Source organism: Gluconobacter kanchanaburiensis NBRC 103587 (assembly GCF_007988905.1).
GTDB lineage: Bacteria > Pseudomonadota > Alphaproteobacteria > Acetobacterales > Acetobacteraceae > Gluconobacter > Gluconobacter kanchanaburiensis.
Window position 1 is genome coordinate 56,949 of record NZ_BJVA01000008.1, and the last position, 57,671, is coordinate 114,619.

The following is a 57,671-nucleotide window of genomic DNA, read 5'->3' on the forward strand; positions in this document are numbered from 1 at the left end:
GGCGTTCGATAATGCCGCAACGGCGCTCGAGGCGGGGGCAGGGGAGGTGCATCTCTTCTGTCGCCGGGCGGAACCACAGCTTGTCCAGCCCTATCTCTGGCTGACATTTACGGGATTCCTGAAGCATTTTTCCGAGCTCGACGATGTGTGGAAATGGCGTTTCATGAACTATATCCTCGGTCTGCGTGAAGGGTTTCCGCAGCCCACATGGGACCGTTGCGCAAAGCACATGAATTTCCGCCTCCATACCGCAGCCGGCTGGTCCGGTGCGCGGATGGAGGGAGACAGGGTCGTTCTGGAGACGGCGAAGGGACCTTTGGAGGCCGATTATGTGATCTGTGCCACCGGGATCGAACACAACCCCGCCCAGAGACCCGAACTCGCCCGCGCCGCGGGAAACATCGCGCGCTGGGAAGACCGCTTCACCCCGGCGCCGGACGAGCAGAATAACCGCCTTTCGGCCTTTCCCTATCTGGGCAATGATTACACGCTTCAGGAACGTGTTCCTGGTCAGACGCCCTGGTTGCGGAACATTCACCTGTTCTCTATCGCTGCAACAATGAGTTTCGGGCCATCGGGCTCCTCCATCAACGCCATGAAGTTTTCGGTGCCCAAACTGGTCTCCGGCATTACGGGAGGACTGTTCCGCGATGATGTGGAAGCTTACTGGCAGGATCTGAGGAGCTATGACATCCGGCAGGCCGAACTGCGCTGGCCCGAGGGTCATCCGATGACGCTTTCCCTAATGAAGCAAGACGCCTGAGCCGGTGGCCGGATATGCTGTCAGCCGCCGGACGTTCCTGAGCACGACCCTCGGGGGAGGCATCTCTCTGGGGTTTGCGTCGCCAGGCGCTGCTCTGGCCCAGTCCCGCCGGGAAACGCTCCGTCACGTTACCGGTGGCGCCGTCAACACGCTCGATCCCACGATGCTCGGTTCAACACGGGAGTCCTTTGGCCTGAGCATGAGCGTCTATGACCGCCTCATGACGTTCGGCAGCCGTTCTATCGGGGATTTCTCAACCTTCGATCCGCAGGCTCTGAAAGGCGAACTCGCGGAATCATGCGATGTCAGTCCTGACCAGAGGACGCTGACCCTGCATCTACGTGACAATGCGGTATGGCACGACGGGACGCCCGTGACGGCCGAGGACATCAAATGGTCGCTCGATCGCTGCGTGTCGGCCAATTCGCTTGCCCGCCCCCAGTTCAGCAGCGGCTCCATGAGCAGTGCTGAACAGTTCCGGGTCGCGGGGGAGCGGACCCTCGAGATTTCCCTTCCTAAACCTGACCGGCTGGCGATGGCCAATCTCGCCATGCCCTATGCCATCATGGTTAACAGCCGTCTGGCCCGTCAGCACGCGACGTCCGACGACCCTTGGGCACAGCAATGGCTTCAGCACAATACGGCTGCTGGAGGGGCATATCGCGTGGGGGCATTCCGGCCGGGCGTCAATGTCACGCTCGACCGTCATGAAGACTGGCATGGCGGAAACAGACCGTTTTTCGAGAGGATCATCAGCCAGACCGTTCCTGAAGCCACAACCCGGGCCGGACTGATCGAACGCGGTGATGCAGACATCGTTATCGACCTCGAAGCCTATGACATTATGGCGCTGTCCCGGCGGGGAAAGGTTCGTATCGATTCCATCGTGCAGAGCAACTGCTTCACGCATCTTGCTTTCAACACGCAGAGCGCCCCCTTCGACAATGTTCTGGTGCGGCGCGCCATTGCCCTCGCCATACCCTATCAGGACCTGTTCGCTGCCAGCATTTTCGGTCGTGGCAGACCGCTTTATGGCGCGGACTGGTCCGGGCACGCTCCGGCGCCGGATTTCCCGCAGCCGTTGCCTTTCGCACAGAATATTCGCAAGGCCAGAGAGCTGCTGGCGCAGGCCGGCCATCCCGATGGCTTTCAGACGACGTTTTCCTACGCCACCAGCCAGACCACGACAGCCGAGCCCATGGCGGCGCTTATTCAGGAAGCGCTCGGCCATATCGGCATCACGGTGCGGATCGACAAGCTTCCCGACGCGCAGTTCAACACCATGCAGGCCCGCAGACAGCTCGATTTCTACACCGACACCGCTGCGGGCTGGATCGAGCATGCCTATTATTTCTTCTACCTTTACTTCACGCGGGACCAGCGCTGGAATTTTTCCAACTGGAACAGTCCGCGCATGGTGCAACTCGTGGAAAAAGCCCGTTTCGAAACGGATGAAGCGGCCTATGTCGCGGAATGTCAGGCCATGCTGGAGCTTCTGGTCGATCAGGTGCCGCTGATTCTGCTGTGGCAGCCCAACATGGATGCCGTCACCGTTCCTGACCTGACGGGCTTTATCTACCAGTATTACCGTCAGGTTGATTTCCGTACCCTGGCCAGGAGCTGACCATGTCCACGGAAAAACCTCTTTTCCCGCCTCTGTTGCGCCGGATCGGGCTTCGTCTGGGAGCGGCGCTTCCCGCGCTTTTCTGCGTTATTCTCTTTACCTTCATCATGATGCGGGTCCTCCCCGGTGATCCGGCGGTCTATTTCGCATCGGGTCCGAATGCGGGTCAGGCCGAAATCCAGGAACTGCGTCATAGGATGGGTCTGGATGCGCCGATGCTCGTGCAGTTTCTGCACTATCTGGAAAATCTCGCGACGGGCGATCTGGGGCGCTCCCTTACGACCGGCCAGTCCGTGGCGCAGGACATGCATGATCGATTGCCTGCCTCGCTGGAACTGACGCTGACGGCGCTGGCGTTCAGTCTGCTGATTTCCCTGCCGTTGGGTCTGACATCTGCCTGGTGGTCTGGTTCGATATACGACCAGTGCGTGCGGGCATTCTGCTCGGCGTGCTTCTGTATTCCACCATTCGTCTCGGGCATTCTGCTGGTTTACGTCTTCTATTACTGGCTCGGCGTCGCCCCCGATCCGACGGGGCGGATCAATATTTTCCTGCCCCAGCCGCCGCGCGTGAGCGGTCTTCTGCTGATCGACAGTGCGCTCGCAGGGGACTGGACGGCCTGGCACGAGGCTGCCGGACAGCTTGTCCTGCCAGCGCTGACAATGGCCCTGTTCGTTATCGCACCGCTGACCCGCATGACGCGGGCGGCCGTCATTTCGGTTCTGGGAGCGGACTACATCCGGACCGCGCGGGCCATGGGACTGCCGACCTGGCGGATCATGATCGTCTATACGCTGCGCAATGCGCTGATGCCCGTCCTGACGACGGTCGGGATCGTGTTCTCGACCATGATGGGGGCGAATGTTCTGGTGGAGAAAATCTTCTCCTGGCCCGGCGTGGCGTCCTATGCGCTCGATGCGCTGGTGTCCTCTGATTATGCCCCGGTGCAGGGATTTATCCTGCTGATGGCCTGCCTTTTCATTCTGGTCAATCTGGTGATCGACCTGTTGCTGGGCGTTCTGGACCCGCGGGTGAGCGTGGAATGACCATGACAGATTTCATGACGCGTTTCCGTCGTCCCGATATCGGACGTTTCGTCCGTCGTCAGCCTGTGGCCGCACTGGCTTTTGCGGGCCTTTCCGCCATCGTTCTGCTCGCTCTTCTGGCTCCCCTGATTTCTCCCTATGATCCCCTTGCGTCGGACGTGCCGCATGCTCTGCTGCCACCCGACAGGCTCCACTGGTTCGGAACGGACGAACTGGGGCGTGACGTTTTCAGCAGGATCCTTGCCGCGGCCCGGCTTGACCTGTCGATCGCCGTATCTGCCGTGGCGATTTCGCTTGTGGCCGGTGTGACGGTCGGGTGTTTCTGCGGCTATCAGGGAGGCTGGCTGGACCGTGTCACCGGGCGCATCGTGGATGTGCTGACGGCGTTTCCGCTGTTCGTTATGGCCATGGCACTTGTGGCCGTTCTCGGGAACTCGATTGCGAACCTGATTTACGCCACGGCAATCATCAACTTCCCGTTCTACATCCGCATTGCGCGCAGCGAGGTTGCGGCGCGGCGCAATCTGGGCTGGGTCGAGGCCGCGCATGTCAGCGGAACATCCCCCACACGTGTTGTCCTGATGTTCCTGCTGCCGAACATCTTGCCGACCATTGTGGTGCAGGCGTCCCTCAATCTGGGCTGGGCCATTCTCAATGCGGCCGGCCTATCCTTTCTGGGGCTCGGTATCCCGGTCCCGACCCCGGAATGGGGTGTCATGGTGGCCAACGGGGCGCATTTCATGTCTTCGGGGCGTTGGTGGCTGGTCGTGTTTCCCGGCGGAATGCTGATGGTGACCATCCTGTGTTTCAATCTTCTGGGCGATGGCTTGCGGGACCTGCTCGATCCGAGGACGCGCTCATGACCAAACCTCTCCTGAGTATCCGTGATCTGCGGGTCAGTTTCGTGTCCGACCGGACGCACAAGGATGTGCTTCACGGCGTATCCCTGTCCGTGGAACGCGGGAAAGTTCTGGCGCTCGTAGGTGAAAGCGGGTCCGGCAAGTCGGTGACCGGCCTGACCACAATGGGTCTGCTGCCCCGACAGGCCACTGTGACGGGCGGGAGTATCCGCTTTCGCGGAGAGGAGATCACCGGGCATGTTCCCCGCAGTTTGCGGGGAGCGGGCATCGCCATGGTGTTCCAAAACCCGCGTGCGGCGCTCAATCCGACGCGCCGTATACGGGACCAGCTCTCGGACGTTATCCGTGCGCATGGAAAAGTGGATCGCGCAGGGTTGCAGGCTCGGCTGACCGAACTGATGCATCAGGTGAGCATTACGGACGCTACACGCTGCCTGAACGCCTACCCGCACCAGCTTTCGGGCGGGCTGTGTCAGCGCATCGTGATTGCCATGGCTGTGGCGTGTTCGCCGGATCTGATCATTGCGGACGAGCCGACAACCGGGCTGGACGTGCTAACGCAAAAGGCGGCGATGGACCTTCTGCTGCGCCTGACGCGGGAGCGGGACATGGGCATGATTCTCGTGACGCATGATCTGGGAATGGCGGCGCAGTACAGCGATGACGTGGCGGTTATGCGCCATGGGAAAATCGTGGAACGCGGGACGCCGGAAGCGCTTTTCCGCTCTCCGCGCAACGACTACACGCGTCAGCTTGTGGCGGCCTGTCCAACCGCGACATCGCTTCTGGAAGCCCCGGAAGCTACCGTGGCACGGCAGGCCGCAGAACCTGTGCCTCTGCTGGAAGTCCGCAGTATGGTGAAGGAATACCAGAACGGATTCCGGGCCGTGGATGACGTCTCTTTCGTCATCCGGCCTGGTGAATGTCTGGGGCTAATTGGAGAATCCGGTTCCGGCAAGAGCACGATTTCACGTCTGGTCAGTCGTCTGGTGGATCCGGAGGGGGGAGAAATCCTGTTCAATGGCACGCCGATCAGTACCATTCCTGCGGAAGCCTTCTATCGGGCGTCACAGCGACGGCAGATCCAGTTCGTGTTTCAGGATGCCGCGGGCAGTCTCAATCCGCGTTATACCGCCTATCGTTCCATCGTCGATCCGCTCCTGCGGATGGGGCCGGTGCCAGATGGGGAGGCGCTGCGTGCGCTTGTCGTGCGAACCGCGTGTTCGGTCGGACTGTCGGAGGAAATGCTGGAGCGTTATCCGCATCAGATGTCCGGCGGGCAGTGCGCCCGCGTGGGCATTGCGCGGGCGATCATCGTCTCGCCTGACCTGCTGATCCTTGATGAGCCGACGGCGGCTCTTGATGTGCTGGTGCAGGCCGAGGTTCTCGCATTGCTGGAACGTCTGAGACGGGAGCGGGGCATGTCCTATCTGTTCGTCAGCCATGACCTGCATGTCGTGCGCATGCTGTGCGACCGTGCGATCATCCTGCGCAGGGGGCGAATTGTGGAAGCCGGTCGGTGCGATGATATCTTCCGTGCGCCGCAGAGCGACTATACAGCCAGCCTGCTTGAAGCGATCCCCCATTTCAGTCCTGGCGCGTCCGTATAAGTAATTCAAATAGAGGCCATTCAATCGTTATAGGCCTTTAATTGATCCGCTTCCGGAATTTCCATAACCTCAAGACAGGTCAGAAAGAGACACAATACTGTTCTCCACCAATACAGATTCGAGAAAACAATGAGCCGCATTATCAGAATTGCTGCCGCCCAGATGGGGCCAACACAGCGTACGGATTCGAGGGCTGACACACTTGCCCGGCTCATAACGCTTCTGGAACAGTCGGCGCAGCAGGGTGCCGAACTGGTGGTGTTCCCGGAACTGGCGCTGACGACATTTTTCCCGCGCTGGCTTCTGGAAGGTCAGGAACTCGAGGATTATTTCGAACAGTCAATGCCTAATCCCAATGTCCAGCCCCTGTTCGACCGGGCGCGGGAACTGGGCGTTTCGTTTTATCTCGGATATGCGGAACTGACGCCGGAAGGGCAGCGCTTCAACACCTCCGTTCTCGTTGGCCCGCAAGGCCAGATCATGGGGAAATACCGCAAGATCCATCTTCCGGGCTCGGTCGAACCGCGTCCCGGCGCAGTTTATCAGCAGCTTGAGAAGCGTTATTTCGAATATGGAGACATGGGCTTTCCAGTCATCCATTCAGGTCCGGCACTGAAAGACGCCATCATCGGAATGCTGATCTGCAATGACCGCCGCTGGCCGGAAGCCTGGCGCTGTCTGGCGTTGCAGGGGATGGAACTGCTCTGCGTCGGCTATAATTCGGCAGCTTACGACCCGAATGGCGGCGATACGGAAAGCGCGGCCCTGCGGACATTTCATGCTCAGCTCGTTGCGCAGTCCAATTCCTACATGAATGCGTGCTGGAGCGTCGCCGTTGCCAAAGCGGGCGATGAGGACGGTTCGGGTCTGATCGGTGGATCATGCATCGTCGATCCGGACGGGCAGATCGTCGCTGAGGCCGCCACACTCGGAGACGAGGTCGTAGCGGCTGACTGTGACATGGACCAGTGTTTCCAGGGCAAGTCCAAGATGTTCAACTTCGAAGCGCATCGCCGTCCTCAATGGTACGGGCCAATTACCGAACAGGTCGGCGCGATTATCCGAAAATAAAATCTGTCCGGATTTCTTCTGTCTGTGGGGGGCTTATGACGGACACTACCAGAATACTGGTCATCAATCCGAATTCATCGGATTTGGTGACTGCCGCAATCGACCGTGAACTTGAGCATTTTCGCGGACTGTCATCCGTCCGGATTGACGTGTGCGGAACACCTGGTGCGCCTCCGGGGGTGTCCTATCAGCGCGATGCTGACGATATTGCCCCCATGGTTCGGCGCATTGTCGAAGAAAACGAGGCGGACGCTTATGTCATTGCCTGTTTCAGCGATCCAGGTCTGGCCGGTGTCCGGGAAACTTTCCCCGAAAAGATCATTCTCGGCTGCGGTGAAAATGCGATCCTTCAGGCGCTGACGGAAGCCGACCAGTTCGGGATCATTTCGCTTTCGATCCTGTCTACGTACCGGCAGAGACGCAAGATCCGCATGATGGGCGTTGCGGAGCGCTATGTAGGAAGTCAGGGCATCGCCTCGAACGCCGTCGAAGCAACATCGCCGGAGCTTCTCGACCGGATGGTGGAAGCCGGACAGGGCCTTCTGGCGCGCGGGGCGGATATCATCCTGACGGGCTGTGCCAGCATGTCGCATTTCCGGGAACCCCTGGAAGAGCGTCTTGGAGTGCGCGTCATCGATCCGGTGGGGTCGGCCGTTTGCGCCGCCATCGGGCGCATCATCCTCAGGCAGGGACAGTGTCGTGGTTCCGGCCGGTAAGCTGATCGGCGTTCTGGGTGGAATGGGGCCGGCGGCAACGGCGGATTTCATGGGGCAGGTCATTGCCAATACGTCGGCACGGGTTGATCAGGAGCATATCCCGCTCCTGATTTTCTCCGATCCTGTCATCCCCGATCGCAGTACATCCATTCTGGATGCCGGTGCACCGTCGCCGCTGCCAAAGTTGCAGGATCATGCGCTGAAGCTCCAGAAGGCCGGGGCGACGGCGCTCGTCATTCCCTGCAATACGGCCCATCATTTCCATTCTGATATTGCCTCTGTTCTGGCGATCCCGGTGCTGCATATCGCAGACGCCGTATGCGAGGATCTCTGCCGGTTGCGGCGGGAGGGGCAGGATGTGAAAACCGTGGCCCTCATGGCAACTGCGGGCACCATCACGTCCGGATTTTACCTCCAGCGTCTGCAACAGGCGGGGTTTGAATGCCTGATTCCGAACATGGAAGAGCAGGCGCTCATCAATGACGTGATCCGTTTTGTAAAGGGCGGCGACCCGTCTCCGGCGGTCGGTCCGGTCCGGGAGGTCGTCCAACGGCTCAGGGCGCGCGGGGCGGATGCGGTTATCCTTGGCTGTACGGAACTGCCCCTGCTACGTGACGCCATCAGCGATATTCTGTCCTATGTGGACTCTACGAGAGCGCTCGCGCAGGCCTGTATCCGGTACGCCCGCGAGGCCTGATCCCCTTGCCGGTGCAGACGGGAGAGCCTGTTGAGCTCTCCCGTGTCGCGTTTCAGCCCTCTGCTGGCATGATAAAGGGTGCCAGTGCGTCCAGATCCGGGCGGATGCCCCAGCCCGGGGTTTGTGGAAGGCCAACCTGTCCGTCCTCCGGCGCAAGGGCGCCGAGGAAATAGGGTGACCAGAGCGCGGCCTTGGACATCGGCCATTCCAGAAACAGTGCATTGGGCATGGCCGCGAGCCAGTGAGCGTGCATGGCGATGTTCAGCGGTGTGGTAAAGGAGTGGCTACAGACTTCCGGCACCTGCGGGGCAATATCACAGGCTGCGATCAGGCCGCATCGCGTGATGTCCGGCTGGAGAATATCCACAAGTGGCGCGATACGGCGCAGGCCGATAAGGCTGCACTCTCCTTCCCCGGAAGCGATTGGGACGACACTGCGCGCCCGCAGGGTCTTCTGGCCCTCCAGATCGTCCCTGTCCAGTGGCTCTTCGATCCAGGCGAGACGGAACGGTTTGAACGCCTTTGCACGGGAGATCGCTTCGTCGAGCGTATAAGCCTGCGCGGCGTCGACCATCAATGTGGCGTCCGGAGCCACAGTGCGGGCCGCTTCAAGAAAGGCGACGTCACTTTCCTCGCTGGCTCCGAACGGAGGCCACCCCAGCTTGTGAGCACGAAAACCTGCTTCCCGCTCGGCGCGGATGCGCAGGGCGGTGCGCTCCGGTGTGGCGGCGACCTTGTCACTGGCGTAACAGGCAATAGACGAACGGGCCTCGGGGGACAGAAGGCGGCTTACCGGCAGTCCTGCGCGCTGTCCTGCCAGATCCCACAATGCCAGTTCTGCTGCGGCGATGGCCTGCATGACGACGCCGTCACGGCCGATCCACTGGGTTTCCTTTTCCATGCGCCGCCGCAGGGCGCGGATGTCCTTAGCATCCGCGCCGGACAGGATGCCCCGCAGACCCTGAGCGGTAACATGGGTTTTGGGCGCATTCACCACGGCGCGGGACAGATAGGGACTGCCATGGGCCTCTCCCCAGCCCGTCAGGCCGTCTTCGGTCACGATGCGCAGGAGAAAACACTCTTCGTCGCGCGCCTGACCGGTCAGAGCTGCGGGAAGACGGAAGGCCAGCCCTTCAACGGATTCGATGCGGCTCATGCGGGGAGGGCCCGTGAGAGGAACGCGCGTCCGCGCTCTGTCGCGGGAGAGGCGAAGAAACTTGCAGGTTCTTCGTCTTCCACGATCTGTCCGTCCACCATGAAAAGCACGCGATGGCCGATGCGTCGGGCGAAGGCCATTTCATGTGTCACGATCAGCATGGTCATGCCGCTGCCTGCCAGTTTCTCCATCACACCCAGCACTTCCTGCACCATTTCGGGGTCGAGGGCGCTTGTCGCCTCATCGAACAGCATGACTTCCGGCTCCATGGCTAGGGCGCGTGCGATGGCGACGCGCTGCTGCTGTCCGCCAGAGAGCTGCCCAGGATATTTGTCCAGATGGGCGGAAAGCCCGACCTGTTCCAGAAGCGCCTCGGCCTGTTCGCGTGCCTGCCCCCGTGGTCTGCGCAGAACCGTCATGGGGCCTTCCATCACATTGCCGATTGCGGAGAGATGCGGCCACAGGTTGAACGACTGGAAAACCATACCGACATGGCGTCGCAACCGCATGAGGTCGCGCTGCCGGCAGGACGGGGAAATCTGCTGCCCAGCCACCGAAATGTTGCCGGACGTATGGCGGTCGAGCTGGTTGACGCAACGCAGAAGGGTGGATTTTCCTGCGCCCGACGGCCCGATCAGGGAGACGACCTGGCCCTGTGGGACATCGAAGGTGATGTCGGTCAGGACCTGACGGGCTCCAAAGGATTTGGAGACGTTTTTAAAGGAGACGACGGTCATGTCAGCGCACCGTGTAATAGCTGAGGCGGCGTTCGATCCACGCCTGAGCGATCTGAAGAACCGTTGTGATCGCCAGATAGAGAATTCCGGTCGCAACCATCACTTCCGTCACCCGGAAGGTTACGGAATAGATGCTCTGTGCAGTCAGCATCAGATCCGGGACGGCAATGACCGAGACCAGTGAGGAATTCTTGATGAGCGTGATCGCCTGTCCGACGAATGGGGGCAGGGCGGGCCGGAGGGCCTGTGGCAGGATGATGCGGCGTAGGATCTGCAGGGGTGCGAGGCCCACTGCGGCTGCGGCTTCGGCCTGCCCCGCGGGGATGGACTGGATCGCGGCACGGAAAATTTCCGAGAAATAGGCTGCTGAATTCAGTCCAAGGGTCAGGATGCCCGCGCTCCACGGATCGAGCCGGAATCCGGTCCGGGGGACGGCGTAATAGACCGCGAAAAGCTGGAGCAGGAGCGGGGTGCCGCGAAGAATCCAGACATAGCCCCATGCCGCAAGCGAGACGGCCCGGATCGAGGAAAGGCGGCCGAGCGCGATCCCAAGTCCGAGGCAGGTCGCCATGAGCAGTGCCGCCATGCTGATTTCAAGCGTGACACCGCACGCCCGGAGCAGACGCGGCATGATGTGGACGACAAAGTGCCAGTTCACCATGAATTTCAGGCTCCGAACCAATGGTCGAACAGCGATTTGGCCTGACCGTCCGCCTGCCTGGCGCGGATCTGGTCCGAAATGGTGGCCGCGAGCGTTTCCGAACCCGGAGGCAGGATCATCGCAAGAGGATGAGGGTCGATCGAGCGTCCGACGAGTTTGAGCGGAACCTGCTGCGCCTTAATGGCATATTGTGCGCCTCCACGCCCGACAATGCCTGCGTCCAGTCGGCCGGACATGACATCCATGATGATGTCCGGCAGCCCGGGATAGGAGCGTAGCGTGCCTGGTTTGCCCTGTGCGTGAGCGACATCCTCCAGAATGCTGCCCGAGGCGACACCGACCGTCAGGCCATGAAGATCCTCGACTTCATGAATGGTCGTATTGTCGGTCCGGACGATTACGGCAGCGGAATCGGTCGCGTAGGGGGCTGAAAAGACGAAATTTTCCTTGCGTTCGGGTGTGACGCGAACTGCGCTCATGACGGAGTCATACTGTCCGGCCATCAGTCCGGGGAGAATGCCGGGCCAGGACAGATAGGAAAAACGGGCCTCCACGCCCAGTCCCTTGCAGATCAGACGCGACCAGTCGATGTCGAAGCCGCTCAGCTCTCCGTCGGCGTCAAGAAAACTGTAGGGCGCATTGGCTCCGGTGGTCGCAATGCGCATGAAGCCCTGCTGGCGCACTCCGTCCATGGTGGAGGCCTGCGCTTTACCAAGCAGGGACAGCCCTGCCGTTGTGAGCATTCCGGTCAGCAGGGAGCGGCGGTGCATCATGATTTTCCTCAGCATTGAAGGGACGACCGGTCGTGCGGCGGTCAGCAGCGTCCGTTGACGAGATAGAACGGTTGGGAAATATCGAGATGGTCCAGCATTTTGCGATGCCAGTCGTGAAAATATGGACGCAGTCTGGCGAGGGCTGCAACACGCTCCGGTGTGGCGGCTTTCGTCTCGTTATGCTTCACGTAGCTGCGGATTTCCCGGTACAGACCTTCCACATCGATGGTCTGGAACTGACGGTCCCGGATGACGATGCGTCCGTTGACGACCACGTCGCGGACATCCTGTCCCTTGCCGCGCCAGAGCAGCAGATCCGGGATGGAAAGGTTGTCTGAAGTCCAGGGATCATGAAGCATGGACGCGGTATCCATGATGGCCAGATCAGCCGGAGCCCCGACCTGAAGCGTGCCGTGGTCGGGCGCGAAGCCCAGTGTCCGGGCAGCATTTGTCGTACCCATCGACAGGATCTGCGCCGAAGTCAGCGGCGGCATGTCGGCAAGGTCGAAGCCCGGAACGCGCGACAGCATGGCCGACATTCGCAGCTCCATCAGCACGTCATCGTCATCGTTCAGGGATTTGTCATCGATGCCCAGAGCGACATTGATGCCCTTGCGCATCATGTACCAGACCGGTGAAATCCCGTTGCGGACATGCAGGTTGCACGAAGCGTGATGGGTTGTGCTCGCGCCGCGTTCGGCAATGAGATCAATGTCTTTTTCCGATAGCCAGACAGCATGTCCCAGTGTCGTGTTGGGTCCAAGGAGCCCGATACGATCCAGATGTTCAACGAGGGAACAGCCGAATGTCTTGATGCTCCAGGCGCGCTGATGCGGTGTCTGGAGCGTATGGATATGGATGGGCGTGCCCCCATGGGCGTTGGCACTGTCGCGGATGCGGGTGAAGAACGCGTCTGTCGAACCATGAGCCCAGGACGGACCGTGCAGGACCCGGCTCATGGGCGAGTCTTCCTCGCGATGCAGGGTTTCGAACAGGTCCAGATAGCCGTTTGCGATGGCCCGGGCGTCATATCGCGTCATGGGGAGGACGAAATCGTGCAGGTCCGGCGGCAGCGTGTCGAGAAAGTCCCCTTCGTCGATGCAGAACCGGTTTCTGTCCCGCACGGCAGGGGAATAGGCGAGGCGGATGCCCGTTTCGCGATAGCTGTTGATGGCGGCCCGGGCCTGTTCCAGCGCTTTGGGCCCCTCATCGTTCCAGCCGGTGTGGTGGATCGTGGTGCAACCGCCCCGCAGATGGCGGACGGCGGACAGCGCAGAGCAGAGGTCGTTTGGCAGGTAGACCATCGCCGACCAGTCCAGAAAAGCGTTCTCAAGGTAATCGTAGAGGACGCCCTTCTGGATGGGAGACAGTCCACGTCCATGCGAATGGGCGTCAATGAGGCCGGGCATGACGAGAGAGATGCCATCCCCCAACACCTCGGCAGCAGGATATTTCGCCTGCATTTCTGGCCACGGCCCAAATTCCTTTACCGTGCCGTCTTCGATACGGATTGCCGCGTCCTTCAGGATCGTTGCGGTATCGATGATGACGTGACCACCCCTGACAAGCAACATATCACGCTCCATAAAATCTGTGCTCCGCATAACGGGCGTCGGGAAGATGCAGAGAACCCGCTGGTTCCTGTCGGAAAACTTCTGAAACTGGCATTTATAGATTCGAATCCGAACTGAATTCGAAAACGGTCCTTCCGCTTGCCGAAAATTACCCTAATCAAACCTGAATCGGACTGAAACCGCTAAATTCAGACAAGGCATATATTAGAGAATATAAATATAACTCTCTGTTAAATAAGGAATTTATCGTTCTTTCTGAGGGTTTTTATGCTTTCTCTATCACCGAAGGATATAGCGGCGCTGATCTGCTGATAACCAATTTGTTGCCGCCTCAAATATTCGGATGCTTATATCATCACGAAACGGAAACATTTTCGCGTGATCCAATATTGCTGCACGACATCCGGGCCGGGAGGCGGGACTGTCACAGTAAAACGCGATTATCGGATAAGGGAGCAGAGCGATGAGACACTGGTCAGCTGCACGAATACTGCTTCTGTCTACGACTGGGCTTATCTGTGGAACGGGAAGCGTCGCATACGCGGCGGAAAGCAGAAAAACACACCTTGCGTCGGTGCCCAGTCCAGCCACGCACCCCCAGACCAAAGCTGCAAAGCCCCGTCGGGGAGGAAGTGCTCACAAGGCGCCTGGCAGTGTGGATGCGAAAGGTGAGATTGAGGCCATTGCAGTCCGGACGCACCGTCAAAGCGGCGGCGGTCTTTTGTCCATGACGAAAGATATTCGCTCCTCCGTCGCGACAACGCGCGCGTTCATCGAGACACAGCCCGCAACGGCCAATCCGGAACAGTTGATGGCGATGCAGCCTGGTGCGGTCGTGGCCACGCAGGATCCCTACGGTATTGAGCCGGGCAACATCACGGTCCGTGGTTTGAATAACAATGAAATCATCTGGCTGTATGAGAATTCGCCGATCACCAATGACGGTACGTTCTATCCCCAAGAAGCAGTCGATGCGCTGAACCTTGAGGAAGTGCGGCTGAGTCCGGGATCGACAAGTTTTGATCTTCCCGGCTCCAATGGTGCCGCGGGTACGATCCGCATGGCGCTCCACAATCCCGAGCACAAGCTTGGGGCTACGACGAACGTTACTTATGGCGCGCATGATACGCGGCAGGTCTATGGTCGTATTGATACGGGCGATATCGGCAATACCGGTCTACGCGGATTCGTATCCTATTCCAATTTTGTGGGCGATGACTGGCGTGGTCCAGGCCATAACTGGCGCGAGCATGTGGACGCGAAATTCATCAAGGACTGGCAGGGCGGTCACCAGACGACTCTTGCTGTGGAATGGACCAAGCTGAACTTCCAGCTCGAGCGTCCACCCAGTATGTCGGCGTGGAATACGTATGGAAAGAACTATAACTATACCAGTACGTTCACTCCGGGCGACACGAATTACTACAAGCTGCACCAGAACGTCTATCAGGGGATGTTTGCGACACTGAACCAGCATTTTGTTCTGTCGCGCAATCTCGTGTTGGACGTTGATCCTTATCTGTACTGGGCGGAAGCCGCCATCCCGGGCGCCATGAACCTGTCGGCCTCTTCAGCTTATCAGGGAACGGAAAAGATTTCCGGACTCCAGCTTGAAACTGGCAACGGCTCGACCGCAAATTCGGCGCTGCTGTATTCCAATGCCCCTGCACTGTTCGAGCGCTCGGGCATCAATGCGAAGCTCGAATGGAAGATCGGCACGCATCATCGCCTGATCTTCGGGGACTGGTACGGATTTACCGAACAGTCCCAGGCCGGGCAGTTCAACTATCTGGATTCATCGGGAAGTCCGAAGAGCTTGTGGGGCAGCAGGTCGTCGGCCGTCTATCTTCCGAACGGCAAGCTCTATAACTTTTCCGATGTACTCAACCGTATCCAGACAAACCAGATCTTTCTTGGGGATCGCGCGTCCTACATGAACCACCGACTTTCGATCGAGGCCGGCTTCAAATATCTGTTCTATCGCGCGCAGAACTTCAACCGAATTCCGGGCGTCACCTACAACATCAATAACAATCAGACGGCGCCAATGCCTAGCGTGGGTGCGCGTTACGATTTCAACAGCGAGCACGAGATCTTTATGGATGCGGGTGTGAATTCCCGCGTTCCGGATCCAAGTCAGATCGCAGACTCCGTCAGTGCCAGCACGGGCAAGATCACCGGGCGCGCGTCACGTGACCAGAAGATCGAGACGTCTATCATCGAAGAACTGGGATATCGTTACAACGGAAAACTGATTAACGCACAGCTCACATTGTTCAACTACAATTTTACCAATCGTCAGGTGCAGACGGTTGTTGTCCAGAACGCGGGACTGGTCACGCAGTATGTCAATGCGGGTGGACAGACGAGCCGTGGTGCTGATGTTTCCGTCGGGACAACGCCTTTTCATCATTTCTCTATCTTCGCATCTGGTGAGTATTTGCATGCGACGATCGACAACAATATTCCGACCAATGGAACCTATTTGCGGACTGCGGGTAATACGGCGACTGGTTCCCCGACCTGGACCGCTAATCTGGGAGTGAATTATAATGACAGCCGGATTTTCGGCAATATCCAGATGCATTATGCCTCAAGCCAGTATTCGACGTTTACGAACGACGAAAAGCTTCCAGGTTTTAAGACGGTCGACATGACGCTGGGTTATCGTCTGCCGAAAATCGGTCCGGTCAAGGCGCCCAAGATCCAGCTCAATCTTGTCAACCTGACGAACAACCATTACCTGTCAGGGATCTATAGCACCCAGTTCAATGCAAAATCCGTGCGCGCCATGAATGGAGCCACGATTGCGGGGTCTGCGCCGCTCTATATTATTGGAGCCGGATTTACGGCGATGTTCTCTTTCTCCGCTTCTCTTTGAGGCTACAGGGTTTTTCTCCACATGCGGCCCGATAATAAATGTTGTATATCAGGAACGATATCGGGCCGTTACAGAAAACAGGACCACTACCATGACCCAGAACTCAGCGTCCGAAATATCGACGGGTCTGACCGTCCGACAGGAACTGGCGGCGATTTTCCGTATTCTTGCCCATTTTCGGATGACGGATCTGATCCATACCCATGCTTCCGCCCGGATTAAGAACCGCGACGGGGCGCTGCTGATCAATCGCTACAATCTTCTGTTCGATGAAGTCACAGCCTCTAATCTGATCGAAATCGACGAGGCAGGCGTTCCGTTCCCCGAATACCGGGACGCGGACATCAATGATGCAGGCTGCAACATTCACAGTGCGATCCATGAGGCGATGCCCGATATTGGCTTCGTCATTCACACCCACACGCGTGCCGGTGCCGCCGTGTCCGCGCAGAAGCATGGTCTGCTGCCTATCAGCCAGCAGGCCATGATGTTCGACGGGGCTGTCGGCTACCACGAGTTCGAAGGTTTCGTGCTGTCGCATGAGGAGCGGGGCCGTCTCGTTGCCGATCTCGCGGACAACAAGGTTCTGATCCTTCGGAATCACGGGCTGATCGCTGTTGGTGAAAACGCTGCGGAGGCTTTGAACCGGATCTATAATCTTGAACGGGCCTGCGAAATTCAGGTTGCCGCTCTGGCCGGCAATCCAAAGCTGGTTACGCCGCCGCTGGATATCCAGAACCGGATGGGCCGACAGGCCGTAACGCCCAAGCAGCTGCACATTGAAAAGATGGCCTGGGATGCCTGCCTGCGCATGGTGGACCGGACGGATACCAGCTACCTGCTGTAAGGGAGACCGGCATGCATTACGATTTGTTACTGCGTGGCGGGATCATCGTTACACCCGAAGGCCATCATGCTGCTGATATCGGGTGTCGGGACGGCAGGATCAGTGGTCTGGGGGATTTGCGGACGGCAACGGCGGACCGTGAGGTGGACTGCCGGAACCTGATGGTCCTTCCCGGGCTGATCGACCCGCATGTCCATCTGAGAGACCCGGGCGATCCCACTGTCGAAAATTTCAGCGACGGGACGCGCGGCGCCATTCTGGGCGGCATCACCACGCTGTTCGATATGCCCAATACCGCCGAGCCCGTGATCAACCTGCCGACGTTGACGAAGAAGATCGCTTCGATGCGGGGGCAGATCTGGTGTGATGTCGGGCTCTATATTGGTGCGACGAAACGCAATGCGCTCGAACTTGAAACGCTCGAGACCCATGATGCGGTCTGTGCCATCAAGCTGTTCCTGGGGTCATCCCGTGGCGACATGCTGGTGGATGATGACGAAAGCGTCGAGCGCATCATGCGGCACGGCTCCCGTCGCATCTGTTTTCATTCAGAAGATCATGACCGTCTGCAGAAGCGCCGTGCGATGTACGAGGAGGGCGATCCGCATCATATGCATGCCGAATGGCATGACGTGGAATGTGCGTTCCTCGGTACACGGCGCCTGACTGCGCTTGCCGCCGCCACGGGGCGTCCGATTCATATCCTGCATGTCTCCACGGCGGAGGAACTGGAATATCTCAAAGCCTACCGTCATCTCGTGACGACGGAAATTCTCGTCAATCATCTGACGCATGTCGGGCCGGATATCTATGACCGGCTGGGTGGTCTTGCGGTGATGAACCCGCCGATCCGCGACAGTTTCCACCACGAGGCCATCTGGAAAGCAGTCCGCGAAGGGCGTGTCGATTGCATCGGCTCGGATCATGCTCCCCATCCACTGGAAGCGAAGCTGCGTCCCTGGCCGGCGACCGCTGCGGGATTGACCGGGGTGCAGACCCTTGTCCCGGTCATGCTCGATCATGTTTCTTCCGGCCGATTGTCGCTGGAGCAGATGGTCCAGCTCATGGCGGCAGGGCCAGCACGGGTCTATGGACTGCGAAACAAAGGCCATATTCTGCCGGGTTATGATGCCGACTTCACGATCGTGGACATGGGCGCGCAGCGTACCATTACGACGGACTGGATCGTCTCACCGTGCGGATGGACGCCGTTTGACGGTCATGACTGCAATGGCTGGCCGGTCATGACTGTTGTGCGCGGCAATATCGTCATGCGCGATGACGAAGTTCTTGGATCCGCAGGCGGACAATGCGCGTCGTTTTCGAAAGCAGCTTCCTGAGAGGTGTTTTTTTTCGCTCAGGTGTCGAGGAGAGACTGGGCGAGGTCCGCATCCACGACCAGTTTCTGCGCGAAGCCGCCGCGCAGGGCGGCGCGTGTTGCTGCCAGTTTGTGCTGGCCTGAAACAACCAGCATGCCGTCCATCTGACGCAGGGTGGCGTGATCTGCGCCGATCAGGCGGGTGTCGATTTCGCCAAGGACGGGCTCTCCCTGCGCGTCTATGAAACGCCCGGCAATAATCCCTGCCGCTCCACGCTCCATGTAGTTTTCGATGTCCCGCTGCGAGGCGATCTTGAAATGCGTGACGTGACTGTCAGGCGTGGCGGGACTGACGGTATAGATCGCCTTATTGCACTGTTTGAGCATTTCGAGCTGGTCTTGGACGATGGGCTCGGCCTTCAGAAGATCCGCCAGTAGAACCGAACTGCAGATCGCAGGGGCGTTGAGGTTGATGCAGAGCGCTCCGACGCGGTTTGCGATTTCAATGGAACAGCGTTCCGACGTGGGAAGAAGGGGATTGGCCATCGAGCCGATGAGCTGTCGAACGGTCAGGTTTTCGATTGGCCAGTAAGGTACGTAATCGGAAATGAAACTCAGTGTCTTGCCCCAGCTCACACCAAGCTGGTCGCCGGGACTGACGAATTCCAGCAACACATGCGCGGCCGCCTGACAGACTTCGAGCAGGCTCCCGTCCTCTGAAAGACCTTCGACGGGGATGACATGGGCGCTTTCGAGCCTGAAGCGCTCCGTCAGGGCATCCGCCATGGCGTTCAGGCGGAAATGCTCGCCGGAGAGCCTGACACAGACGATTTCGCGGGCTTTCGCCTGCTTGATGTAACTGATGACGGTGGGGCGGGAGAGGCCCATCTTTGCGGCGATCTCTCCCTGTGTCAGGTTCTTGACGTAATAGAGCCACGCGGTCTCAGCAATAACCCTGTCTGATGGTCCCGTGTCTCTCAGCATTCCACCTTCCCGTATTCCGGCTCTAGATTGCGGCCTTCTTCAGGATACTGTCGGTGATCTGCAGGTCCTTTTCAAGGCTGCGGTCAGGAACGAGGCCCTGCTTCTGAAGGTCGCCGTGATAGCCACGTACGGCTTCCTCTGCGCTTACATCCCGATCGACCACCCGTCTCATCCATCGGATCATGGCGCACTGGTCTTCCGAGCCGTTGATTTTGCGCCCAAAAAGAGCGAGCCGTGCGCCGTACCGCTCGGCCTGGGACAGGAGTTCGAAGGTGTCGCGATGGGTGCCGCTGCCACCACCCAGAACGCCGATCACCATGGACGGGTCGTGCCCTGCGAGTTCTTCCAGAGAGGCCGGGCCGTTATAGGCCACCTTGAGGAATTCGGGGCGCTCGCGGCGGGTGAGGGAGGCCAGGGTCCGGATCACGCAGTCATTGATGAAGAAGCCGATCTGGTCCTCCGCGATGCCCGTCTCGACGTTCGGATTGAACACTTCAAGAAAATGCATCTTGTCGTTCGCCCGGGCCTCCGCACGAAAGCGGGCATAGGTTTCGAGCGATGACGCATCGTGTTCCGCGTCGTTGATATAGGTGATGGAGTAAAGACACAGCGGGGCGCGGGCGAACTCCAGCGCCGCACCCCGGTACGGACGTGGCGGAAAATCGCGGTACCGCCCCCCCCGGATACCGACCCAGGCATCGGTCGCCTCATTGCCGCGGAAGGCGGAGAGAACCTTCGTGCCGTCGAATACACCCTCGTCCGTAAGCTGTTCGATCGTGGCGGTGGACGAGAGCATGATGTCCAGTACGTCCTGCCGGATCAGCTCACGAACCTGATCGAGAAACTCCGGCCTTGTGCGCAGGCGCCCGCTGGCTCCGGTCGCTTCATCGCGACAGCGGCCCATCGAAGGCACACCGCCTGCAACATCCACATCCTTGGCGTCGGCAATCATGAAATCGCCCGTCCGGTACTGCCCGGCCCGGATGCGGGAGAGTTTTTCCCAAAAACGCGTGTTTCGATAATCGGGACTGGTCGTCATGACGTGTTGTCCTGTGTGTCAGGGTTGTGAAAAGGGATTCAGGCCGAGGCGGACAGGAGCGCCTTGATCCCGCGATCGAGACGCGAGAACTCGCGATACCTGTCCTCAAGAATGGCGACATGCTCCGGAATGGGTTCGAGGCGGCAGGAAATGCGGCTCATTTTCGATGCAGCCTCTTCAAGCGTGTCATAAAGTCCGCTTGCCACAGCGGCGCAGATCGCGGCCCCGAGCGCGCCGACTTCAGGCGTATCCACAACTTCGACAGGCTTGTTGCAGGCATCCGCGAAAATTTGCGCCCAGAATGGTGAGCGCGCCGCGCCACCCGTCAGCCGGATGGCTTCGGGCCATTCTCCGGTTCCGTATTGCAGCAGCGCTTCGGCATGACGACGGTGTTCGAAAGCAACGCCCTCGCAGATCGCGCGGATCATGGAGGCGTCATTATCCGTGGCGCTCAGCCGTAGGAAACTGGCCTGCCAGGGTTTGGGACCGTGAATATAGGGGAGGAAGTAGCAGCGCTGGTCGGCGACCGGGCATGTTTCCGCAATCTTGAGCGCTTCAGATACGGGTAGACGGTCTCCCATGGCATGTTTGAGATACCAGCCCAGATTTGCCGCGGAAGACGGGCTGCCTTCCGCCACCAGCCGTGCCTTGTCCCGGTACAGCATGTTGAGCAGCGGATAGCGGTTTGGCGCGGTCTCGCTGACTTCCATGGCGTTGATGGCCCAGGTTCCGGCGATCAGAACCATGTGGGCTGGCGTCGTCACCCCGGCTCCCAGTGCGCAGGAAGCAACGTCCATCATACTGCCAGAAACCGGCAAACCTTCGGGCAGTCCGGTTTCGGCGGCTGCGCGGGCACTGATCCGTCCGGCAATGGCGGAGCTTCCGACGATTTCGGGCAGTTTTTCGACAAGTCCCGCCTGACCAAGCAGGGAAAATGCCTCCGTTGCATAGTCCCTGCGCTGGAGATTCATCAGGCCGCCGCCACTCGCATCCGAAGGATCGGTCAGCGGGGCGTCGGTCAGACGCAGCCGGATGAAGTCCTTGCACGCTAAAGCCCAGCGGGTTTCCGCCATGACGGATGGGACGTTTTCGGACAGGCCCACAAGCTGGATGAGCGTCTGGCCTCCCCAGGGGCGATGACCGTTCATGTCGCCCAGCGTCGCCTGATTGCCGTTTTTGATAACACGATCGGCGACGGGCTGTGCGCGATGATCGACCGAGACGATTCCAGGATGTGTCGGCTTCCCTTCGGCATCGACCACGAACACGCCATTGCCGAAACCGGTGCAGCCGACGCCCCTGACGCGCTTTGCACATTCGCCCTGAAGCACGTCACGGATCGCATGCACGGTCGCCTGCCAGAAGGCATCCGGATCACGCTCGACACGGCCATCGGGATAATGATGGGTCGTGACTTCAGCATTGCGCAGGCGGACAATCCGGCCCTGGGCGTCAAAGAGACTGACCTTGACGGCTGTTCCACCGGCATCGATCGCCAGCACCAGAGGATCTTGATCGTGCGATGTCATGACTTGCCTCCATGCCACAGGATACGGTCATCCGCGGCGCAGTTCTGAACCTGTGTTTCAATCCATTCGGGACCGTGTCCCAGGAGATCTGCCATCGTGCTGGCGATGTCGTGCAGCGCAGTACGGGTCAGACGCCCGGTCATGACGATGTTCATCCGGCGCAACACCATGTCTTCCAGCGTGAGGGGCATCCGGGTGCGGGTCAGCCACTCCACTTCGCGGCGGGAGTAGCCGGGCGCATCCGCTATGGCGGCATCGGGCTGTGCGGCGCAGAACGTCGCCACATCGGACGCGATCGCTCCATAGCGCCGCTGAAGTTCTTCCAGACGCCGGGGCGCCAGATTCGTGATCCGGCCGAGCGATACAGGGTCCTCTTTCGCAGCCCCTGGATAGGGACGATCCGCAGTGCTGGCGCGGCGCGTTCTGTCCAGATGGGACAGGATCGCATCGGCCGCCGTTTCCGCGAAGGAGCGGAACGTCGTCCACTTACCGCCAACCAGAGACCACACCGGCGTCCCGCTGGTTTCGGTCCGAACCAGAGCATGGTCGCGTGCGGCCTGCGTGGCGCTTCCACTGCTGGCCTGAAGCGGTCTGATCCCGCTTGTGACCGAGACGATATTACCCTCGCTGACGGTCAGGTCGTCGAACAGCGTGTTGAGCGCACCCAGCAGATAGGCGATCTCGGCGTCCGAGACACTGTGGTCCTTCGGATCGGATGCTTCGACTTCCGTCGTGCCGACCAGAACCACATCCTGTACCGGAAGACAGATCACCATCCGCCCTTTGCCATCATCGAAATAGAAGGCCCGTCCGTTCATCCGCTCGTGCAGGGCGTCGTGACGCAGAACAAGATGCGCGCCCTTGACGCCACGAATGACCTGGGTGGGAGTGCCAAGAGCGGCATTCACCCTGTCGATTGCGGATCCTGTCGCATTCACGATTGTCTTCGGGCGCAGAACGGCTTTCTCGCCGGACTGGCTGTCCGTCACGATGAAGCTTCCGCTGCTGTCATATATCCAGGTCACATGATTGACGGCCGTCACACCGGGCACCGCAATGGCGGCGTCGATCATTTCCATGATCAGGTTTTCCGGAATAACGATCTGCCCGTCGTAGTAGTTCACTACGGATTTTACCGACGCCGGGAGGCCAGGGGGAAACGCGCGCCTGGCCAAGGCGACACCATGGCGCGGCAGAGCCCGACGCACTGCCCCGAAGCGTTCGTAAAGCATGAGAGCCATCTCGATCGCAACCAGACTCAGGGCGCCCGCTTTTTTTGAAAGTCCAAGAAAACGCAGCGCCGCCTGAGGGAAACCATGAAAGATGTTCGTGATCGGGACCACGACTTCAAGCGGCTTCACCAGATGGGATGCATCATGAAGGAGCATGTTTCTCTCGCGTGCGGATTCGCGCACGAGACTGAATTCGCGCCCCTCCAGATAGCGCAGGCCACCATGCGCCATGCGGCTCGAAGCGCCGCTCGCACCGGCGCAGAAATCCCCGGTATCGATCAGCACCGTGGAAACCCCGTTGAGCGACAGGTCTCTCAGAAGTCCGACGCCGTTGACGCCACCACCCAGGATCAGCACCTCCGGCGATGTATTTTTTGTCAGCCCAGACCAAGCCCGTTCGCGAGCAAACCAGGCCGTTTTTTTTTCTTCGGCATCTTCCACGAAGACTTCTCCCCTAGCTGGTCCGCATTTCTAAACCACACTGAATTTACAATTGTCAAATTCATATGACCTATGTCATATCACATTGCGTGCGAGATTTAGCACATGAAAACGTCGGAAATATCACATGCGAATCCGGCTGCTGCTCCACCGCCTTTTCGGGCGGAAGAGGGCGGTAGGGCAGGGCTCCCGAGGCCCGGACAGCATGCGAAATATCGGGGCGAACAGGGAAAGTAACCGGGTATGTTTGAGGCCATAGAACGAAACAAACTGCTTTTCGTCGGGAGTGTTCTCGCCTTCATCCTGATGGGGGCGGGTCAATCTCTGCTGGGACCGTGCGTCCCGGAATTCCGTCAGATATTCGGACTTTCCATTGCTTCGGCGAGCATGGTGGTCACGGCGCAGTGGGTCGGCGCTCTCGCAGGCGTTCTGGGGCTCTTTTTCTGCGGACAGAGAGACTTCACAAAACTCGCCTTCGGCCTGCTGACGGCGGGTTCGGGCCTGATGGCGGCACAGTTAAACTGGCCGATGACCCTGCTGGGTGCGCTCGGCTTCGGCGCAGGATATGGGGCGAGCCTGGCACTGGTGAATTCCCGGCTGCTGGAGAGTTTTGGCAAGGCGGGCCCCTCGATGGTCAGCCTCGTCAATGCTTTGTTTGGTGGCGGAGCAATCGTCGCGCCGCTCGTTTTCGTGGCGCTGTCACGATCTTCAACGACCAGTTTTGCCATCCTCACCGCAGGTCTGGCCGTCCCGTTCCTGCTGGCGTTCCGTTTCCCGTCCCAGTCCGGAACGCATGAGACGCTGGTGGACGACGCCCCAGCCTTTCGTCCCTCGCTTGCAGCTCTGTTTGTGGGTGCGTCCGGCACGGCTATCGAGGCCTGTCTGATCGGTCTGGGACCTTCAATCCTCGTGAACGGTAACTTCTCTGACGTGGTCGCCGCCAATGCCCTGTCGCTGTTTTTCGTATTTTTCCTGAGCGGTCGGATCGCGCTCAGCTTCGTCGGACATCGCCTTCCGGCGGCTCCGATGATTGTTGCGGGTTTCGCGGGGGGAGCCATCCTGCTGTATCTGGCATCGAGCGAAATTCTGCCGACCGTCACCTATCCATTGTCGGGCTTTTTCATCGGCAGCATTTTTCCGAATTTCTTCGTCTTCGGTTCTGCTCTGATGGGAAAGAGTCGAAAAACCGGTCCAATGATTGTCTGCGCGGCTCTCGCGGGTGGTGTGGCTGGTCCGCTGGTGTTGGGCCAACTGATCGCCCATCTTCAGGGCCTAACGCCGTTTCTTCTGCTCGCTATCTATGCAAGCGTCGTCTGCTTCCTCGGGTTTTTAGTTCTGAGAAAACTGTCCCTCACCGCCCGGGCCTGAAAGGGCCCGACCTTCATGAAGGACGAAAGCGACTACCTATTTCACTGCAAACCTGTCTTTAGGAATATCGTCTGCAGGATCTCGATTTTACAAAGCATACGCAGATCCAGTCCAAGCTTATCAAAGTAGGCAAGGCGAGTGTCTTTCGGGTGTGACGACCAATGCAAAAAATGGCAACTGCAATCGTGGGGCCAAAGCAGAGGGCGTGCATCACCCGTTTCGTTGGCGGTGGTTTTGCCGGTGTGCTTGGCTTAACGATGGGTTTCTGAATGAGGTGTGGCGTGGCATGGCATTTTTTCAGGATTTTCGTCCTGTTCTTCAGTCTTGGGGCCGTTGGGGCCCCGGTTCTGGCGCAGGCACAGGAGAGGATTCTGGCGGAAGTCGTTGTCATGCGACATGGAATCCGCGCTCCGATCCTGCCCGGAGTTTCCAGTCCGTCGCTGACGGAACGCCGCTGGCCTGAATGGGAGGATGGTCCCGGACAACTGACGCGGCATGGACGGGATGTCGTCAGCATTGTGGGACAGGATGACGGGGCGTTCTGGCGTCGGAGTGGGCTTGTTGCTGCCGGATGTCCGTCGGTTTCAGTTTTTACGGTTATTGCCGATACGGATCAGCGGACCCTCGATACGGCAAAAGCTGTCGCAGGCGCGGCATTCCCGTCCTGTGATGTTCCCGTAACGCCCGCTACAACGTTGCCGCAGAACCCGTTCAAACCCGTCGAAACTGCGGAGACGGTCCGGCTTGCGACGAATGCTATGTCTCAGGCGCTTGCGGACTTCCATCCTAATTCTGAAATGGCAGAACTCATGACGTCATTCGGGGGCGTCCTGAAGAATCCATACTGGACCCTGGCGCCCAGCACGATCGAGGTTTCGCGAGGCGGATGGCCGGTGCTGCATGGACCGCTTCTGGCCGCGTTTCAGATCACCGATACTTTCATGATGGAGTATGAACAGGGCATGCAGGCGGGATGGGGGGCGTTGACGGCGGCGGATGTGGGGCGTCTGCTGGCACTTAACACGCTCTATGCCCGTCTGACACGACGTTCCGCCTTTTTGGCGTCGGTTGAAAGTGCGCCAGTCGTGGGACTGATCAAAGAGACCTTTGCCCGCTCACTGACTGGGAAAAAGCACGTCCTGCTCATTGTCGGACATGACGATACGCTTAATGCCCTGGCGGGAAGATTTGGATTGCACTGGCAGGCTGCGGGTCTTCCGGTGGACATGCCACTTCCGGCAGGGGCGCTGATTTTCGATCTCGTCCAGAATGCTCGGGGTCGTCAGGCCGTGCGGTTCCGGTACAGCGCGCCGACTCTGGAGGACGCCCGGTTTCCCGAGCGTCTGCGAAAGCATGGTATTGTTTCGGTCAACCTGAAGCCCGGGATCTGCAAGGAAACGGAAAGTTGTGACTACGGCGTGTTTTCCAGCCAGTAAAATACGCGAAAATTCCTGAGGCACTTTTCTGGAGAACCGCTTCCTGTTTTTGCTCGGAGGGGCGGCTGGTTCAGTGCCCATGCCTCGGGCATGCGGTGCCCTCTATCTGACGGGTGACTGGTGACAGGGCAGAATCCTTTTTCTGCCCGCGCGAAGATGAAGAAAATCCTCTCTCTTCTGTAAGTTGCGATGCTGTAAATCCAGACTGATAATTCCTGTTTATAGGTTGTTATATAAACATAATATTTGATTTGAGAAACGTTCAAAAAGAATGATACCCCTATCAGAAGAGGGGTAAGTATTTGTGACGATATCCGAAAACAGGACACTGAGCTTTTCCGAAATATTTGCGGCGTCATGCAGGATCCGGGAACATGTGGTCCGTACGCCCCTTCTCGAGAGCCCGGTCCTGAATGACAGACTGGGGGGACGGGTTCTGGTCAAACCCGAAATGCTCCAGAAAACCGGATCTTTCAAATTTCGTGGTGCCTGCAACCGTATCCTTCAGTTGACGCCGGAAGAACGGCGCGGAGGTGTGGTGGCGTGGTCATCCGGAAATCATGCCCTGGCCATCGCGGCCGTCTGTGCCCTCCTGGAAATCCCAGCCCATATCATCATGCCGGAGAGCGCCCCCAAGATGAAAATCGAAGGTGCACGCCGGTATGGAGCCCAGGTCAGGCTTTATGACCGCGCAACGGAAAATCGCGAAGAAATCGGTGCCCGCATCGCGGAGGCTGAAGGGGCGGTCATCGTGCCGCCTTATGACGATTATAAAGTCATGGCGGGTCAGGGTACGGTTGGCCTGGAGATCATGGAGCAGTGCCGGGACCTGGGTATTATGCCCGATCATGTCCTCTCCAGCGCGAGTGGCGGAGGGCTTGTGGCAGGCATCGCCACGGCGGTCCGTACGCTGAGGCCTGAAACATCGGTTTATTCGGTGGAGCCTGCCGGTTTTGACGATCTTGCCCGTTCGCTGGCCTGTGGACAGCGCGTTGAAAACGCATCGGGCGTGATGACCCTGTGTGACTCTCTTATGGTACCAACGCCCGGCGCGCTGACCTTCCCCACGAACCATGCCCTTCTTGCGGACGGTCTGGTGGTGAATGATGTCGAGGTTCGTGTTGGCATGGCCAACTGTTTCGAGCATTTCAAGCTGGTTGCGGAACCGGGAGGGGCGGCACCTCTTGCCGCGATCCTGTCTGGAAAGCTGGATGTGCAGGGCAAGGTGACGGTAGCCGTCCTGAGTGGCGGAAATGTCGATCCCGCCGTTTATTCCGAAATACTGTAAAAAGGAAGCGTGTCGTCATGCTGCAGAACGGAACACTTCTTTATGACCGGATTGCCGGAACCATCGATGACTTCATGGTGCTGGATTATACAGGTGTCGGTAGTATCGGTCTGATTTACGAAGCCCTGCAGAAGCGGCAGCCGGGATATATGTGTATGGCCGCTGCTGAAATGATCGTGGAGCAGGTGGCCAGGCGTCCCGGCCCGGTGCTGATCGCGACCGGCTTTCCCGAAGGCGGCGGCGTGCCGGAGACGGATGGACCGGTCGGGGCCGCGTTCATCGCGCGTTCGGTTTTTCTGGGCCTGTCGCGCGAAACGGTTATTGTTGTGGACGAGGACTGGCGGGACATGATGTTCGCGACCTGTCGTGGTGCGGGTCTTGCACCATTCGATCTGCCGGAAGATGGAAAGATCGTCCCTGTTCCGTATTTGCGACCGGTCTATGTTGCGACCGTACCCAAGGACGAAGCGGGCAGCCGGAGGGTCTGTGATGCGCTTCTGGCTCAGGTGCAGCCGAGTCTTCTGATATCGATAGAACGGCCAGGCGCCAATGATCGTGGTTTGTATCATGGTTTGGGTGGCCGACCGCTGGACGGGATGGTGGCCGATCTGGACTATCTGTTCGCACAGGCGCGCAAACTCGGGCTGCTGTCCATTGGCATCGGGGATGGTGGCAACGAACTGGGCATGGGGGTGATTGCTGCTGAACTGAAACAGAAGATCGTCAAGGCCCGGGACTGCGGCATTGAGGGACGGGGAGGCGTTGCGGCCGAAACAGCGACCGACCTTCTGATCGTCGCGAATGTTTCGAACTGGGGGGCGACTGGTCTGGTGGCGGCTCTGGCGTGCCTTTTGGAAAATCAGGCCGTTTTTCATGAACCTGAGCTTGAGGTCCGCTGTATCGAGGCCTGTGTGGCGAGTGGTGGCGTGGACGGGATGTTCATGGGGCCCGAACCCGCAACCGACGGTATTGCCGCAGAGGAATGGCGCGGCCTGATTCAGGTCTTTCGCAAAACGCTGCAACGCCATCTCGGGATGGTCATCAACTGGCAGGGTCAGTCAGGAGACTGGAGACAGATCCGTGCGTGACGAAACTCCCGTGTGTGGGGGTGGCATTCCCCTCCCACCTGTCAGCGTTCCACGGGGCAATTATACGCCTGTTCTGGCTTGTGATGGGTTTCTGTTCGTTGCCGGGCAGGGGCCTCGCTGGGGGGACGATCTTCGTTACAAGGGCGTTGTCGGGAAGGATTTCTCCGTTGAGGAAGGTCAGCAGGCGGCAAGGCTCTGTGCGTTGAATATCATTGCCCAGGTCTGGAATTTTCTCGAGGGAGACCTCTCCAGAATCAGGCAGCTCGTGCGGGTTGCGGGGGTGGTTCGGTGTACCGAAAAGTTCGAACAGCAGGCGACAGTTCTGAATGGCGCGTCCGATCTGTTCGGTGAACTGCTGGGGGATGCAGGACGCCATGTGCGTATTGCGACCGGCACGTCTTCCCTACCGTCGGGAATGGCGGTGGAAGTGGAAGCCATGTTCAGGATCGACTGACAGGTCTGCGGGACGGATCATGCGTGGTCCGTTCCGTGTCCAGGATAAGAAAAATTTATTGGCTTGGATAACAAGATAAACGTTCCAATATCGTACCAACACTTATTATTATGTAAAGAAGTTGAAGCGAAAATGCTGATCGGGCGGAGCGCAGAACGACCCCGGACAAAGTAATCGCAGAGAATTAGAAGAAATCCTGGCGCCTTATGTCAGTTGCTTTCCCAAATTCCAGGAGTGAGTGAAAATGTTTGTTCGGAAAACCCTGTCCCGCTCTCTCTCATTGAGTACGATCTGTCTGCTGACAACGTCTCTTTGTCATGCGGCTCTTGCTAGAAATACGAAATTGACTGCTCCGTCTGTTAAAAAAACCGCTCATGCAGTTCCTGTGGCGCCCCGGTCTGTGAAAAAGATAGAGAGGAAGCGGGTGACGCAGATCAGCGCGAAGGACACGGAAAGTATTGCCGTTCGTGGCAGGACCGTGCCCGGAACCAGCGTCTTTTCCCCGTCGACGCGTGAGCACAGCACGGTGCAGGTTTTCCGGTATTCCTCACAGCAGCTCAAGGAAACCGGCCAGACCAATATTCTTGCGGCCCTGTCCCAGCTCTCCGCGGCGGTGACGTCGTCTCCCTTTGGCGGGATGGGAAGCAATGGCTTTAATAAAACGATGCAGTTACGAAACCTTGGTGCGGATCAGACGCTGATGCTGGTCAATGGCAAGCGTCGGCATGTGGATGCCAATTTCAATTACTACCAGTCAGGCCCGAACTACGGAACGGACCCGGCCGATCTGTCGCTGATTCCGGTCAGCGCCATTGATCATGTCGAAATCATTACTGAGGGTGCGAGCGCGCTTTACGGTCAGGATGCCGAGGCTGGCGCGGTCAATATCGTGCTGAAGACCGACAGCAAGGGCGGGTCGATTAATCTGCAGAACAGTGGTTTTTATGCGGGGGACGGGCAGTCCTTCGATGGTAATGCCGATTACGGTTTCGCACTGGGGCATCGTGGCGGCTATCTGAATGTGGCTGCGCAGATCAACAACCAACTTGCCACCAACCGGTCAGGCAAGTATCCGGGTGACCTCTATTTTGAAGGTGATTCGCGTAACGAGACCGCCAGCAAGGATGTCCAACGTCTGGCCGGCAATATCCGCATGCTGCTTGAAACGGCCAGCGTGAATATGGCCTATCCGGTTACGGATAACTGGGAAGTCTATAACACCTCGACGTTTGCGCATAAGGATATCATCGCGCCTGAGACGTATCGTGCGCCCTCAAACGACAACGTCGTGCGCGCGCTCCATCCGAATGGCATGGAACCGATGTGGCATGCTGAGGAATGGGATTTTCAGGTCAATAATGGCATCCGTGCGCATAGTTTTCTGGGGATGCAGTGGGATTTCTTTGTTAATTACGGCCGTAACCAGCAGATTAACCACATTGTTGATACAGACAACCCCACGATGGGACTGGACAGCCCGACAAGTTTTTACACGGGACAGTTCGTTTCTACAGAGCTGGATGCAGGATTTAACAGTACGAAGATCATCAAGACATCCTTCCTGCCGCGTCCAGTCAATTTGAGTTATGGATTCGATTATCGTTTCGATACCTATCAGGTTGGTAAGGGCGATGCGGCATCTGTGGAGAATGGCGGGGTTCCCATTCTCGACGGCCCGAATGCTGGGGCAATCGCGTCTGCGGGCGCGGTGGACAAGTTCGGAATTCCGGCGGCGGCGGGCAGTATCCTGAACCGTGGAATTTTCGACGGGCACGTCAACCTGGATTTCTATGTTACGCCCAAATGGGAATGGACGCTTGGCGGTCACGCGGTCAGCTATGACGATCTTGGTGTTCATCCCACGGGGTCAGTCGGAACACGCTATAATGTGAGCAAAAACCTTGCTTTCCGAGGGAACGTCAACACGGGATACCGGGCGCCGACGCTTGCGGAGGAAGGGTTCTTTGCCGAAACGACATTCCCGACATACCGGACCGCGCAGCTTCCGGTGAATTCGAACTGGGCCAAGGTTCTGGGTGCAACAAAGCTGCGGGGTGAGCAGTCCCGGAGCTACAGCATCGGTGTGGATGCCACGCTGCTGCCGAACTGGACGCTGACGGCCAATCTCTATCGGATTTCCATTAACGACCGTCTGTATAACAGCACCCAGTTCGGCGGGACCGAAGTGGAAAGCCTGCTCTCTGCGGCGGGGCTGCCCAATGTGCTGTATGCGGCCTATTACGGAAATCCGGTCAATACGGTTACGAATGGTGGGGACGTCACGACGGCCTATCATCTGAAGACGGGACATCTTGGCGATTTCGACTTCCGCTTCTCCCTCAATATCGCGGATAGTGAAATTTCGCATCATAACGCGACCCCTGCGACCCTTCAGCAGCTTGGGCTGTCGTCCTTCAACCGGACGAATGCGGAATATCTGCTGCATTCCTCGCCCAAGAATATTGAGAACCTGACGGTTGTCTGGCATCGTGGACCGTTCTCCGCCCGTGTGCAGGAGCAGCGTTTCGGGTCTTACACATGGGTCGCGGCGCCGTCCCTGACGCAGGCCCAGTGGACCTATGCCAAGCCGTCCTACATCACCAATCTTGAACTGGGATATGACATCACAAAACGCTGGCATATTGCGGGAGGGGCTTTCAATCTCGGAAATCATTACCCCGGCAAAGCGAATGCGGCTTCGCGCGCTGCACTTCAGAATGCGTTTATCTACCCCAATAACTCGCCCTACGGCTTTAGTGGTGGCATGTACTACGTCAAGACAGCCTTGCAATTCTAAGAGGCTGCGCCTGAAACATCTCCCTGCTTGTTCCGAAATATCCTGCCCTTTGTGGCAGGATATTTTTTTGCCCGGGCGGTTGGTGGCAGATGTCCTGTTCCGGTATCGTAAGAAGGCCGATATTCGAGCGTAGGAAAGGACAGAGACGTTCATGATGGATTTTAAGTCTCTTGAGACGGTCCTCTGGATCGAACGATTGGGGAGTTTTCGCGCGGCGGCAGATGCCCTGCGGATGACGCAGCCGGCCGTGTCCGTTCGGATTTCCCATCTTGAGGCGCTCCTTGGGGCCAGTATTTTCCATCGTGCTCCCAAATCCGTCACGCTGACACCGGTCGGGATGACGGTGGTGCAGTATGCCCGTCAGATCCTCGATCTGAGGGACGAGATGATCCAGACGGTCAAAGGACATCAGGACGCAACCGGGATTCTGCGTATCGGAGCGATCGAGACTATTTCCCAGACCTGGATTTCAGACCTTCTGATTGAGATCCGGCGCAAATATCCGAATCTGACGGTGGATCTGGAGATTTCGGTTTCGGACGAAATCTCCCGGAAAATCACCAAGGGAATGCTGGATGTCGGATTTTTTCTCGGGCCGGTCAATTCACCGCGTTTGATCGAAAGCGAACTGTGCAGCTATGAGACCGCCATGGTCGGTAGAGAGCATTTCGCGCTGCCCAGCAACGGCAAGCTGGATCTGGGGCAGGCGCCGTCGATTTCCATCATGACCCTGTCGCGCAACACCATTCCCCATTCGGCGATCCGCAATTTTCTGGCGCGGGAGGGGATCGTCCATCACCGGGTGGACACCATGAGTTCCCTGCCGTCCATTCTGGCGCTTACGCTGGGCGGAGAAGGGCTGGCCCTGCTGCCCTACGCGGTCATGCGGGATTATCTGGCCAACGGAAAGCTCCGGGTGTTTGAGACCGGCATGAAGCTGCCTTTGCTGCGATGTGTGGCAGGGCGGTTGATCAGTCATGGTTCGGCTATTGTCGAGGATGTCATCTCCATAGCCGAACGTGTGTCGGCCAATGTGACCTGAGGGTCAGGCTGTTCGCCTGACGCGTGAGGAGAGTGTGTAGATCGTCGTTATGGCGCCCAGGGTGGCACAGGCTGCCACCAGAAAGACCCCCGAGAGCGGAGAGTGCAGATGCTGGCGCATCCAACCGATGCCGTAGGGGCCGACAAGGCCGCCGATCGCGCCAAGGCTGTTGATCCATGCAAGTCCTGTCGCCAGTGTGCGTTTTTCGAGCACATGAGGCGTTACCGTGAAGATCATGGTTGTGACGCAGAGGGCTGCAGCGAGTGCGATGGTCAGGAAAACCAGTGCGATTGCGCCGTGGGACTGTAACAGGAAGGTCAGGACCAGACAAAGAGCAACTGTCAGGAAGGGGCCGGCCAGATGCCAGCAGCGTTCGTTATGTTTGTCGGAACTGCGAGCGTTGAGCAGCATGGCCACGGCTGCGACAGCGAAAGGAATGGCCGTATAGAAGCCGAGCTCTCCGGGAGCGGGGGCGATAACCTGTTCGATGAAAGTCGGGACCCAGAAGACGATCCCGTAATTGCAGACGGCCTGACAGAAACAGATGACGACGAGGAGCAGGACTTCAGGCTGTTTCAGCGCAGCGAATATGGATGTCGTGTCGTTTGTGGAGATGTTCTGGTCCGGAAGACGGGCTAGGATGGCCTGTTTCGTGGGGGCATCCAGCCATGAGGCTGAGGCCGGTCCGTCGTCGAGGCGTTTCAGAACGGTCAGTCCGAGCAGCAGGGGCGGAATTGCCTCGATCAGGATCATCCATTTCCATGCGGGTACTGACAGGACTTGATCGAAGGCGCCCAGAAGATAGCTGGAAACCGGGCCACCGATGGCGCCGGAAAGCGGTATGGCGATCAGGAAGCCCGTAGTGACGCGGGCGCGGATCGAGTTCGGGAACCAGAGCGCCAGGTAGTACAGAACGGCCGGATAGAAGCCCGCCTCCGCGGCGCCGAGCAGGACGCGCAGGGCGCAGAATTCCCAGGCCGTGCTGATGATGACGAACAGGAAGGAAATCAGGCTCCACGCGATCATAATCGCGGCGATCGTTCGGCGGGGGCCGAATTTTTCGAGCAGAAGCGCGGATGGGACCTGAAAAACAATATAGCCTATGAAGAATAGCCCAGCGCCCAGCCCGAAGGTCGCATCTGAGAAGTGGAGGTCCTGTTCCATCGCCGCGCGGGCGAAGCTGAGATTGATGCGATCCAGATAGGAAAACATGTAGCAGACGACCAGCAGCGGGATAATGCGCCGGACGGCCACCCGGAAGAGCGTGTGATCAGAGGGCAAAGAATCATCCTGAGCATGAGGAGGCATAATTCTGGTTTATATTATTTTTCCAGAATGTTCCGAGACAAGATTTTCATAATCGGGAATGGGGATATCCGTCACAAGCATGGCGCCGGGAGCATGTGTGATGGCAAAGGGAAGGCGGCTTGCAGCCAGAACGGCCTGAGGCGTCACTCCGCAGGCCCAGAAAGCGGGGAGTTCATGGGGGCGGATTTCGGTGCGGGCGCCGTAATCGGGTTTTTCGATGTCGATGATACCGATTTCTTCGGGAAAGCCGATCTGGACTGGTCCGCCATGAGCCAGAGGGATGCGGGAGCTGATTTCCGTGGCCTTGATCAGGTCTGGCGAGCGGAAAGGACGCATCGAGACGACGACTGGACCGGAAAATGGTCCGACGGGGGTGCAGGCAATATTTGTGCGATACATCGACACGCCCTGACCCGTTTCGAAATGCCGCATGGGGACGTTGCAGGCCATGAAGGCGTTTTCGAAGGAAAAGGAACATCCCAGCGCAAAAACGACGAAATCGCCCTGCCAAAACGACAGAATATCCGTCACTTCGTCTGTTAAAACTCCATCCCGCCAGACGCGGTAAAGCGGCAGGTCGGTCCGGATGTCGAGGTTACGTCCTAGCGTCGGGGTATCATATTCTCCGGGTTGGGACATGCCGACGAGGGGGCAGGGCTTGGGGTTCAGGCGACAGAATTCCGCGAAGTCTTCGGCATATGCTTTGGGAAGAATGACCAGGTTGGCCTGGATGAAACCTGCGGCCATGCCTGCGGTGACGGTTCCAGCCGTGTTGGACCGGCACAGCGCGCGGACGTCTTCGGGCGATGTGTGGAAAAGGGGAGGGATCGGCAAAGCGGATTCAGGCATCGTTTGCGTCCTTGTTCGCGGCAGACGGGCCGGGCGATGGCAGTGATGGTTCCGGGAGGCTAACAGTCGTTGCGTTCTGGATTCAAATCATCAAAATAAATGTTGATGTATAAATATCCGTTATGAACCTTTTTTGCGTTTAAATCTTTTGACGGCATTGCATTGGAATGTTCAGAATGAATGATCCGGAATGAAAAATCCGACGCTTTTGGATATTGTATGCATCATGAAACGAACTGCTTCTCAGGCGCCCGGCAGGCTGGATCTTCCGTGAGCGGATGTTCTGGCGCATGACGACGTCGCCTGTGCGTCTTGCTCTGGGGAGCGCGATCGGGACCACGTTCGAGTGGTATGATTTCATGGTTTACAACACGCTTGCGGCGCTCGTGTTCAACCATGTCTTTTTTCCTGAGGCGCTGCCGTGGATGGGCACCCTTCTGGCGTTCTCAACCTATGCCGTGGGATATGTGTCGCGGCCTTTGGGCAGTGTGATCTTCGGGTGGCTCGGGGACCGGACCGGACGCAGGCATGTTCTCATGCTGACGCTGGCGCTTATGGGACTGACGACGGGTCTGATTGCATTGTTGCCCGGTTATGCGCGGCTTGGGGCGATCAGTCCGGTTCTGCTTGTTCTACTGCGGTTTTTGCAGGGGATCGCATTAGGCGGAGAGTGGGCCGGCGCGCTCCTTCTGACGGCAGAACAGAATTCGGAAACGGCGATGGGCATGGGGGCGACATGGTCCCAGCTTGGGCCTGGGCTTGGAACGGTTCTGTCCGCAGGGGTGATCTGGGGCGTGACGCGCTCCATGGATGCCGCGTCTTTTCAGGACTGGGGATGGCGTCTGCCGCTGTTTCTGAGCCTGTTGCTTCTGGCGGCCGGATGGGTGGTCAGGTCTTCCCTTTCAGAGCCGCCCCAGTTTGCTGAACGCAAAGCGCGGGGTGAGGTTCTGGCCAACCCCGTGGGCGCGGTCCTGCGTCATCATGGGCGCTCCCTGCTGATCGCCGCCAGTACCCGGATCGGGCCAGATGTCCTGTATGCGCTGCTGACGGTTTTTAGTCTGAGCTATGTGACCCAGACAGGGGAGCTCACGCGGTCTGCGGCGCTGATGGCCGTGTTCGCGGGATCGGTCTGGGGAGTGATCGTCACATTGCTGGCGGGGCGGTTCAGCAACCGCTGGGGGGCGAAACGGATTTTCCTTGTGGGGACGGTGTGCGCCCTGCCTGCCGCGTTTGTGTTTTTCTGGTGTGCGGCTTCCCATCAGGCGCTCCTGCTGGGCTTCGGGATCTGTCTTGGGCTTTCGGTTCACGCCATCATGTATGCGGTTCAGGGCGCGCTCATCAGCCAGCAGTTTCCGGTTGAGGTCCGCTATTCCGGCTCTTCGATCGCCTATACCTGCGGCAGCCTTGCGGGGGGCGGGGCTTTTGCGCCGCTCATCATGGTGACGCTGTTCAGGGCGACGCATCTCGAACTGTCGATTTCTCTTTATGTGGTTGTGGCACTTCTGGTTTCCGGTGCGGGCGCGATGCTGGCCCGCGGGACGCGCTGAGTGTGTCTGACTGATTCCAACAGGAACGTTGAAATATGGAAATTTTCTATCCCGATCTGACTGCGGTCAGGGAGGTTATTGTGGCGGGCTGGGCCGGGCGGGATGCGGCGGATGTGCAGCATCATATTGACGAGCTGGCTGCCCTTGGGGTGGCACCGCCTTCGGACGTGCCGCTGTTTTACCGGGTCGGGCATGAAACCCTGAGCACTGCGCCTGTGATTGATGTGCTGGGCAGCCAGACTTCGGGCGAGGTCGAGCCGGTTCTGCTGCGGACGCAGAGCGATCTTCTGGTGGGGGTGGGGTCCGACCATACGGATCGTGAGAGCGAAGCCTATAGTGTGGCGTTGTCTAAGCAGGTCTGTCCCAAGGTCAGCGGTCGGGCTTTCTGGCGGTTTGCGGATGTGGCGGATCGGTGGGACGAGATGGTGTTGCGCTCTTTTACGGCTGAAAGAACGCCCTATCAGGAAGGTGTTGCAGCGTCTCTGCTCAATCCGCTGGATCTGGTGGCGCGCTGGGAACAGCGTGAGGGCCGGGTCTTCGGGCCTGGGAGCCTGATGTTTTGTGGAACCGTTCCTACGCTCAATGGGATTGTCCGGACGGAGAGCCTTACCGTCGAGCTGTCTGACCCGCGGACCGGGAGTGTGCTGTCTCACCAGTACGCCATTCGGGAGCTTCCCGTGGTTGCGTGAAGGGGCTTTTGGGCATGGACAAGCGGGAGCGGTATGCCATCATTCCCCCTTGCGCTTCTTTACCTTGGAAAACCAGCACTATGAGTTTGTGTTTCATTACACAACAGATCCATCCTGATGCCGTAACCTGTCTGAACGAGGCCGGCATCACGACCCGTTATGCCACGGAACCCTCGATGGAGGCGGTGATTCGCGAAATCGGCGACGCGGATGCAGTGATTACGCGCGATCTGGGACTGAGCGAAGAGGCGCTGCGCGCCGCGCCGAAGCTGAAAATCATTTCCTGTCACGGCTCCGGTACCAACCGGATCGCCAAGGCTGCCGCCGCGGAACGGGGCGTTCTGGTGACGAATGCACCTAATACCAACAGTCGGTCCGTTGCGGAAATGACGATCGGGCTTCTGCTGGCGGTCATGCGGCGTCTGTGCGAGGCGGATCGTGCCGTGCGGGAGGGGAACTGGGCGTTTCGTTATACAAATAACGGCACGGAACTGCACGGACGGACGATCGGGCTCGTGGGGTTCGGCGCCATTGCCCGGCATGTCGCACAGGTTGCGGGGCACGGGTTGGGAATGCATGTCGTGGCGTGGTCTCCGAGCGTTCCGGCCGAAGTGTTTGAGGCCGCGGGTGTAGAGCGGGCGGAGAGCCTTGAAGATCTTCTGGGCGTCTCGGATGTGCTGTCACTGCATCGTCCGGCGCAGGGGAGCGGTCAGCCCACGATTGACGCTCAGGCGCTGTCCCGCCTGAAGAAAGGCGCGGTTCTGATCAATACCAGCCGTGGCGGGGAAGTGGATGGTCCTGCGTTGGCGAAGGCTCTGGAGACGGGGCATGTTGGCGGAGCGGGGCTGGATGTAATGTCACCCGAGCCCCCGCTGGCGAATGATCCGTTGCTGCGGGCGCCGAATGTGGTTCTGACGCCGCATATCGGCGCGACGACGGAACAGGCCTTGCGCCGTATGGCGATGCTGTGTGCGTCGCAGGTTCAGGACGCACTTGCGGGGCGTGTGCCGCCGCACCGTCTCTGAAGAGTTGAGTTCCGCGCCCTTCCGTTTCGGGAAGGGGGCGGAAGACGCTCAGAGAGCGCCGAGGCCGCCGCCGCCCGGTGTCATGAGGACGAGAACATCGTTCGCTTCCAGAACCTGAAGGCCTTTGCCTGCAAGCTTCCGGCCTGAGGCGGTTTCGACCCTACCTGCCGCGCCGTCCTGTCCGCCGAGTGCGCCACGTGCCGGATGATCGACGCGGTCAAATGCGGCCAGCAGCTCGAAGGGCTGTTTCTGGGTGGTGCCGATCTTCATAATCTGCCCGTCGCCGCCCTTTGTCTGGCCCAGACCGCCGCTATTTTCGCGCAGTTCTTTTTCCCAGAAAATGAGCGGGCACTGGATTTCCGCAATTTCAATCGGGGTGCCATGCACGCCGGATGGAAAGGCCGTGGCGGACAGGCCGTTCAGGCCGGGCCGGGCCCCGGTGCCGCCATTGGTCGTGATGGCGAGCGCGTAGGTCTGGGACGTGGTTGCTCCTTTGGGGAACCACTGTCCGCGCACGGCAATGTTCCACAGGCAGGATGTTCCTTCTGCCGGAACGCGCTCGGGCAGGGGCGTGCGGAGGCATCCGAACACCATGTCCGGCAGCATCTGTCCGATGACATGCCGCGACGAAACGGGGGCCGGGCGCTGGGCGTTCAGGACGGAACCTTCTGGTGCCTCGACGTGATAGGGAGCCAGTGAGCCTGCGTTGTTGGGGACATCCGGCGAGATCGCGCAGGCCAGCCCGAAGACCGTATAGGCGCGCGTATAGGCCATCGGGACGTTGATCCCGCGCCCGACAGCCGGCGGGGATCCGTCATAGCTGACGCTGACGCGTCCCTCTTCGACTGTGAGCTTTGCCTTGAGCGTGAGCGGGGCATTGTAGCCGTCGATGGTCATTTCATGGGACCATGTGCCCTGCGGAAGACCTGCTATTTTGTCGAGGACGGCCTGGCGGGAGCGTTCGATGATGAAATCAGCCAGCGGTTCGAGGCTGTCGAGATGGAACTCGTCCATCATGTCGCACAGGGCGCGGACGCCGACATCATTGCAGGCTGCCAGAGAGTAGGTATCGCCTTCCGTATCCACCGGCAGGCGCGTATTGGCGCGGATCATGGCCATCAACGTCTCGTTGACTTGTCCCTGATCAATCAGCTTGAGCATCGGGATCGAGAGGCCTTCCATGAAGACGTCCGTTGCTTCCGGCCCGTTGCCCAGACCGCCGATATCCATCAGATGGCTGGTGCAGGAGAACAGTCCGACCAGACGGCCCTTGTGGAACGCCGGGGTCGTGATGACGAAGTCGTTGAGATGCCCCGTTCCCATCCACGGATCGTTCGTGATGTAGGCGTCGCCCTCTTTCATGGTCGAGATGGGGAAGTGACGCAGAAAATGGCCGACGGATTCCGCCATGGAATTGACGTGGCCGGGTGTGCCCGTCACGGCCTGCGCGATCATCCGGCCTTGCAGGTCGAAAATGCCGGCCGAGATGTCCTCGCATTCGCGGACGATGGGGCTGAAGGCGGTGCGGATCAGAACCTGCGCCTGTTCGCCGACCACGGCAATCAGGCGGTTCCACATGATCTGGAAGTCGATTTCCTTATGGGAGTGCGCGCTCATCAGACGGCGTCCTTCATGTCCAGAATGATGTTGCCGCTGCCGTCCAGATGGGCGGTGTAGCGGGAGGAAACGTAGGTCGTGGTTTCTTTTTCGGCGATCAGGGCCGGGCCGGGGACACGGCTGCCGGGTCCCATGTCCATCCGTTCGTAGACCGGGAGGGCGACATGCGTGCCGATCGCGCCGTCGAAAAGTTTCCGGATGTCGGCGGAGACTGCGTCATGCAGGGCCGGGGCGGCCTTGAATGGCGGGTATTTCCGCGGGGTGGTTGAGACGCTGACGGACCAGTTCAGGATTTCGACAGCGGCATGGGGGATGACGCGGGCAAACTGACGGGCATATTCCGCTTCGAAGGCGTCCCGCAGGGCCGAGAGATGGTCGCTGCTGATGGCGCCGTCGGGCAGCGTGACGATGATTTCGTGTCCCTGTCCCACATAGCGCATGAAGGCTGCGCGCCGGATGTGAAGCGTTTCCGTCCGGGCGTCGTCCTGCACCATACTGTGCGCGGCCTGCGTCATGTCGTCGAGTAGAGCCGAGACTTCCGCTGAATTGAAGCTGTCGTCCAGACGCATGGGGAAGGAACGAACCAATTCGAACGAGACGGGGGCGGCGAGGAAGCCCACGGCCGAGCCGACGCCTGCGTTCGAAGGAATGACGAGGCGCCGGATTCCAAGCTTTTCCGCGACGCGCGCGGCATGGAGCGGGGCCGCGCCGCCGAACGCGATCATGGTATGGTCGCCGATGACGGCGCCACGCTCGGCGGCATGGACGCGCGCCGCACTGGCCATGTTTTCGCACACGATTTCATAGACCGCATGGGCGGACATTTCCGCCGACAGCCCAAGCGGGGTGCCGATATCGGTCAGAAGCGCTTCGGCCGAGCGATCCGGCTGGAGCTGGATGCTGCCGCCCGCGAAATTCTCCGGGCGGATCAGGCCGAGCATCACGTCCGCGTCCGTGACGGCGGGGCGCTTGCCCCCCAGTCCGTAACAGGCGGGGCCTGGAACGGAAGATGCGCTTTCCGGCCCCACAACGACGCGCTTCATCGCATCCAGATGGGCGATGGAGCCGCCGCCCGCGCCGATTTCGACCATTTCGATCACGGGAATGCGCAGAGGCAGGCCGGAGCCTTTCATGAAGCGGGCCGTGCGGTCTACTTCAAAGAAACGGGAGGATGCGGGTTCGCCGTCTTCGATCAGGCAGACCTTGGCGGTTGTGCCGCCCATATCGAAGGACAGGACGCGGTTTTCGGCCAGACGCTCGGCGCATTGGGCGGCGAAAATCGCACCACCCGCCGGGCCGGATTCCACCAGGCGGACGGGGAACTGGCGCGCCGTTTCCAGCGCGGTCAGGCCGCCGCCGGAGGTGACGAGATAGAGCGCGCCCCCAAACCCCTTGGCGTCAAGGGCTTCCCGCAAGCGCCCCAGATAGCCCGCCATCAGGGGCTGGACATAGGCGTTCGCCACTGTGGTGGAGGTGCGTTCGTATTCCCGGATTTCGGGGCAGACGTCGCTTGAAATGGAGATGGTGATGTCCGGCATCGCCTCCTGAAGAAGCACCTGTACGCGCCGTTCATGGGCCGGATTGGCATAGGCATGGAGGAACGCTACCGCGATGCTCTCGACGCCAGCGTCGCGAAGCTGGGGCACGAGCGCCAGAACGGCGGCTTCATCCAGGGGAAGCTGGACGGTGCCGCGGGCGTCCATGCGTTCGGGAACGGTGAAGCGCAGGTCGCGGGGGACGAGCGGGCTGGGCTTTTGCAGCATCAGGTCATACTGGTTGAAGCGGCTTTCAGTGCCGATTTCCAGAATGTCGCGGAAGCCCTGCGTTCCTATGAGGGCCGTGCGGGCGCCCCGACGTTCGATGATGGCGTTTGTCGCAAGCGTCGTGCCATGCACGAAGACTGTCACGTCGGGAAAACGTAGTCCGGCATCTTCGATCACGAGGCCGATGCCGCTCATGACTCCTTCTTCGGGAGCAGCTGGCGTGGTGAGGACCTTGCGGGTCAGACGTCCCTGCGGTGTCTGGAGGACTACGTCCGTGAATGTGCCGCCGATATCAGCGGCGAGACGGATTTGTGAACTGTCGACCATGCCTGTGTTTTCCGTATCGGGTTAGAGTGCAATAGGATATCGGGAAGAGATGTTGGCTGACGGAGAGGACGAGCCATGAAAGTTGGAAAAGCCGGAAGCCGCGCGCCAGTAATGCCAGATGTTGCGGATATGGAACGGGCCTTCATCGTGTCGTCGTCGCATCTCGCCGTTCCGGGAAATGAGGATCTGAGCGAGTTCGAATTTGCCCTTACTGTCGTGAACCATGCGTTTCATCGCTGGATGGCGCGGGGGATGGCGGCGGCGGGTCTGCCGGATCTCTCGGCGCTCGACACGCTCATCCTGCACAGTGTCAATCACAGGAACCGGGAGAAAAGCATCTCGGATCTGATGTTCACCCTGAATCTGTCCGAGAGGCATTACCTCAACTACGCGATGAAGAAGCTCGACGAACACGCGCTGATCCAGCGTGAGCGCCGGGGCAAGGAGGTTTTTGTCAGCACGACACAGAAAGGGCGCGACGTCTGCCTCGAATATGCTCGTCTTCGTCGGATCTGCCTGCTGGAGCATATTCCCCAGAACCGGGAAGTCGGGGATGTCACGATTGCCGAGGTCGCCAAGGCGTTGCGTGTGCTGACGGGATTTTATGAACAGGCATCCCGCTCCGCCGCGTCTCTCTGAACGCGGCGTCTCAGCCATCAGGGTGAATCCGGAAGAGCACGTCGTGATAGCCCACGACGCCGCCATCCCCGACCAGTGCTGGGCCGAGTGTGCCGTCCGCTGTGGCCGTGACGGGCAGGCGGAGGGGGCCTGCCTCGACAAAACCTACTATCTCGCCGGAGCGAACCGGGTGGGTTTCGTCCAGGCCGTTTGAGCGGAACACGCCCATCTCGGGGCTGGGAACGGGCGTATCTTCCGCTTTTGCGGGGTAGGAAATAGGGGGCGTCTGTTCCGGATTGCTGGTCGGTGCGGGGGTCAATGTCAAGGCAAGCGCACCCGCCCCATTTTTCAGAGAGACATGACGGACGTCGTGACGTCTCATCCGGTCAACGAGTTCGGGCAGGTCGTTCAGAAGGTCTTCAAGAAAAGTCATGGTGCGGACTTTCGCATGAGGGCTTCGAGATAATGCACGCTGACACCGCCTTCGCGGACGCCGGGTTCGTTCATCAGGCGCAGATGTAGCGGTGTGGTGGTGGCGATGCCGGTGATCTGCATTTCCGAAAGGGCAGCATGCATGCGGTTGAGGGCATCCGTACGGTCCGTGCCGTGGACGATCAGCTTGGCGATGAGGGAGTCGTAATTCGGCGGCACGACATAGCCGTCATAGAGATGCGTATCGATACGGACGCCGGGGCCGCCGGGCGCACGCCAGCTTTGGACTTTTCCGGGGGCCGGGCGGAAGCTCTCGGGGTCTTCGGCGTTGATGCGGCACTCGATGGCGTGGCCTTGCGTGCGGATGTCGGCCTGGGTGAAGGAGAGGGGTTCTCCCATCGCGATCAAGAGCTGTTCGCGCACAATGTCGATGCCGGTCGTCATTTCCGTAACGGGGTGTTCGACCTGAAGCCGTGTGTTCATCTCGATGAAGGAAAATGCACCGTCTTCATACAGGAACTCGAATGTGCCTGCGCCGGTATAGCCCATCAGGGTGCAGGCGTTTGCACAGCGTTCGCCCAGTTCGGCGATGGCCAGCGGGTCGATGCCGGTGGCTGGGGCTTCTTCGACCAGTTTCTGGTGACGGCGCTGGATGGAGCAGTCCCGCGCGCCGAGCCAGACGGCATTGCCCTGCCGGTCGGCGAGAACCTGAATTTCGATATGGCGGGGATGCTGGAGGAAGCGTTCGGCATAGACCGACGGATTGCCGAAGGCGCGTCCTGCTTCTTCACGGGCCGTTTCGATAGCGTCGCGGAGGTCTGCTGCGGTCATCACCACGCGCATGCCGCGCCCGCCACCGCCGCCCGCCGCCTTGACGATCAGCGGGTAGCCAATGGCGTCGCAGATCGTCTGGGCTTCGGACAGGTCGGTCGGCAGGGCGTCTTCCGTACCGGGCAGGCATGGGACGCCCGAGCGGCGCATCTGCTGTTTGGCACTGATTTTGTCGCCCATTAGCCGCATGATAGCGGCAGTGGGGCCTGCCAGCGTACGACCTGACTGTTCCACCGCTTCGGCAAAATCAGCGTTTTCGGACAGGAAGCCGTAGCCGGGATGGATGATGTCGGCATTTGTCAGTTCGGCGGCGCGCAGGATGCGGGCAGCGTCCAGATAGCTGCCGGATGCCGCTGCCGGGCCGATGCAGATCGTTTCGTCCACCAGGCGCAGATGTGCGAGGCTGGCATCGGCTTCGGAATGGATGCCGATGCTGTGCAGGCCGAGCAGGCGGCAGGCGCGCGTAATGCGCAAGGCGATTTCACCGCGATTGGCGATCAGGACACGACGGGGGACGGACACCGCGGGCTCACGCATCGAGTGGCTCCACGGTAAAGAGCGGCGTTCCGGGGGAAACAGCGTCTGCATTCGCGGCCAGCACGGTGACGATCCGGCAGGGGAATTCGGCCTCGATGCGGGAGAGCGTTTTCATGACTTCGAGAATATAAAGCGGCTGTCCTTCCGCTACGATGTCGCCAGCTTTGACGAAGGGCGGCGCATCCGGTGCCGGAGAGGCGTAGAACTGGCCGTGCATGGGGGCGTCGATTGTTGTTTCGGCTTTGGGCGGCGTGGAGGCTTTTTCGGGGACGGGAAGCGTAGCGGCTGCGGCCGCCGGGGCCTGACTCGTCGACACTGGGCTGTTGTCCTGTTCCCCGCGGACCAGGCGGATATGTTCGCCGTCGCGGGAATAGTCGAGTTCGGTAATGCCCAGCGCCTGCATCCGGGCCATCAGGGCATCAAGGGTCTTGAGATCGGGGATCATGGGACGGTCTGTCTTCCGGTCTGCTTCAGGTCAGGGCGCGCAGGGCAATGCCGGCAGCTTCGAAGCCCGCGCGGACCTTGCGCGCGACGTCCACGGATTCCGCGTTGTCGCCATGGACGCAGATCGTATCGATGCGTGTCGGCAGCATTTTGCCGGAGATGGTCTCAATGGCGCCGTTCTGAACCATTCTGACCGCGCGGGCGGCTGCGAAATCGGCGTCATGCAAGACCGCTCCCGGTTCCTTGCGCGACACGAGATGCCCGTCTTCCGTATAGGCGCGGTCCGCGAAAATTTCCGAGAACACGGTCAGGCCCCGCTCGCGTCCGATGCGGTCCAGATGGCTCAGGGCGATGGCCATGATGGGGAGGTTCGGATCAACAGCCTTGACCGCATTGACGATGGCTTCGGCAACGGCGGGATCGCGTTCGGTCAGGTTACCCAGCGCGCCATGGGTTTTCATGTAGGTCATGCGGTGGCCGGAATAGGTGGCGAGGGCCTGGGCCGCGCCCATCTGGTAGGCCACGATCCGTTCGATCTGGGCGGGTGTGAAGGGCATGACGCGGCGTCCGAAGCCCCACAGGTCCGGGAAGCCGGGATGGGAACCCACGGAGACGCCTTTTTCGCGTGCGATGCGGAAGGTCTCGGCCATGACTTCCGGGTCGCCGCCGTGAAAGCCGCAGGCGACGTTGGCGGAGGTCACGATGTCCAGCATCGCGCTGTCATTGCCCATTGTGTAATGGCCGAAGCTCTCGCCCAGATCGGCGTTCAGGTCGATGGTTTTGGCGGTCATGGTGTCAGAACTCCCGGACATGGAAAAACAGGGCCGTGAAAACAGGATGGGGCATCAGAAAACGAGCTGTGTGCGGAGTGTGGCGATTTCGGTAGCAAGCCGGCTCAACTCCGCAGCTTCCCGCCGGATGATCTGCACCGCGTCATCGCGCGTGATGGTTTCGAAATGGACAGGTGTGCCGACGACTGTCTGGGACAGCAGGCGCAGGTCCGGCGCAATGACGGTGGCGATCTTGGGATAGCCGCCGCAGGTATTGGCATCCATCATCTGGATGATCGGCTGGCCCGCGGGCGGCACCTGAACGGTTCCGGGAAGGATGCCGTGGGAAAACAGGCTGAGCGGCCGTGAGAGTTTCAGAACGTTCTGCCCTTCGAGCCGATAGCCCATGCGGTTTGCGCTGGGGGTCAGGGTCCAGGCTGCGGAGTGGAAGGTTTGCAGGCTTTCGGGCGTGAAGACGTCGTGTTCGGCGGCAGGCAGGACGCGGATCCGGGTGCCGTCTGCCGGGGGAAGCGGGCAGGGGCGCGTGAGGCCGTAGCCTGCGGCGGGCAGGCGCAGTGTGGAGGCTGCGAGGCAGGAGAGGCGGTCGCCTTTCTGAAGGGCGCGCCCCTCAAGGCCGCCGAAGCCGCCTTTGAGATCCGTCGAACGCGCGCCCAGAACCGGGGGCATGTCCAGACCGCCCCGGAGCGTCAGATAGGCGCGGGCGCCCTGTTCCGGCGCGCGGAGCGTCAGAGTCTGGCCGGGTCTGGCGGTGATGGCCCAGTCGCGTGGGAGTTTCAGGTCGTCCAGCGTGGCGGGGCAGGCGGCACCGGTGGCGGCAAAGGATGTCTCGGCGTGAAAGCGTACGCGGAAAGGGAAGAACACGATCTCGATCCCGGCGGCGTCCACCGGATTGTCGAGAAGCAGGTTGCCGTGGCTCAGGGCCAGACGGTCCATGGCGCCGCCCTGCGCCACGCCCATGGCCATGGCGTGAGGACGGCCGAAATCCTGAATGGTGTTGAGGGAGGAGCCGGTCAGGATTTCGATCATGAGGCCCTCACAAAACGGACGGTGTCGCCCAGGCGCAGCAGGCCGGGCTCGGGACGGAAGGCGTCGAACAGGCACAGATCCGTCCGGCCGAGGATATGCCAGCCCGATGGCGAGGTGCAGGGCATCATGCCTGCGTGGCCGCCGCCGATGACCACAGCCCCTTCCTCTACCCGCAGACGCGGGGAGTCGCGGCGGGGGATGGCCAGACGCGGGTCCAGTCCGGTCAGGTACACGAAACCCGCCATGGCGCCGATGGCGGCGACGCTGTAGCGACTGGCCATGTGGGCGTCGATGGTTTCCTCTTCCGTCAGGTTGGCGAAGCGGGCGACGAGCGCCAGATCTTCACCGAATTCACCGCCATAGACGACCGGCACCACGATTTCGCGGGACGGCACCTCTTCGGCAGAGGCCTGTGTCCAGACGGTCCGGAGCAGCTCTTCCATGACGGAAGGGTCAGTCTGTACGGCGTCGAACGTGACGAGAAGGTTATTGACGCCGGGGATTGTCTGCAGGACGTCCGGCCGGGGGTTGAGCGCGCGGCTGGTGGCCCAGATGCGGCGCTGTGTCGTGTCGCTGAACGGGCCGTCGGCGGCGTCCAGCAGGAGGCCGCCCGCGCCTGCCATGTGGATACGGGTCATGCGGTTTGATCCGGTTGGGAACGGCCATGGAATGGCCGACGGGGAAGGAGGGCAGCGGCTAGCGCGCCGCACAGGATGATGACGCCCGTGATGTAGAAAACGCCGTGGAAATTGCCGGTGGCCTGAAGCAGGTACCCCGTCATGACCGGGGCCAGAATGCCGAGACCGTTGGAGAAGGTCAGGGTCAGGCCGGTCGCGGAACCGAGGACTTCATCTTCCACAAGCAGGTCCGCCAGAAGGGCCATGTTGGCTCCCGTGCCGCCTGCCATGAAAGCCATGGAGACGGCGAGGAGCGGAATGATGGTCGTGGCCGTTTCGCAGAGCGGTAGAAACCCCATGGAAGAGGCTAGAACGAGATACAGGCACACGACCCTGCGCCGTCCTCCCAGAGAAAGGTTAGATCCGCGAACGAGCGTTTCGCCAACCTTTCCTGCCGTGATCGAGAGAATGGCCGCGCCGACATAGCAGTAGGCTGTGTACGCTCCAGACTGGGCGGTGCCGAGATGCAGGGTCTGGCGCATGATGATTGGCAGCCAGGACATCAGCAGGAAGTTGGCGTAATTGGCGCAGCACTGCGCGATTACGATGCCCCAGAAAGCCGAGGAGCGGAACAGGGTCGGCACCGAAATCAGGGAAAAGGATGAGGCCTGTGTGCCGCGTGCCGGGCGCGGATGGGTCAGGAGCCAGACCACGGACCAGACTAGGCCCAGTGCGCCGAGCAGCGAAAACGCTGGGCGCCAGCCATAATGGGCAATCAGCCAGCCGCCCGATGCGGCACCGCAGGCCAGCCCGATGGGGATGCCACCGATAAAGGCAGTCATCATCAGGCCGCGTTCGTGTAGGGGAGCCCACGCACGGACGACTTTGTTGCCGAGTGCGAAGGTGGGGGCTTCTCCGATGCCTAGCAGGATCCGCGTGGCGATGAAGGCTGGGACGGTGGCGGTCAGGCTGCCCAGGATCATGGCGAGCGACCACAGGGCTACGGCGGCCGCGCCGATGATCCTTACGCCGAAGCGGTCCAGAAGGATCGCGCTGGGCAGGTTGAGGATGAAATAGGACCAGAGGAAGCTGGAGAGAACCCAGCCGGTTTCCCCTGGTGTGAGGGCGAATTCATGGGCGATCTGGGGCATGCCTACGGACAGGGCGGCCCGGTCTCCGTAGCAGATCACGCACATGGCGATGGTGAGGGCGTATATGACGAACCGGAAAGGCCGGCGATCTTCTGGAACTGTCTGCAAGAAATGCGCCTCTTTCCGGTGGATCTTAGTCGGTCTTTTTTGCAAAAATCTTAGAAAGTCAGACCGGTCTGGATATAGTACATGCCGCCGTTGAAGCCGTAAGGCGAGTAGTAGGCGTATTTGTATTCGTTGAAGAGTGGTGCTGCGGTCGCCTTGGGGACGCGGGTCGGATATTTGTTGCCGAGATTGTTTGCGCCTACCGTGACGCTCCATTTCGGCAGGATCTTGTAGCTGACGGACATGTTGGTCAGGAAGGCCGGGCGCTGTTCCATTGGAGCGGCGGTCGGACTGGCGAGGAAGATGATGGAGCCGTAGCGCTGTTCCTGCACCATGACGTTCCACTTGCCGTAGTTCCAGTTGACCGTGAGGTTTTCACGGTTCTTGGGCGCGGAGTGCAGAAGCATCTCTTCGGCATAAGTGTTGAACGTGGACAGGCCCATGTTTGCCAGAACGGTAGGTGTCTTGTTGCGGCTGCGAATTTCGTTGTCGGAGTAATTGAACGTGAAGTCGAAGCGGAACGTACCGGCGCGTTTGGTGTGCAGGGTGTAGTTGGTGTCGATGTCTCCACCGAAGGTCTGGGTATTGACGGGGTTGGTGTAATAAGATGCGTAGGTCACGTTATTCAGGCCGGATGCGGCAAGAATGTCGGCAACACCTGAACCACCGAGGGTTGTTGTGCTGGCCAGACGGTCGTTGATCGCGATGTAGTAAAGATTGCCTGTGACGTTCCAGTCCTTGAGGGGGCTGGCATCGATGCCGATGGTGTAGTTGCGGGAATATTCACCCTTGATATGACCTGCTCCAAGCGCCTTTGCGGCGGCGCTGCTGTTGGGAAGCTGGTCCACTGCGTAGTTGGCAAAGGGTGCATTATAGAAATAATAGGTCTGGCCCAGTGTGGGCGGGCGGTAGCCGGTATTGATGCTGGCGCGGATGGCCCAGTGTTTATTGAAGTTGTAGCGGGTTCCGATCGAGCCGGTGGTTACAGTGGCGAGATGACTGTAGCTCGTCGCACGGCCACCCAGGGACCATTCCCATTTTTTGGTGACGTAGAAATCGAGATTGACGTTGCCGTCATAGATGTCACGTCCGCGATTGGTTACGGCCAGCGGGACGTTACCAGCATGATCGGTTGCGCCTAAGCCGGTCCAGGAGGCTTCTTCGCCTCCCGTCATCTGGAAGGTGTCACGCCGGTATTCTCCGCCAAAACGCAGGGCGATCGGCTTGGGTAGCCATGAGGTGTGGAAGAAGCGTGATCCGCGCAGGCCTGTGGAAAGCTGGGACGTGATGGTCTTGCCATCATAGAAGTCGCGCGGGCTGGCGTCACCCAGAGATATGTTGTTGCTGTCGAGGGTGGAATAGGCCTGATCGTCACGTCCGTAATTGACGTAGGCGTCCCAGGCGAAACCGAATTTATGGGCCTTGATACCGTTATCTGTTTCGAAATCGTACTGATCCATCCCGATATAGGGCTGCGCGCCATTGGGCCAGAGATTGATGTTCGTCAGGCTGTTTCCGGCGCTGCGGTAAGTCTCGGCAACATGAGCCTTGCGATGGCTGAAGGTCGAAGTGCTGTAGAGGCTCAGGTTTTCGTTCAGCGGGATCGCCATGTTTTCGCTGATGGTTTCCAGCGTCGATTTCGGAATTCCGAGGCCGCGCTGCACATCGCGGCTTGCTGTTTCGTTGCGGGAATCGCCGACCGGATAGAGCTGTCCAACAAAAAGGCCGCTGCGATTGGTGGGAAGCTGATGGGTGACCTGCGCTGCCAGATCGAGATAGCCTCCGTTTTTGCCTAGTGCTGTGGCCCAGTCCGCGTAACCGTTCAGCGCCTGTCCGTCACCGGCATAGAAGCCGCTGTTCTGGAAATTGATGGAGCCGCCATGGGTGCGCTGCTTGAGGACGATATTGACGGCGCCTGCTAGCGCATCCTGACCATAAAGGGCAGATGCACCTTCGGTAATGACTTCGATATGATCGATCGCCGAAATCGGGATCAGGGAGATGTCGGTGGGTTCGGTGCCCCAGTTCGGACCGGCATTGGCGTTGAAATTTGCGCCGATATGGCGGCGATGTCCGTTAACGAGGATTAGCGTGTCATCGGCGGACTGGCCGCGAAGCTGCATGGTCTGGATAAAGCCACTGTTTCCGACGCCGGATTGTGGCGGGGACGTAATGGATGCCGAGGCCTGGGCGAGGGCCTGCATGACATTGGTCTGTCCTGTAGCCAGAAGCTGGCTGCCGGACACAACCGTAACCTGTGTGGTGCCGTGAACCGGGGTGGACGGGTTCATCACGGACTGGCCGGTGGAAGCCGTCCCGGTGACGCGCATCTCTTCCGGATCCGATCTCGAAATGATGGATGTCCTGCGAGGGGATGGTCTGGCAGGCGACGCGATGACGCGTGCAGAGGAATTCACGACCCGTCGGTGCGGTTTGTGCGCGGACTGTGCCTGTGTCGTCGCTTTGGCGGAGGCGGCCTGTGCGGGCGGACAGAACGGCACGAGCGAGCTCAGGGCCGCGCCACACATCAGGAAAGCCTTAGGTCCAAAACACTTGCTCATGGGCATCCCCTTTTCCGGCCTGTATGCGGCTGGTCATCCGAATATATGCTTTTCATGAGCAAATCACACATATAACGGAACGACAACTAAAATGTTTTTCTCAAGGAACAGATTTTTCTTATCTGCTGAATTGTGCGGGAAACAGATTGTTTCGATCCTATGCTCGCTGGCTGCAGGGACGCGGGCAGTGCTTGAATGGACAAAAAAAATGAGCAAAAGTTTTAACGAGAGAAAATTTTTGTGTCTGTCGAGTCATGATTCCCGAACTCAGAACATTTGTCGTTGCTGCCCGGACGGAGAGTTTTGCCGCAACAGCCAAGGCGATCGGGGTGACGCAGTCGGCGATCAGCGCCCAGATCCGGCGGCTTGAAGAAGAGCTCGGCTACGATCTTTTCGAACGCACGGGCCGGTCCGTAACGCTGACGGCGGCGGGGAGCCTCATCCTGTGTCAGGTGGACGATATCCTCTCGTCTTTCGAGGCGTTACGGGGGGCTGCACGGCTCAGGCCAGGGGCCGAACTACTGCGGGTGGGCGCCATTTCAACTGTGCAGACCAGCCTGCTCGCTCCGGCCATTGCAGGCTTGCATCTTGAACTCCCGGATCTGAAAGTGCGGATTGTTCCGGGGATTTCCATGGGGCTGCTCGATCGTTTGGATGCGGGTGAACTCGATGCCGCGTTGATCGTGCGACCGCCTTTCGGGTTGATGCCGTACATGCAGTGGCACCCTGTCGTGCAGCAGGATTATGTCATGGTCGTTCCTGCGCATGTCGAAGGGGCGGACTGGCGGCGGATCCTCGAGGAACAGCCATTCATTCGTTATGATAGCCGTTCATTTGGAGGACGTACGCTCGATCGGTTCCTCAGAACGCAGGGCATTGCTCCGCATGAGGTCATCGAGACTGAAGAACTTCACACGATCCTGCAAATGGTTGCCAATAATATGGGGTGCTCGATTGTGCCCTATATCTTCGCGGTCAGCGTTGTGCCGAATATCCGCATTCTACCGCTGGGAGATCAGAAGATCGGGCGGGAAGTGGGGGTCATGACCCTGCGTGGCAGAATGACCGAGGGGTGCAAAGTCCTGATCCGGCATCTGGATGAGGCGTCCCGAAGCAATATCCCCCCTCAGTCACGCATATCCTGAAAGGCCTTCAGGCTGTGGCGCGCCACAGAAGTACCGGGTCATCCTCGCTTCCGCTCTTCTGAAAGCCGGTCCCGAAGGGCGTGGACAGAGCAGCAAATTTTTCCAGAATTTTCCGCCCTTCTTCTCCGTGGGCCAGAGAGGGCACCCCGCGCCTGTGGGCCGCCTGACCCAGACCAAGCGTGACCGGATGGATCTCCAGACTTTGTAGTTTTCCGTTGTGATAGGTGCCGATCGGCATGATGGTCTCCCAGAAGCGTGTCTCGGCTGGAAAACCTTTCGCGTCGTTGTTGCTGCGGGCCTTGTAGAGCTGATGGGGCGTCAGGTCGGGACTTACGCGGTTCGCCATATAGGATTCGATCGGGAGGCGCTCTACGAGCTCATTCTGCCCTATGAAGTTGCCCAGGCTGTAAAAGATCGGTTTGCCGTTATGGATTTCGAGGCCCCGCAACAGATGTGGTCCATGACAGGCAACAATATCCGCACCGACATCGATCGCCTGACGGGCTGCTGTGACGAGGAAATCCGCCGGAATTTCCACGTCCAGTTCTCCGCTGGCGTTATAGCCGCTTTCATGCGCGTGAATGCTCAGAATGACCGTATCGGAAACCATTCGTGCTTCTGCGATCCAGCGATGCAGGGCCTGCGTGTCCGTCGGGTTGGGGGTGGTGGTGACTTTCGTTTCCTGACCGACCTGAAAGTTCAGGTTTTCAAAGGCGAGAACTCCGTCTGGGGCGGGAAAGGCAAAACCAAGCTGGATTTTGTCGTCTTTGACGCGCTGCAATCCCAATTTCCGGTAGATTTCCCTCAGGGATGTCATCTCATTGGCGGAAACGTGGTGCATCGTGCTGTAGCGTAACGGGTTGATGCCGGGACGTCCTTGCATCACGCTCGTCTGCATGGCTGCTTCCTGTCCTCTGGCGAAGGTGGAAGTGCAGGACAGCATGGAGACCGTACCTGTAGGATGTGTAAAATATGTTGGGCGTCTGGCATCTTCCAGATGAAGGCCGATCCCGGCGTGACGCAGATTCCGGCGGTTGAGTTCGTCCAGTGTTTTGCGCAGGCCTGAGATGCTGTAATCCAGCGAGTGGTTGGTTGCTGCCGCAAAAAGGTCGAAACCTGCCTCTTTCAGTTCGTCCAGAACCCGGGATGAGGCGCCAAAATGCGTACCTCCCATATCGAGGGCTGGATCGCCAATGAAGTCATTGGGGACGAGTTCAAGATTGGTGAACGAAACGTCGCAAGCGCGGATCATGTCGAAAAGGGGCGACAGTCCCGGGTCAGTGCGGCTGTTGAGTTGCCGAAAGAGAATACTGTCACCCGTCAGGCAGATCTTCATCAGGCGGTCCGGAAAATTAGTTGAAAAATTGGTGCTTTGAGAAAAGCATTTCTGTGCCGGTATGGTTATCGAAGATGCATAATGTGTCCAGTTTCAAGAGACTTTTTCCAGTGATGGTTTTCCCATTTTCACGATAAGGAAAAACCGTTCTTCTCGAGAATAAGGGTAAAACTATTGGCTCTTAGGAGGCAGGAAGAGGCTTCTGCAGAATTTCGAGTAGGCGGTTGAATAGTCTGAGACGCGGCGAGTTCCGCTGGATCAGAAAGCCCAGATTTCGGCAGGGAGCAGAGGCTGGGAGCGGGATTTTTTTCAGATGGACGCCTGCGGGCCACGGACGTGCCCAGTCAGGGACAAGCGAGACACCTGTTCCTTGACTGACGATGATGGCAATGGCGTCCAGTGAGTCGAGTTCAAGGCGTTCATGGGGCCAGATTCCTGATTTGCGCAGATATTCGTCAGCGAGGCGCCCGCCCCATTGCATCCGGTCATAGCGGATCAGAGGATGGTTTCGGAGAATTTCGTGGGGGTCCGTTTCCCGAATGGCTTCCGGGGCCAGCACGACCAAAGGCTCGGACCGGAGTGTCTGCCAGACCAGAGTTTTTGGAATTTCAAAAGGTGGCTCTACGATGAACGCTGCGTCGATATTGCCGTCCAGAACCGCATTATGCAGCCCGGATGAGGAACCGGGGGTAATATGCAGTTCGATTTCGGGGAAACATTCGAAAAAGCGTTTCAGATAGGGGGGGAGGAGGCCGTTCGCCGCGCTTGATATCGCGCCGATCCTCAGTGTCCCGACGGGTTTGTCACTCGCGGCAATGGCGCACAGATCCCGGACGCTCGTGAGGATCGCGCGACTCTGTTCGATGATGGCCAGACCCTGTTCCGTTGGGCGGACGTTACGCCCGTCGCGCTGGACGATTGGGCAGCCTATTTCGTCTTCGAGGGTGCGGATCCGTTGGGCGACGCTGGCAGGGGTAAGGCGGAGCTGGCGTGCCGCCCCCGCAAGCGACCCCTGTTCGATGACGATCAGGAAACTTTCGAGGAAGCGGGTGTCCATGACTGGATCTCCGAAGGGTCTGTTGGGGCAGTCGGAAGGCGACCGGATCGCACAGCATAACGCAGCGAAAGATATCAGACATCGGATTTACCTTCTTCTGAAGTCATATATTCGCATGATTGTTACGACAGCGAATATGATATCAGCGGATTTTTCCAGAAAAGTCATGGTGCAGTCATGGTTAATCCGTTTCATCTCGCATTTCCTGTCAATGATCTTGCAGCCGCCCGGACCTTTTACGGAACTGTTCTCGGATGCACCGAGGGGCGGAGTACGGAAGCCTGGATCGATTTTGATCTATACGGGCACCAGATTGTCACACATCTGATCCCCGATGCCTGTCGCGGTCGCGGTGAAGGAGGTGCGGGGGCCGTAGACGGACATAACGTGCCTATCCCTCATTTCGGCGTTGTTCTGGACATGGAAGACTGGAAGGCTCTGGCGGAGCGTGTTCGCAGTCATGGCATTCCTTTTGGAATGGAACCTCAGATCCGTTTTGAGGGATTGCCGGGCGAGCAGGCGACGATGTTTTTCTGCGATCCGGCAGGGAATGCGCTGGAATTCAAAGCTTTTGCCAACATGCAGCAGCTTTTCGCCAAGCAGTAAAGGAGTGCTCATGTCCTGTTTCAGCCAGGCCGAAGCAGACCGTATGACGGGGCCTGTGGCGGATGTCGATCTCGGGTGCCATCTTTTCCGTCGTCTGCATGAGATCGGTTTTGACGGCCGTGGCATGACGCGGCCGTCTTACGGACGGGAAGAAAATCTCGCCCATGCCCTGTTCATGGAGGTGGCAGCGCAATACGGATTGGAGGTGCGTCGTGATTGGGCTTCCAATCTTTATCTGACGCTTCCCGGCCGCGACCGGACCCTTTCAGTCGTCATGACGGGGTCGCATCTCGATACTGTTCCATGTGGCGGAAATTTTGATGGGGCGGCGGGTGCCGTGGCCGGTCTTCTGGTGCTCTGCGCCTGGGCGAAAGCGGGTTTTCGGCCTGAGCGGGACACGACGCTGATCGTGACACGCGCGGAAGAAAGTGTGTGGTTTCCACTGTCCTATTTGGGAAGCCGAACGGCTTTCGGACTGCTTGAGTCTTCCGCGCTCGAAACCCCGCGAAGCGACGATGGTTTGAGCCTGCGGTATCATATGCAGGACTGCGGCGCCAGTCCCGATCTGTGCGGAAAGGCGCCGGTTCTGGATGCCGCGAAAATCGACTGTTTCGTCGAACTGCATATCGAGCAGGGGCCTGTTCTCCTGGAAGCGGATGTTCCGGTGGGGATCGTGACCGGGATTTGCGGTAGCACGCGGTATCGCTCGGCCGTCATTCATGGGCAGTATGCCCATTCCGGGGCGACGCCGCGTTGTTTCCGTTCAGATGCGGTGATGGCCGGAGCCAGCATGATGACTGCTCTGCATGATGCCTGGATAAAAGCGGAAGCTCAGGGAGAAGAGATGACCCTGACGTTCGGCGTCTGCCGGACCGACGAGACACAGGCGAATTTTGCGGCGGTTGCCGGAAGGTTGGAGCTTGTGATTGATATCCGTTCCCGGGATGAAGCGCTTCTCGAACGGATGAATGGACTGGTCATCGAACAGGCGCTTCGTGTTGAACGGGACCATCATGTTCGGGTGGAACTGGGACCAAGGACCCGCAGTGCGCCCGCCGTGATGGACGCGGCGTTGCAGGCCGACGCAAGGACTCTGGCAGCGTCGCTGGATATTCCTTTCGTTTCGATGGCAAGCGGTGCCGGACATGATGCGGCGACATTTGCCATGCAGGGTGTGCCTACGGAAATGCTGTTTGTGCGCAACCGCAATGGAAGCCATAACCCGGATGAAAGCATGGAGATGGATGATTTCATGCAGGGGGTGCGCCTGCTGGAACACCTTCTGCGCAAACGGGCAGGATCTGAGACCTGAATGACGGAGCTTTTCAGGCCCATCATTCAGGATCGTATGGGAAGGGTTACGAGGTCGAATTCCGTAACATCTTATGACCCTTCCCTGCGCTGACAATGTGCAGTTCGGCGCATGTAGCCGCTTGGGGGCAGGGTCACGCCCGATCAGTTTGAGTAGCAGTTTCCAGACTTTTTTGCGTGTTTCCGGCAGGGTGAAGTTCACCACGTCCTGGCAGCCGTTGAGCACCACTAGGACAGTGGCATCCAGCTCCGTCTCTTTGTCTCCGGTGGACCAGCCCAATCATGAAATCGGACTGTCCTGATAGTGGGTGATGCCGTCGCTCTGTGTGTATCCGCATTTATTACTCTGTATGCGGTGGAGACCATGGGCCGGATTGCGTTGGATTTAATATGTCGCGCGGAGTTTTGCGGCGATGCGTCGAGAGGGGCTCTTTTCTGACAGGAATTCTTCGGATCAGTCGTCCATGAAGACAGCTTCACCTACGCTGGGCTCGTCATAGATTCTGAGAAAGAAAACGCTGAGTCCTGATAGGACCAACAGTATATTTTCCGCCAGAAGCAGCAGGGTGAGACTGCCGGCCGCGACGATTTGTCCTGCGATCCATGGGGAGACAGCAAGCCCCAGACCTGCGAGAAGATTGATTTCGGCGACGATCTCTCCATTTCTGTCCTGTTTTCCGGCAGTTGCGAAAATGAAGGGAACGACAAAGGTCCAGGCGAATTTGAAGCCGATGAGTCCCGTGACATAGGCTTGGCCGAGAGGAACGGTCAGCGCCAGAAGTGCTCCGATCAGAAGAGCGTAACCCACGATAAGGGCTCTGCCTGTCCTGCGCGATACCGGACCGGTTTTGCGTCCACCGTACCAGGCGGCCAGCGCCGATCCGACAACGCCGGAGAACGCCGCCACAGAAAGCAGGATGCCTCCGTGCAGGGAGGAAATCCCCAC

Annotated in this window: 49 protein-coding genes (2 of these 49 cut by a window edge); 25 read left to right on the top strand and 24 right to left on the bottom strand. The window is 59.3% G+C overall.

What is annotated here, in order from left to right; all coding sequences use genetic code 11:
- The 8 genes from GKA01_RS08055 to cuyB all read left to right on the top strand — a co-directional run.
- Positions 1-763 carry the 3' portion of an NAD(P)-binding domain-containing protein gene (locus GKA01_RS08055; RefSeq protein WP_146861240.1) on the top strand. 716 nt of this gene lie to the left of the window's left edge, so 763 of the gene's 1,479 nt are visible here — the last part of the coding sequence; its start codon lies beyond the left edge, outside the window; the stop codon is at positions 761-763.
- Positions 764-767: 4 nt separating this feature from the next.
- Positions 768-2,387 carry an ABC transporter substrate-binding protein gene (locus GKA01_RS08060; RefSeq protein ID WP_146861243.1) on the top strand — a complete coding sequence of 540 codons (1,620 nt, stop codon included), beginning with the start codon at positions 768-770 and terminating at the stop codon, positions 2,385-2,387.
- 2 nt (positions 2,388-2,389) lie between these two features.
- Positions 2,390-3,433 (top strand): ABC transporter permease, encoded by a 1,044-nt coding sequence (locus GKA01_RS08065; protein ID WP_146861245.1) that lies wholly within the window; start codon positions 2,390-2,392, stop codon positions 3,431-3,433.
- Positions 3,430-4,296, top strand: coding sequence for an ABC transporter permease (locus GKA01_RS08070; RefSeq protein WP_208653400.1), 867 nt, complete (start codon positions 3,430-3,432; stop codon positions 4,294-4,296). The genes GKA01_RS08065 and GKA01_RS08070 overlap by 4 nt, the downstream gene beginning before the upstream one ends.
- Positions 4,293-5,903 (top strand): ATP-binding cassette domain-containing protein, encoded by a 1,611-nt coding sequence (locus tag GKA01_RS08075; RefSeq protein ID WP_146861248.1) that lies wholly within the window; start codon positions 4,293-4,295, stop codon positions 5,901-5,903. Before GKA01_RS08070 ends, GKA01_RS08075 begins: the two co-directional genes overlap by 4 nt.
- A 129-nt stretch (positions 5,904-6,032) precedes the next feature.
- Complete coding sequence (locus tag GKA01_RS08080; protein WP_146861251.1) at positions 6,033-6,974, top strand: N-carbamoyl-D-amino-acid hydrolase; 942 nt, start codon at positions 6,033-6,035, stop codon at positions 6,972-6,974.
- Between the two features lie 35 nt (positions 6,975-7,009).
- The gene (locus tag GKA01_RS08085; protein WP_146861254.1) at positions 7,010-7,690 is read left to right on the top strand and encodes an aspartate/glutamate racemase family protein; all 681 of its coding nucleotides are present in this window, start codon (positions 7,010-7,012) and stop codon (positions 7,688-7,690) included.
- A complete protein-coding gene (gene cuyB, locus GKA01_RS08090; RefSeq protein WP_146861257.1) occupies positions 7,674-8,387 on the top strand; it encodes a cysteate racemase in 714 nt (237 codons plus the stop codon). Before GKA01_RS08085 ends, cuyB begins: the two co-directional genes overlap by 17 nt.
- 52 nt (positions 8,388-8,439) lie before the next feature.
- On the opposite strand, the gene GKA01_RS08095 is transcribed toward cuyB, so the two are convergent.
- From GKA01_RS08095 to GKA01_RS08115, 5 genes are read right to left on the bottom strand one after another with little or no spacing between them, the layout of a single operon-like run.
- Positions 8,440-9,543 carry a mandelate racemase/muconate lactonizing enzyme family protein gene (locus GKA01_RS08095; protein WP_146861260.1) on the bottom strand — a complete coding sequence of 368 codons (1,104 nt, stop codon included), beginning with the start codon at positions 9,541-9,543 and terminating at the stop codon, positions 8,440-8,442.
- Positions 9,540-10,280 carry an amino acid ABC transporter ATP-binding protein gene (locus tag GKA01_RS08100; RefSeq protein ID WP_146861263.1) on the bottom strand — a complete coding sequence of 247 codons (741 nt, stop codon included), beginning with the start codon at positions 10,278-10,280 and terminating at the stop codon, positions 9,540-9,542. Before GKA01_RS08100 ends, GKA01_RS08095 begins: the two co-directional genes overlap by 4 nt.
- 1 nt (position 10,281) lies before the next feature.
- Complete coding sequence (locus tag GKA01_RS08105) at positions 10,282-10,941, bottom strand: amino acid ABC transporter permease (protein ID WP_146861266.1); 660 nt, start codon at positions 10,939-10,941, stop codon at positions 10,282-10,284.
- 5 nt (positions 10,942-10,946) lie between these two features.
- Positions 10,947-11,714 (bottom strand): substrate-binding periplasmic protein, encoded by a 768-nt coding sequence (locus GKA01_RS08110; RefSeq protein WP_167506334.1) that lies wholly within the window; start codon positions 11,712-11,714, stop codon positions 10,947-10,949.
- A 41-nt stretch (positions 11,715-11,755) separates the two neighbouring features.
- On the bottom strand, positions 11,756-13,288 hold the full coding sequence (locus GKA01_RS08115; RefSeq protein WP_167506335.1) for an amidohydrolase family protein: 1,533 nt from the start codon (positions 13,286-13,288) through the stop codon (positions 11,756-11,758).
- A gap of 574 nt (positions 13,289-13,862) precedes the next feature.
- On the opposite strand from GKA01_RS08115, the gene GKA01_RS08120 reads away from it, so the two are divergent.
- The 3 genes from GKA01_RS08120 (at position 13,863) to GKA01_RS08130 (ending at position 18,356) form a co-directional block, all read left to right on the top strand.
- Entirely contained in the window at positions 13,863-16,169 is a 2,307-nt protein-coding gene (locus tag GKA01_RS08120; RefSeq protein WP_167506336.1) for a TonB-dependent receptor, read from the top strand.
- A 91-nt stretch (positions 16,170-16,260) separates the two neighbouring features.
- Positions 16,261-17,016 carry a class II aldolase/adducin family protein gene (locus tag GKA01_RS08125; RefSeq protein WP_146861276.1) on the top strand — a complete coding sequence of 252 codons (756 nt, stop codon included), beginning with the start codon at positions 16,261-16,263 and terminating at the stop codon, positions 17,014-17,016.
- An 11-nt stretch (positions 17,017-17,027) separates the two neighbouring features.
- On the top strand, positions 17,028-18,356 hold the full coding sequence (locus tag GKA01_RS08130; RefSeq protein ID WP_146861279.1) for a dihydroorotase: 1,329 nt from the start codon (positions 17,028-17,030) through the stop codon (positions 18,354-18,356).
- A 17-nt stretch (positions 18,357-18,373) separates the two neighbouring features.
- Here the strand turns inward: GKA01_RS08130 and GKA01_RS08135 are convergent, their stop codons facing one another.
- The 4 genes from GKA01_RS08135 to GKA01_RS08150 are packed head-to-tail and all read right to left on the bottom strand — an operon-like array spanning position 18,374 to position 23,559.
- Positions 18,374-19,318, bottom strand: coding sequence for a sugar-binding transcriptional regulator (locus GKA01_RS08135; protein WP_146861282.1), 945 nt, complete (start codon positions 19,316-19,318; stop codon positions 18,374-18,376).
- Between the two features lie 22 nt (positions 19,319-19,340).
- Positions 19,341-20,357 carry a beta/alpha barrel domain-containing protein gene (locus GKA01_RS08140; RefSeq protein ID WP_146861284.1) on the bottom strand — a complete coding sequence of 339 codons (1,017 nt, stop codon included), beginning with the start codon at positions 20,355-20,357 and terminating at the stop codon, positions 19,341-19,343.
- A gap of 38 nt (positions 20,358-20,395) precedes the next feature.
- Positions 20,396-21,886, bottom strand: coding sequence for an FGGY-family carbohydrate kinase (locus GKA01_RS08145; RefSeq protein ID WP_208653401.1), 1,491 nt, complete (start codon positions 21,884-21,886; stop codon positions 20,396-20,398).
- Positions 21,883-23,559, bottom strand: coding sequence for a glycerol-3-phosphate dehydrogenase/oxidase (locus GKA01_RS08150; protein WP_146861287.1), 1,677 nt, complete (start codon positions 23,557-23,559; stop codon positions 21,883-21,885). The genes GKA01_RS08145 and GKA01_RS08150 overlap by 4 nt, the downstream gene beginning before the upstream one ends.
- A 243-nt stretch (positions 23,560-23,802) precedes the next feature.
- On the opposite strand from GKA01_RS08150, the gene GKA01_RS08155 reads away from it, so the two are divergent.
- From GKA01_RS08155 to GKA01_RS08185, 7 genes are all read left to right on the top strand, one after another.
- Positions 23,803-24,927 carry an MFS transporter gene (locus GKA01_RS08155; protein ID WP_146861290.1) on the top strand — a complete coding sequence of 375 codons (1,125 nt, stop codon included), beginning with the start codon at positions 23,803-23,805 and terminating at the stop codon, positions 24,925-24,927.
- A gap of 281 nt (positions 24,928-25,208) precedes the next feature.
- Complete coding sequence (locus GKA01_RS08160) at positions 25,209-26,363, top strand: histidine phosphatase family protein (protein ID WP_146861293.1); 1,155 nt, start codon at positions 25,209-25,211, stop codon at positions 26,361-26,363.
- Between the two features lie 376 nt (positions 26,364-26,739).
- A complete protein-coding gene (locus tag GKA01_RS08165) occupies positions 26,740-27,651 on the top strand; it encodes a threonine/serine dehydratase (protein ID WP_244289187.1) in 912 nt (303 codons plus the stop codon).
- 17 nt (positions 27,652-27,668) lie between these two features.
- A complete protein-coding gene (locus tag GKA01_RS08170; RefSeq protein ID WP_146861296.1) occupies positions 27,669-28,739 on the top strand; it encodes a DUF4392 domain-containing protein in 1,071 nt (356 codons plus the stop codon).
- Positions 28,732-29,193, top strand: coding sequence for a RidA family protein (locus GKA01_RS08175; protein WP_208653402.1), 462 nt, complete (start codon positions 28,732-28,734; stop codon positions 29,191-29,193). Before GKA01_RS08170 ends, GKA01_RS08175 begins: the two co-directional genes overlap by 8 nt.
- A 424-nt stretch (positions 29,194-29,617) precedes the next feature.
- Positions 29,618-31,990 carry a TonB-dependent receptor plug domain-containing protein gene (locus GKA01_RS08180; protein WP_244289188.1) on the top strand — a complete coding sequence of 791 codons (2,373 nt, stop codon included), beginning with the start codon at positions 29,618-29,620 and terminating at the stop codon, positions 31,988-31,990.
- Between the two features lie 151 nt (positions 31,991-32,141).
- The gene (locus GKA01_RS08185; protein WP_228119978.1) at positions 32,142-33,032 is read left to right on the top strand and encodes a LysR family transcriptional regulator; all 891 of its coding nucleotides are present in this window, start codon (positions 32,142-32,144) and stop codon (positions 33,030-33,032) included.
- A 3-nt stretch (positions 33,033-33,035) separates the two neighbouring features.
- Here the strand turns inward: GKA01_RS08185 and GKA01_RS08190 are convergent, their stop codons facing one another.
- The gene (locus GKA01_RS08190) at positions 33,036-34,313 is read right to left on the bottom strand and encodes an MFS transporter (protein WP_228119977.1); all 1,278 of its coding nucleotides are present in this window, start codon (positions 34,311-34,313) and stop codon (positions 33,036-33,038) included.
- A 36-nt stretch (positions 34,314-34,349) separates the two neighbouring features.
- A complete protein-coding gene (locus tag GKA01_RS08195) occupies positions 34,350-35,189 on the bottom strand; it encodes a putative hydro-lyase (protein ID WP_146861308.1) in 840 nt (279 codons plus the stop codon).
- Positions 35,190-35,479: 290 nt separating this feature from the next.
- Between GKA01_RS08195 and GKA01_RS08200 the strand changes: the two genes are divergently transcribed.
- The 3 genes from GKA01_RS08200 (at position 35,480) to GKA01_RS08210 (ending at position 38,450) form a co-directional block, all read left to right on the top strand.
- On the top strand, positions 35,480-36,736 hold the full coding sequence (locus GKA01_RS08200; protein WP_208653403.1) for an MFS transporter: 1,257 nt from the start codon (positions 35,480-35,482) through the stop codon (positions 36,734-36,736).
- Between the two features lie 35 nt (positions 36,737-36,771).
- The gene (locus GKA01_RS08205) at positions 36,772-37,425 is read left to right on the top strand and encodes a DUF2848 domain-containing protein (RefSeq protein ID WP_146861314.1); all 654 of its coding nucleotides are present in this window, start codon (positions 36,772-36,774) and stop codon (positions 37,423-37,425) included.
- Positions 37,426-37,505: 80 nt separating this feature from the next.
- Positions 37,506-38,450 (top strand): hydroxyacid dehydrogenase, encoded by a 945-nt coding sequence (locus tag GKA01_RS08210; RefSeq protein ID WP_146861317.1) that lies wholly within the window; start codon positions 37,506-37,508, stop codon positions 38,448-38,450.
- Positions 38,451-38,498: 48 nt separating this feature from the next.
- On the opposite strand, the gene GKA01_RS08215 is transcribed toward GKA01_RS08210, so the two are convergent.
- A complete protein-coding gene (locus GKA01_RS08215; RefSeq protein ID WP_146861320.1) occupies positions 38,499-40,067 on the bottom strand; it encodes a hydantoinase B/oxoprolinase family protein in 1,569 nt (522 codons plus the stop codon).
- Entirely contained in the window at positions 40,067-42,157 is a 2,091-nt protein-coding gene (locus GKA01_RS08220) for a hydantoinase/oxoprolinase family protein (protein WP_146861323.1), read from the bottom strand. The genes GKA01_RS08215 and GKA01_RS08220 overlap by 1 nt, the downstream gene beginning before the upstream one ends.
- Positions 42,158-42,232: 75 nt before the next feature.
- On the opposite strand from GKA01_RS08220, the gene GKA01_RS08225 reads away from it, so the two are divergent.
- Positions 42,233-42,796 (top strand): winged helix DNA-binding protein, encoded by a 564-nt coding sequence (locus GKA01_RS08225; RefSeq protein WP_146861326.1) that lies wholly within the window; start codon positions 42,233-42,235, stop codon positions 42,794-42,796.
- A gap of 10 nt (positions 42,797-42,806) precedes the next feature.
- Here GKA01_RS08225 and GKA01_RS08230 read toward each other — a convergent pair whose 3' ends face one another.
- From GKA01_RS08230 to GKA01_RS08265, 8 genes are read right to left on the bottom strand one after another with little or no spacing between them, the layout of a single operon-like run.
- Entirely contained in the window at positions 42,807-43,208 is a 402-nt protein-coding gene (locus tag GKA01_RS08230) for a hypothetical protein (protein ID WP_146861329.1), read from the bottom strand.
- Positions 43,205-44,575, bottom strand: a complete 1,371-nt coding sequence (gene accC, locus GKA01_RS08235) for an acetyl-CoA carboxylase biotin carboxylase subunit (protein WP_146861332.1) — start codon at positions 44,573-44,575, stop codon at positions 43,205-43,207. The genes GKA01_RS08230 and accC overlap by 4 nt, the downstream gene beginning before the upstream one ends.
- On the bottom strand, positions 44,568-45,020 hold the full coding sequence (locus tag GKA01_RS08240) for an acetyl-CoA carboxylase biotin carboxyl carrier protein (RefSeq protein ID WP_146861335.1): 453 nt from the start codon (positions 45,018-45,020) through the stop codon (positions 44,568-44,570). The genes accC and GKA01_RS08240 overlap by 8 nt, the downstream gene beginning before the upstream one ends.
- 25 nt (positions 45,021-45,045) lie before the next feature.
- Positions 45,046-45,810 (bottom strand): LamB/YcsF family protein, encoded by a 765-nt coding sequence (locus GKA01_RS08245; protein ID WP_146861338.1) that lies wholly within the window; start codon positions 45,808-45,810, stop codon positions 45,046-45,048.
- Positions 45,811-45,864: 54 nt separating this feature from the next.
- Positions 45,865-46,836: a 5-oxoprolinase subunit C family protein gene (locus tag GKA01_RS08250; RefSeq protein ID WP_146861341.1), complete on the bottom strand. Its 972-nt coding sequence runs from the start codon at positions 46,834-46,836 to the stop codon at positions 45,865-45,867.
- Positions 46,833-47,474, bottom strand: coding sequence for a 5-oxoprolinase subunit PxpB (pxpB, locus tag GKA01_RS08255; protein ID WP_146861344.1), 642 nt, complete (start codon positions 47,472-47,474; stop codon positions 46,833-46,835). Before pxpB ends, GKA01_RS08250 begins: the two co-directional genes overlap by 4 nt.
- Positions 47,471-48,712 carry an MFS transporter gene (locus tag GKA01_RS08260; RefSeq protein ID WP_146861347.1) on the bottom strand — a complete coding sequence of 414 codons (1,242 nt, stop codon included), beginning with the start codon at positions 48,710-48,712 and terminating at the stop codon, positions 47,471-47,473. The genes pxpB and GKA01_RS08260 overlap by 4 nt, the downstream gene beginning before the upstream one ends.
- Positions 48,713-48,762: 50 nt before the next feature.
- Complete coding sequence (locus GKA01_RS08265; protein ID WP_408870558.1) at positions 48,763-51,237, bottom strand: TonB-dependent receptor plug domain-containing protein; 2,475 nt, start codon at positions 51,235-51,237, stop codon at positions 48,763-48,765.
- 287 nt (positions 51,238-51,524) lie between these two features.
- Between GKA01_RS08265 and GKA01_RS08270 the strand changes: the two genes are divergently transcribed.
- Complete coding sequence (locus tag GKA01_RS08270) at positions 51,525-52,415, top strand: LysR family transcriptional regulator (protein ID WP_141353836.1); 891 nt, start codon at positions 51,525-51,527, stop codon at positions 52,413-52,415.
- A 7-nt stretch (positions 52,416-52,422) separates the two neighbouring features.
- On the opposite strand, the gene GKA01_RS08275 is transcribed toward GKA01_RS08270, so the two are convergent.
- Together GKA01_RS08275 and GKA01_RS08280 are read right to left on the bottom strand one after the other, a co-directional pair.
- Positions 52,423-53,751: a CapA family protein gene (locus tag GKA01_RS08275; RefSeq protein WP_146861350.1), complete on the bottom strand. Its 1,329-nt coding sequence runs from the start codon at positions 53,749-53,751 to the stop codon at positions 52,423-52,425.
- 181 nt (positions 53,752-53,932) lie between these two features.
- Positions 53,933-54,808, bottom strand: a complete 876-nt coding sequence (locus GKA01_RS08280) for a LysR family transcriptional regulator (protein WP_146861353.1) — start codon at positions 54,806-54,808, stop codon at positions 53,933-53,935.
- A gap of 177 nt (positions 54,809-54,985) precedes the next feature.
- Here GKA01_RS08280 and GKA01_RS08285 point away from each other — a divergent pair, with 177 nt between their 5' ends.
- A complete protein-coding gene (locus GKA01_RS08285) occupies positions 54,986-55,414 on the top strand; it encodes a VOC family protein (protein WP_146861356.1) in 429 nt (142 codons plus the stop codon).
- A gap of 10 nt (positions 55,415-55,424) precedes the next feature.
- Positions 55,425-56,726 (top strand): Zn-dependent hydrolase, encoded by a 1,302-nt coding sequence (locus tag GKA01_RS08290; RefSeq protein WP_194265865.1) that lies wholly within the window; start codon positions 55,425-55,427, stop codon positions 56,724-56,726.
- Between the two features lie 453 nt (positions 56,727-57,179).
- Here GKA01_RS08290 and GKA01_RS08295 read toward each other — a convergent pair whose 3' ends face one another.
- A protein-coding gene (locus GKA01_RS08295; protein WP_167506337.1) for an MFS transporter crosses the window boundary here: on the bottom strand, positions 57,180-57,671 show its 3' portion. 720 nt of this gene lie beyond the right edge of the window; only the last 492 of its 1,212 coding nucleotides appear in the window; its start codon lies off the right edge, out of view; the stop codon is at positions 57,180-57,182.

What these genes read in the sequence shown, in the direction of transcription:
- GKA01_RS08065 (WP_146861245.1), top strand. Translation starts at nt 2,390, where the DNA reads ATGTCCACGGAAAAACCTCTTTTCCCGCCTCTGTTGCGCCGGATCGGG.
- GKA01_RS08070 (WP_208653400.1), top strand. Translation starts at nt 3,430, where the DNA reads ATGACCATGACAGATTTCATGACGCGTTTCCGTCGTCCCGATATCGGA.
- GKA01_RS08075 (WP_146861248.1), top strand. Translation starts at nt 4,293, where the DNA reads ATGACCAAACCTCTCCTGAGTATCCGTGATCTGCGGGTCAGTTTCGTG.
- GKA01_RS08080 (WP_146861251.1), top strand. Translation starts at nt 6,033, where the DNA reads ATGAGCCGCATTATCAGAATTGCTGCCGCCCAGATGGGGCCAACACAG.
- GKA01_RS08085 (WP_146861254.1), top strand. Translation starts at nt 7,010, where the DNA reads ATGACGGACACTACCAGAATACTGGTCATCAATCCGAATTCATCGGAT.
- GKA01_RS08095 (WP_146861260.1), bottom strand. Translation starts at nt 9,543, where the DNA reads ATGAGCCGCATCGAATCCGTTGAAGGGCTGGCCTTCCGTCTTCCCGCA.
- GKA01_RS08100 (WP_146861263.1), bottom strand. Translation starts at nt 10,280, where the DNA reads ATGACCGTCGTCTCCTTTAAAAACGTCTCCAAATCCTTTGGAGCCCGT.
- GKA01_RS08105 (WP_146861266.1), bottom strand. Translation starts at nt 10,941, where the DNA reads ATGGTGAACTGGCACTTTGTCGTCCACATCATGCCGCGTCTGCTCCGG.
- GKA01_RS08110 (WP_167506334.1), bottom strand. Translation starts at nt 11,714, where the DNA reads ATGATGCACCGCCGCTCCCTGCTGACCGGAATGCTCACAACGGCAGGG.
- GKA01_RS08115 (WP_167506335.1), bottom strand. Translation starts at nt 13,288, where the DNA reads ATGTTGCTTGTCAGGGGTGGTCACGTCATCATCGATACCGCAACGATC.
- GKA01_RS08125 (WP_146861276.1), top strand. Translation starts at nt 16,261, where the DNA reads ATGACCCAGAACTCAGCGTCCGAAATATCGACGGGTCTGACCGTCCGA.
- GKA01_RS08130 (WP_146861279.1), top strand. Translation starts at nt 17,028, where the DNA reads ATGCATTACGATTTGTTACTGCGTGGCGGGATCATCGTTACACCCGAA.
- GKA01_RS08135 (WP_146861282.1), bottom strand. Translation starts at nt 19,318, where the DNA reads ATGCTGAGAGACACGGGACCATCAGACAGGGTTATTGCTGAGACCGCG.
- GKA01_RS08140 (WP_146861284.1), bottom strand. Translation starts at nt 20,357, where the DNA reads ATGACGACCAGTCCCGATTATCGAAACACGCGTTTTTGGGAAAAACTC.
- GKA01_RS08145 (WP_208653401.1), bottom strand. Translation starts at nt 21,886, where the DNA reads ATGACATCGCACGATCAAGATCCTCTGGTGCTGGCGATCGATGCCGGT.
- GKA01_RS08155 (WP_146861290.1), top strand. Translation starts at nt 23,803, where the DNA reads ATGTTTGAGGCCATAGAACGAAACAAACTGCTTTTCGTCGGGAGTGTT.
- GKA01_RS08170 (WP_146861296.1), top strand. Translation starts at nt 27,669, where the DNA reads ATGCTGCAGAACGGAACACTTCTTTATGACCGGATTGCCGGAACCATC.
- GKA01_RS08185 (WP_228119978.1), top strand. Translation starts at nt 32,142, where the DNA reads ATGATGGATTTTAAGTCTCTTGAGACGGTCCTCTGGATCGAACGATTG.
- GKA01_RS08195 (WP_146861308.1), bottom strand. Translation starts at nt 35,189, where the DNA reads ATGCCTGAATCCGCTTTGCCGATCCCTCCCCTTTTCCACACATCGCCC.
- GKA01_RS08200 (WP_208653403.1), top strand. Translation starts at nt 35,480, where the DNA reads ATGACGACGTCGCCTGTGCGTCTTGCTCTGGGGAGCGCGATCGGGACC.
- GKA01_RS08205 (WP_146861314.1), top strand. Translation starts at nt 36,772, where the DNA reads ATGGAAATTTTCTATCCCGATCTGACTGCGGTCAGGGAGGTTATTGTG.
- GKA01_RS08210 (WP_146861317.1), top strand. Translation starts at nt 37,506, where the DNA reads ATGAGTTTGTGTTTCATTACACAACAGATCCATCCTGATGCCGTAACC.
- GKA01_RS08215 (WP_146861320.1), bottom strand. Translation starts at nt 40,067, where the DNA reads ATGAGCGCGCACTCCCATAAGGAAATCGACTTCCAGATCATGTGGAAC.
- GKA01_RS08220 (WP_146861323.1), bottom strand. Translation starts at nt 42,157, where the DNA reads ATGGTCGACAGTTCACAAATCCGTCTCGCCGCTGATATCGGCGGCACA.
- GKA01_RS08225 (WP_146861326.1), top strand. Translation starts at nt 42,233, where the DNA reads ATGAAAGTTGGAAAAGCCGGAAGCCGCGCGCCAGTAATGCCAGATGTT.
- GKA01_RS08230 (WP_146861329.1), bottom strand. Translation starts at nt 43,208, where the DNA reads ATGACTTTTCTTGAAGACCTTCTGAACGACCTGCCCGAACTCGTTGAC.
- accC (WP_146861332.1), bottom strand. Translation starts at nt 44,575, where the DNA reads ATGCGTGAGCCCGCGGTGTCCGTCCCCCGTCGTGTCCTGATCGCCAAT.
- GKA01_RS08240 (WP_146861335.1), bottom strand. Translation starts at nt 45,020, where the DNA reads ATGATCCCCGATCTCAAGACCCTTGATGCCCTGATGGCCCGGATGCAG.
- GKA01_RS08245 (WP_146861338.1), bottom strand. Translation starts at nt 45,810, where the DNA reads ATGACCGCCAAAACCATCGACCTGAACGCCGATCTGGGCGAGAGCTTC.
- GKA01_RS08250 (WP_146861341.1), bottom strand. Translation starts at nt 46,836, where the DNA reads ATGATCGAAATCCTGACCGGCTCCTCCCTCAACACCATTCAGGATTTC.
- pxpB (WP_146861344.1), bottom strand. Translation starts at nt 47,474, where the DNA reads ATGACCCGTATCCACATGGCAGGCGCGGGCGGCCTCCTGCTGGACGCC.
- GKA01_RS08265 (WP_408870558.1), bottom strand. Translation starts at nt 51,237, where the DNA reads ATGTGTGGCGCGGCCCTGAGCTCGCTCGTGCCGTTCTGTCCGCCCGCA.
- GKA01_RS08270 (WP_141353836.1), top strand. Translation starts at nt 51,525, where the DNA reads ATGATTCCCGAACTCAGAACATTTGTCGTTGCTGCCCGGACGGAGAGT.
- GKA01_RS08275 (WP_146861350.1), bottom strand. Translation starts at nt 53,751, where the DNA reads ATGAAGATCTGCCTGACGGGTGACAGTATTCTCTTTCGGCAACTCAAC.
- GKA01_RS08280 (WP_146861353.1), bottom strand. Translation starts at nt 54,808, where the DNA reads ATGGACACCCGCTTCCTCGAAAGTTTCCTGATCGTCATCGAACAGGGG.
- GKA01_RS08285 (WP_146861356.1), top strand. Translation starts at nt 54,986, where the DNA reads ATGGTTAATCCGTTTCATCTCGCATTTCCTGTCAATGATCTTGCAGCC.
- GKA01_RS08290 (WP_194265865.1), top strand. Translation starts at nt 55,425, where the DNA reads ATGTCCTGTTTCAGCCAGGCCGAAGCAGACCGTATGACGGGGCCTGTG.